This window comes from Nocardioides sp. Z35_8 (assembly GCF_059621125.1).
The window spans coordinates 2,195,315-2,248,840 of sequence record NZ_JCAQIE010000001.1 but is presented as its reverse complement, the minus strand read 5'-3'; the positions used below and the strand labels follow the sequence as shown (position 1 = coordinate 2,248,840).

Here is a 53,526-nt window from a genome sequence, read left to right as displayed (position 1 = left end):
GCACTCACGACTCACCCCCGGGGAGGTCGAAGTAGGGCGTGCGCTGCCGCGCGGTCAGCACGAGGTGAGCGGCGGTCCACACGACGGTGGCGAGCACCATCGAGGCGGCCAGCCAGCCACGGGCCTGGTCGCCGGGGAACAGCCCGCCCCGGGTGATGGCCACGAACACCAGCAGCACGATCGCGAGCTGCGTCGCGTAGGTCGCCAGGGCGACCAGCAGGGACGCCGTCGGCATCGCGCTGGCGACGACGTGCAGCGACAGCGTGCCGAAGGACACGACCAGCACCACCAGGCCCGCCCCCACGGCGGCAGCGGCAGCGGCCTCCGACCCGTGCACCACGGCGGCGAGGGCCACCAGCACGGCGCCGGCGAGCACCGTCGCGACCGCGGCACCGGCGACGACTCGCGCGCCCGCCGCGAGGCTGCGGCGGCGGGTGGCCGCGCTGCTCTCGCTGGTCTCGGTCGTCATGTCGGCGGCCTGTCTGGTCTGGTGCGGGCGGTGCGGGTACGCTCGTGAAAACTATCACAAAGTCGTCGAACGGCTGAATTCAGGGACCCGCCGCGGGCTCGTCGGCCCGCCCCTCCACGGTCGCGTTGTGGGGCAGTCCGGTGTCGCCGAGGCCGGTCTTGCGCGGGCGGTGCATCTTGGGCAGCACGAACGTCAGGGCGACCGCCAGCGCCAGCATCGTGCCCACGCTCCACCACACCCACGCGGCGTCGAACAGGCTCACCACGACCGCGCCGGTGGCGATCGTGAACGCCCACGTCCACATGATCAGCACCGCGCGGCGCTGCGAGTGGCCGATCTCGAGGAGCCGGTGGTGCAGGTGCTGCTTGTCGGCGCTCATCGGCGAGCGGCCCGCCCGCGTGCGTCGTACGACCGCCAGCACCAGGTCGACGATCGGCACCATCAGCAGGGAGATCGGCAGCAGCACCGGCAGCACGGTCACGAACAGGCTGTTGCCGGTCGTGACGGGCATGCCGACGAACTGGCCGGTGAGCGTCAGCGCGCTCGCCGAGAGGACGAGCCCGATCAGCATCGACCCGGAATCGCCCATGAACAGGCGCGCGGGGTGGAAGTTGTGGGGCAGGAACCCGGCGCACGCCCCCGCCAGCGCGGCGCTCAGCAGCGCCCCCGTGGTCGCGAGCGTGAGGTTGGCCTGCGCCGAGGCGAAGTAGCAGTAGAAGAAGAACGCGGCCGCGCCGATGCCCACCACGCCGGCCGCCAGCCCGTCGAGGCCGTCGACGAAGTTGACGGCGTTCATCGTGCCGATCACCACGACCAGGGTCAGCACCGCGCCCTGCACGTCGTCCAGTGAGAACTGCGTGCCGTCGGCACCCGGGAAGTAGTAGAAGCGCACCCCCATCGCGACCAGCAGCCCGGCGGCGAGGACCTGCCCGCCCAGCTTGGTCAGGGCGTCGAGGTCGAAGATGTCGTCGATGACGCCGACGGCGCAGACCAGCGCCCCGGCGAGGAGCACCACGCCGGCGTCCTTGAAGACGAAGCCCTCGCTGCGCTGGCCCAGGAAGGGCAGCTCGCGCGCCACGAGGTAGGCGGCGGAGAGGCCTCCGAGCATGGCCAGGCCGCCGAGGTAGGGGATCGGCTCGGCGTGCACGTCACGGTCGCGGACCGCGGCCACCGCACCGGTGCGCAGGGCGATCTCGCGGGCGATGACGGTCAGCAGGTAGGTCACCGAGAGGGCGACCAGGAAGACGAGGAGGTACTCCCGCATCCGCCTATCCCTGGTCCTGGAGCACCACGCCGTGCTCCTCGATCGCCGCGTTGAGCTGCTCCAGCGAGAGCGCGCCGAGGCGCAGCACCCGTCCGTCCGGGACCGTGACGTCGACGATGGTGGACGCCTCGCCGCCCGGCGAGGGGCCGGCGTCGACGATGACGGCCACCGCGTCGCCGAGCATCTCCTCGGCCTGGTCGGCATCGGTGGCCGCGGGACGGCCGGTGAGGTTGGCCGAGCTGACCGCGAGAGGGCCGGTGCGCTCGAGGACGGCGAGCGCCACCTCGTCGTCGGGCATCCGCACCGCGACGGTGCCCCGGGTCTCGCCGAGGTCCCACATCAGCGAGCCCTGCTGGTGGCACACGAGGGTCAGCGGGCCGGGCCAGAACTCCTCGACCAGCGTGCGCGCCCACGGCGGCACCCGCTCGGCGAGCGCGTCGAGGGTGGTGGCGGCCGAGACGAGCACCGGCGGCGGCATGTCACGGCCGCGCCCCTTGGCCTCGAGCAGTGCCCGCACGGCGTCGTGGGAGAACGCGTCGGCGGCGATGCCGTAGACGGTGTCGGTGGGGATGACCACCAGCTCGCCACGGCGTACGGCGGCCGCGGCGGCGCTGACCGCCGCCTCCCGCTCCTCCTCGGTCGAGGTCGCACGCCTGTCCACGACGCTCATCGTGCCAGCCGAGCCGTGAGGAAGCGCGCCCGACCCGCGAGGTCGGTGTGGTCGCGGACCTCGACCCACCGCCCGGTGGCGGCGAAGACGCCCGGAGCCGACTCGCCCTGGACGTCGGCGTGCTCGGCTCCCACCACTCCCCCGGGCCGCAGCAGCACCGCCGCGCGCCGCTCGAGCAGCCGCATCGCGTCGAGGCCGTCCTGGCCGGAGAACAGTGCGAGGTGCGGGTCGTGGTCGCGGGCCTCGACGGCCACCGACTCCCATGCCTCCAGCGGGATGTAGGGCGGGTTGCAGACCACCACGTCGACGGTGCCGGCCAGGTCGTCGAAGGCGGCGAACGCGTCGCCGAGGCGCAGGTCGACGTCGGCGAGGTTGGTCCGGGCGTAGGCGTGGGCCTCCGGGCTCAGCTCGACGGCGTGCACGTCGGCGTGCGGCACCTCGTCCTTGACGGCCGCGGCGATCGCCCCCGAGCCGGTGCACAGGTCGACGACGACCGGCACGCCGGGGACGGCGCTCGCCTCCTCGACGGCCCAGCCGGCGAGGAGCTCGGTCTCGGGTCGCGGCACGAAGACCCCGGGGCCGACGGCCAGCTCGACGTGGCGGAAGGCGGCGGTGCCGGTCAGGTGCTGCAACGGCTCGCGGGCGGCCCGGCGCGCCACCAGCGCGTCGTACGCCGCCTCCTGCTCGGGAGCCAGGGCGTCGACCAGCGGCAGTCGACCGAGCGGGACGTCCAGGACGTGGGCGAGCAGCAGGTCGGCGTCGCGCTCGGGCGAGGCCACCCCCGCCACGCGCAGGCGCTCGGCCGCGGCGCGGCGCAGCTGCCTCACGACTCGAGCGCCGCGAGCCTGGCGGCCATGTCGGTCTCCACGCACGAGTCGAGCACCGGCTGGAGGTCGCCGTCGAGCACCTGGTCGAGGTTGTAGGCCTTGTAGCCGGTGCGGTGGTCGCTGATCCGGTTCTCGGCGTAGTTGTAGGTGCGGATCCGCTCGGAGCGATCGACGGTGCGCACCTGCGAGCGCCGGGCCTGGCTGGCCTCGGCGTCGGCGGCGTCCTGCGCGGCCTGGAGCAGCCGCGCGCGCAGGATGCGCATGGCCTGCTCCTTGTTCTGCAGCTGGCTCTTCTCGTTCTGGCAGCTCACCACGATCCCGGTCGGCAGGTGGGTGATCCGCACGGCCGAGTCGGTGGTGTTGACGCTCTGCCCACCGGGCCCGCTCGAGCGGAAGACGTCGATGCGCAGGTCGTTGTCGTCGATCGTGACGTCGACCTGCTCGGCCTCGGGCATCACGAGCACGCCGGCGGCCGAGGTGTGGACGCGCCCCTGCGACTCGGTGACCGGCACGCGCTGGACGCGGTGCACGCCGCCCTCGAACTTGAGGAGCGCGTAGGGCGCGCGGCCGGGCTCGACCGCGCCGCGGGCCTTGACCGCGGCGGTGACGGACTTGTAGCCGCCGAGGTCGGACTCGGTCGCGTCGAGGATCTCGACGCTCCAGCCGCGGGTCTCGGCGTAGCGGGAGTACATCCGCAGCAGGTCGCCGGCGAAGAGCGCCGACTCCTCGCCGCCCTCCCCCGACTTGATCTCGAGCAGCGCGTCCTTGCCGTCGGCAGCGTCGCGGGGCACCAGCAACCGCCGGAGGCGCTCGCCCGCTGCCTCACGGCGAGCCGCGAGGTCGTCGGCCTCGGCCGCGAACGCGGGGTCGTCGGCGGCGAGCTCGCGCGCGGCCTCGATGTCGTCGCCGAGCCGCAGCCACTCCTGCCAGGTCGAGACGACCGCCGTCAGCTCGGCGTAGCGCTGGTTGAGCTGCTTGGCCAGGCGCTGGTCGGCATGGGTCTCGGGGAGCGAGAGGCGCCGCTCGAGGTCGGCGTGCTCCTCGCGCATGCCCTCGACGGCCTCGAACATCGGGTGGGCTCCTCGGGGTCGGACGCGTGGCGGGGACGGTGTGGCTGGTCTGGCCGGGGTGCGAGACGGCAGACGGCAAGGCGCCGGCCACCCGCTCGAAGCGGGCGACCGGCGCCTGACGTGGGCTACTTCTTCTCGGCCGGGGCCTTCTTGGCGTAGCGGGCCTCGAAGCGGGCGACGCGGCCGCCGGTGTCGAGGATCTTCTGCTTGCCGGTGTAGAACGGGTGGCACTGCGAGCAGACGTCGGCGTGGATGGAGCCGGAGGTCGCGGTGCTGCGGGTCGTGAACGACGCGCCGCAGGTGCAGGTCACCTGGGTCTCGACGTACTCGGGGTGGGTGTCCTTCTTCATGGGTGTCCTCTCGAAGTGTTCCGGGTCGCCCGCGTGGATCGCGTACTGACGTGAACCGGAACCGGCGCACAAGTGTGCCACCGGTCTGAACAACAGCGCCAATCCCGAGATTCCCGGCCCGGGGCCGGCGCCGCCTGCGATCGTCAGCGGCCGCTGACGACCTTGGCCACGGCCTGCTGCGAGTCGGCCGCGGCCAGCTTCTTGCGGATGTCGCCGACCACCGCGCCCTCGGCCGGGGCGAGCAGCCGCTCCTCGTGTCGCGTGCCCGAGGCGGTCACGTCGACGGCGGGGACGATGCCCTTGGCGGCCCGCTCGGCGCTGAGCGCGAGCTCCCAGTTCTCGGTGCCGGCGATCTCCTCGAGGAAGAACTCGTCGGTCGCCGACCCGGTGCCCACCGCCACCGTCGCGAGGACGGTCAGGGAGCCGGCGTCCTCGATCGTGCGGGCGGCGCCGAAGAACTCCTTGGTGGGGTGCACGGCGGACGCGTCCACGATGCCGGCCAGCACCCGGCCGTTGGCGGGGGCGGCCAGGTTGTAGGCGCGGCCGAGGCGGGTCAGCGAGTCGAGCAGCACGACCACGTCGTGGCCGAGCTCGACGAGTCGCTTGGCCCGCTCGATCGCCAGCTCGGCCACCAGGGTGTGGTCGGCGGGCTGCCGGTCGAACGTCGACGCCACGACCTCGCCCTTGACCGCGCGCTGGAAGTCGGTGACCTCCTCGGGCCGCGCGTCGACCAGCACCACCATCACGTGGCACTCGGGGTTGTTGGTCGTCACCGACTGCGCGATCGACTGCAGCAGCGACGTGGCGCCCGTGCGGGGCGGGGTCAGGATCAGCCCGCGCTGGCCCTTGCCCACCGGCGCGGCGATGTCGATGACCTTGCCGGTGAGGTTGTCGTCGGCCGTGGCCAGGCGCAGCCGCTGGTGGGGGTGCACCGGCACCGCGTCGGAGAACTGCGGCCGCTCCTTGGCGCCGTCGGCCTCGGTGCCGTTGACGCTGTCGATGCGGACCATCGGGTTGAACTTCTCGCGGCGCTCTCCCTCGCGGGGCTGGCGCACCTGGCCCACGACGGCGTCACCACGGCGCAGGTGGTACTTCCGCACCATCGACAGCGACAGGTAGACGTCCTCGGGTCCGGGGAGGTAGCCCGAGGTGCGCACGAACGCACAGTTGTCGAGGACGTCGAGGATGCCCGCGGCCGGCACGAGCACGTCGTCCTCGAGGATCGTGGTGTCGGGCTCGTTGCGGCTGCCCTGGCGCGCGACCGTCCGGTCACGCCCGCGACGGCGCCGGTTGCGGCGGCTGCCGCCCTCGCCGTCGTCGTCGTCGTCGGGGTGCTGGCCCTGGTCCTGCTGGTCCTGGCGGTCCTGCCGGTCCTGCCGGTCCTGCCGGTCCTGCCGGTCCTGTCGGTCCTGTCGGTCCTGGCGGTCCTGGCGGTCCTGGCGGTCCTGCTTGCCCTGGCCCTGCTGGTCCTGCTGCTTCTGCTTGCCCTGGCCCTGCTGGCCCTGCTGGCCCTGCTGCTGCTTCTGCTTGCCCTGCTTCTGGTCCTGCTTCTGGTCCTGCTTCTGGTCCTGCTGCTTGCCCTGCCGGGCGCCCGCGCGCTGCTCGGACCCCTGCTCGGACCCCTGCTCGGACGACTGCTCGGACGACTGCTCGGACGACCGGCCCGGCTGCTCCGGTGCCTGCTCGGACTGCTGACGGTCGGCCTGCTGCTCGGCCTGGCGCTGCTTGCGGGTGCGGGTGCGCACGGTCGTCTGCACGGTCGTCGGGGCGGCCGACTCCTCGCCGCCGGCGGTCTCGACCGTGCGCGCCTCGGGACGCGACTGCGCCTGCGGTGCCTGCTCGGCGCCATCCCGCTCGGGCCGGGTCTCGGTGCGGGTCCTCTCGGCGGGCGCGCCTCCCGACTGGTGGGTCCGGATGGCCTCGACGAGCTGGGCCTTCTTCATCGCACCGGCGCCGGGGATGCCGAGGCCGGCGGCCATCGACTTGAGGTCGGCGAGCAGCATCGAGCTGAGGCCGCCCGATCGCTTGGCGGGCTTGGGCGCCCCGGTGGTGCCGGCCGTCTCGGGGGCGGCGTTCTCCGCAGGGGTGGCGGGGGTCTCGGTCACGTGGATCCTTCGCACGTTGCGTCGCCCGCGACGCCGCGAAGGCGGTGCGCGAGGCGGATGGTGGGCGCCCGTCCACGCGGACCCCGAGGAGGCACGGGATCCGGGACGAGCAGGTACGCCGAGCGGCGCGCGGTCAGGTTAGCAGGAGCGCGCCGTGGGGCTCGATCGACAGGGCGTGGCAGGCCCAGCCGTCCGGGCAGGCGGCGGTGAGCGCCGAGGTGTCGGCGGTGCCGAAGGCCAGCACCGTCGGCCCCGCTCCCGACACCACGGCCGGCACGCCGGCGGCGCGCAGGCGGCGCACCAGCGCCAGCGTGTCGGGCATCGCCGGCTCGCGCTGGTCCTGGTGCAGCCAGTCGCGGGTCGCGGCGAGCAGGTGCTCGGGCTGCCCGGCCAGGGCGGCCACGAGCAGCGCGGCCCGACCGGCGTTGGCGGCGGCGTCCGCGTGGGGCACCGTCGCGGGCAGCAGCCCGCGGGCGACCGACGTCTCGACCCCGGTGGGCGGGACGAAGACGACCGCGGTGACCCGCGGGTCGACGCCCACCCGCACGGCGTACCAGTGCCCGTCCTCGCGGCCCGAGACGACGAAGCCGCCGTAGAACGCGGGCGCGACGTTGTCGGGGTGGCCCTCGAGGTCGGCGGCGAGGTCGAAGAGCGCGTCGTCGGAGGCCAGCAGCTGCCCGCCCGGCACGAGCGCGCGCGCGAGCACGACGCCGGCGACGATCGCCGCCGAGGAGGAGCCCAGGCCGCGGGCGTGCGGGACGACGTTGTGACACGACAGCCGCAGGCCGGGCGGCTGCTGGCCCATCAGCTCGAACGCCGCCCGCATGGAGCGGACCACCAGGTGCGACTCGTCGCGCGGCACCCCGTCGGCACCGGCCCCGTCGACCTCGACGACCAGGCCTTCGGGCAGCACCTCGGCCTCGAGCTCGTCGCGCAGCGACAGCGCCAGGCCGAGGGAGTCGAAGCCGGGGCCCAGGTTGGCCGACGTCGCCGGGACCGAGACCCGCACGGGACCGTCGACGAACCGTCCCATCAGGCCAGGCCGGCGGCTGCGGCGGCGGCGTCCACGTCGGCGTCGATCACCGTGTCGACGATGTCGCCGCAGGACTCCAACGCGGTCGCGGTGTCCTTGAGGCCGTGCCCGGTGACCGTGATCGCCACGGTGGCGCCGGTGAACACCTGGCCGGACTCCAGCGCTGCGAGCAGCCCGGCGACGCCCGCCGCCGAGGCGGGCTCGACGAAGACGCCGTCGTTGCGGGCCAGCTCGAGCTGCGCGGCGAGGATCTGGGCGTCCGAGAGCGCGGCGAAGCCGCCCTCGGACTCCTTGGCCGCCTGCTCGGCGAGGTGCCACGAGGCGGGGTTGCCGACGCGGATCGCGGTCGCCCTGGTCTCGGGGTCGGGGAACGGCTCGCCGGTCACCAGCGGGGCGGCGCCCTCGGCCTGGAAGCCGAGCATCCGGGGCCTCCGGGTCGCGCGGCCGAGCTCGGCGTACTGCTGGTAGCCCAGCCAGTAGGCGGAGATGTTGCCGGCGTTGCCGACCGGCAGCAGGTGCAGGTCGGGGGCGTCGCCGAGGAAGTCGACGATCTCGAACGACGCGGTCTTCTGCCCCTGCAGGCGCACCGGGTTGACGGAGTTGACCAGCTCGACGGCGTAGCCCTTCGACAGCCCGATCGCCATCGCCAGGCAGTCGTCGAAGTTGCCCCGCACCATGATCACCTGCGCGCCGTGCACGACCGCCTGGGCCAGCTTGCCGGCCGCGATCTTGCCCTCGGGGATCAGCACCAGCGGCTTGAGGCCCGCCTTGGCTGCGTAGGCGGCCATCGACGCCGAGGTGTTGCCCGTCGAGGCGCACACGACCGCCTCGGCCCCGAGGTGGCGGGCGTGGGAGATCGCGGCGGTCATCCCCCGGTCCTTGAAGGAGCCGGTCGGGTTGTCGCCCTCCACCTTGAGCCACACCTGGCCACCGGTCAGCCCCGAGAGCCACTCGGAGTGCACCAGCGGCGTGCCGCCCTCGCGGAGGGTCACCGCAGGCATGTCCTGGGGAAGGTCGAGCAGGTCGCGGTACTCCTCGATCACCCCGCGCCACTGGTGGGTGGTCGTGCTCGCCTGCGTGCTCATTCGTCTCCTCCCTCGACGCGCATCACCGAGGTGACCTCGCGCACGATCTCCATGCTGCGGAGCTGGTCGACGGTCGCCCGGAGGGCGGCGTCGGGTGCGGTGTGCGAGACGACGACGAGCTGCGCGTCGGCGCCGCGGCCCTCCTGGCGCACCGTCTGGATCGAGACGTCGTGGTCGGCGAACGCGTTGGCCACGGCGGCCAGCACGCCGGCGCGGTCGTCGACGTCGATCGCCACGTGGTAGCGCGTGAGGGTCTCCCCCATCGGCTGGACGGTCCGGTCGGCGTAGGCCGACTCGCCCGCGCCGCGGGTCTCGGCGAGCCTGTTGCGGGCCACCGTGACGAGGTCGCCGAGCACCGCGCTCGCGGTCGGCGCGCCGCCGGCGCCCGGCCCGTAGAACATCAGCTGCCCCGCGGCCTCCGACTCGACGAAGACCGCGTTGAACGCCTCGCGCACGCTGGCCAGCGGGTGGGAGCGCGGGATCATCGCCGGGTGGACGCGGGCGGCCACCTGCTCCTGCCCGTCGGGCCCCCGTCGCAGCTCGCAGATCGCGAGCAGCTTGACGACCGCGCCCATGTCGCGGGCGCTCGCGACGTCGGCCGCGGTCACCTCCGAGATGCCCTCGCGGTGCACGTCGGCCGCCGTCACCCGCGAGTGGAACGCCAGGCTGGCCAGGATCGCGGCCTTGGCCGCGGCGTCGAAGCCCTCCACGTCGGCGGTCGGGTCGGCCTCGGCGTAGCCGAGCTCCTGGGCCTCCTCGAGCGCCTCGGAGAATCCCGCGCCGGAGGTGTCCATCTTGTCGAGGATGAAGTTGGTCGTGCCGTTGACGATGCCCAGCACGCGGGTCACCCGGTCGCCGGCGAGCGACTCGCGCAGCGGCCGCAGGATCGGGATGGCGCCGGCCACGGACGCCTCGTAGTAGAGGTCGCGCCCGGCCTCGGCGGCCGCCTCGAACAGTGTCGGCCCGTCCTCGGCGAGCAGGGCCTTGTTGGCCGTCACCACGCTGGCGCCGTTGTCGAGCGCGGCGAGGATCAGCGACCGGGCGGGCTCGATGCCCCCGATCACCTCCACGACGAGGTCGACGTCGTCACGCGCCACCAGGCCGTGGGCGTCGGTGGTCAGCAGTCCTTCGGGCACGTCGACCTCGCGGGGCGCGTCGAGGCGTCGTACGGCCACCCCCACCAGCTCCACCGGCGCGCCGACGCGCGCGGCCAGGTCGTCGTGCTGCTCGGCCAGCAGCCGCACCACCTGCGACCCGACCGCACCGCAGCCCAGGACCGCGACGCCGAGCCGCCGCTTGTCACCCTCACTCATCAGAGAACACCCACATCGGTCGCCAACAGGTCGGCCACAGTCTCTCGTCGCAGCACGGTGAAAGTCTTCCCGTCCCGCACTCCGATCACCGGAGGACGCAGCACATGGTTGTAGTTGGACGCCATGGATCTGCAGTAGGCGCCCGTGCCGGGCACCGCGACGAGGTCGCCGGGGCGCACGTCGGCGGGCAGGAACTCGTCCTTGACGACGATGTCGCCGGCCTCGCAGTGCTTGCCGACGACCCGCGACAGCGCGGGCCGCGCCGCGGAGGCCCGGGAGGCGAGCGTCGCGGAGTAGTCGGCGTCGTAGAGGGCGGTGCGGATGTTGTCGCTCATCCCACCGTCGACCGAGACGTAGGTGCGCCGGGCGCCGCCGTCGAGGGCGACCTCCTTGACCGTGCCGACCTCGTAGACGGTGCACATCGACGGCCCCACGATCGCCCGGCCGGGCTCGATCGACAGGCGCGGGACGGCCACCCCGTGCGCGCGGCACTCGTGCTCGACGATCGCGGTGATCTCGGCGGCCAGCCGCGCGGGGTCGGACGGGTCGTCCTGGGTCGTGTAGGCGATGCCGAAGCCGCCGCCGAGGTCCATCTCGGGCATCTCGACGCCCAGCTCGGCGCCGATCCGGGCGTGCAGCGCGAGCACCCGGCGGGCCGCCACCTCGAAGCCGGACGTGTCGAAGATCTGGCTGCCGATGTGGGAGTGCAGCCCCAGCAGTCGCAGCCCCGGGGCCTCGTGGACGCGTCGTACGGCCTCGAGGGCGTCGCCGCTGGCGATCGAGAAGCCGAACTTCTGGTCCTCGTGGGCGGTGGCGATGTACTCGTGGGTGTGGGCCTCCACCCCCGCGGTGACCCGCACCATGACCCCCGTCGTGCGGCCGAGCTCCGCGGTGACGGACGCGAGCCGCTCGACCTCGTGGAAGGAGTCGACGATGATCCGGCCCACACCGAGCTCGACGGCGCGCTCGAGCTCGCCCAGCGTCTTGTTGTTGCCGTGGAAGCCGACCCGCTCCATCGGGAAGCCGGCCCGCTCGGCGACGGCCAGCTCCCCACCCGAGCAGACGTCGAGCGAGAGGCCCTCGTCGGCGAGCCACCCGGCGACGGTGGTGCAGAGGAAGGCCTTGCCGGCGTAGTAGACGTCATAGCCGGAGAACGCGTCGCGGAACGCAGCGGCGCGGCTGCGGAAGTCGGCCTCGTCGAGCACGTAGGCCGGGGAGCCGTGCTCGCGGACGAGCTCGGGCAGCGGCACGCCCCCGACGCTCAGGACGCCGTCGGCCTTGGCCGCGGTGCGCGACCAGAGCAGCGGCACGAGGGCGTCAGGGTCACTCGGCTCGCGCAGCCACTGGGGCCCGCGGAGCGCACCGTCAGCGTGGGCCCAACCGGACGGGTGCGCGGTGGGCACGCCCGCTCACATCCTCTCGGGAGCCGAGACGCCGAGCAGGTCGAGGCCGTTGGCCAGCACCACCCGGGTGGCGTCGACGAGCATCAGGCGCGCCCGGTGCAGGTCGCTGACCTCCTCGTCGCCGCGCGGGAGCACCCGGCAGCTGTCGTAGAAGCGGTGGTAGGTGCCGGCCAGCTCCTCGAGGTAGCGCGCGACGCGGTGGGGCTCGCGCAGCTCGGCGGCCGCCTTGACCACGCGCGGGAACTCCGCCAGCGCGCGCAGCAGCTCACCCTCCTTCTCGTGGGTGAGCAGCTCGGGGTGCGACTCGGCCGTGACCCCGAGGTCGGCGGCGTTGCGCATCAGGCTCGAGACCCGGGCGTGGGCGTACTGCACGGTGTAGACCGGGTTGTCGTTGGTCGCGCGCGACCAGATGTCGAGGTCGATGTCGATGGGGCTGTCGCTGTGGTAGCGCGCCAGGGCGTAGCGGCTGGCGTCGACCCCGATCGCGTCGACCAGGTCGTCGATGGACACGATCGTGCCGTTGCGCTTGGACATCCGCATCGGCTCGCCGTCCTTGAGCAGGTTGACCATCTGCCCGATGAGGATCTCGAGGTTCTTGCCCGGCTCGTCGCCGAACGCGCTGCACATCGCGTTCATCCGGCCGACGTAGCCGTGGTGGTCGGCGCCGAGCATGATGAAGCAGCGGTCGAAGCCACGCTCGCGCTTGTCGAGGTAGTAGCCGAGGTCGCCGGAGATGTAGGCCGGGGTGCCGTTGGACCGGATGATCACGCGGTCCTTGTCGTCGCCGTACTTCTCGGTGCGCAGCCACAGCGCGCCGTCGTCCTCGTAGGTGTTGCCCATCTCGGTCAGCCGCTCGATCGCGCGCTCGACCGCGCCGGAGTCGTGGAGCGACTTCTCGTGGAAGTAGACGTCGAAGTCGACGCCGAAGTCGTGCAGCGACTTCTTGATCTCCTCGAACATCATCTCGACGCCGACCTCGCGGAAGACCTCCTGCGCCTGCGCGTCGTCGAGGTCCTTGACGTCGGGGCGCCTGGCGACGACCGCGGCGGCGATGTCGTGGATGTACTGCCCGCCGTAGCCGTCCTCCGGGGGCGGCTCGCCCTTGGCGCTGGCCAGGAGCGAGGAGCTGAAGCGATCGATCTGCGCGCCGTGGTCGTTGAAGTAGTACTCCCGCGTCACGTCGGCGCCGGTCTTCTCGAAGATCCGGCCCAGCGCGTCGCCGACCGCGGCCCAGCGCACGCCACCGAGGTGCAGCGGTCCCGTCGGGTTGGCGGAGACGAACTCGAGGTTGATCTTCTCGCCCGCGAAGGCGTCGGAGGAGCCGTAGTCGGCCCCGGCGGCGACGATGTCGGCGGCCACCTGGCCCTGCGCGCCGGCCTCGACGGTGATGTTGAGGAAGCCCGGCCCGGCGACCTCCACCTCGGCGATGCCGTCGGACGCCCGGAGCCGCTCGGCCACCAGGTCGGCGAAGGCACGGGGGTTGGTGCCTGCCTTCTTGGCCAGCTGGAGGGCCACGTTGGTGGCGTAGTCGCCGTGCCCCTTCTGCCGGGGTCGCTCCACCGTGACCTGGGCCGGCACGCCGTCAGGCAGCGTGACCGCGCCGTCGGCCACAAGGGCCTCCAGCGCATCGACGATGGTCGAGGAGAGCTGTTCGGGGTTCACCTGACAAGCCTATCGGCGCCGCCTCCGGCGAGCCGATCGGGTTTCCCGCCCTGGCCCGCGGAGCGCCCACAAGGCTGGCCTAGGCTTGCCGGCGTGACGACGCACCCGACCTACGACCAGCTCCTCGAGCTCCCCGCCTACGTCGAGCAGCCCGTGCCGATGCCCTTCGAGGACATCAACGGCCACCTCAACGTCCGGCACTACATCGGCATCGCCAGCGAGGGCCTCGACGAGTCGCTCGTCGAGGTGGGCATCCCGCAGATGTGGCCGCTCACCGACGGGCACGCCTGCTTCACGGCCGAGCACCACGTCACCTACCTCCACGAGCTGCGCACCGGCGACACGATGTCGGCGCGGGTGATCCTGCTCGGCCGCTCCGAGCGCGCGGCGCACGTGCTGATCTACCTGCTCGACGAGACCCACCAGCAGGTGGCGTGCGTCGTGGAGGAGATCTTCCTCCACATCGACCTCGAGACCCGACGCACCGCGCCCTGGCCCGAGGACGTCGCGGCCAAGCTCGACGCCCGGATCGCCGAGCACAAGGCCCTGCCCCTCACCGTCGCGACCTCGGGGTCGATGGCCCTGCGCTGAGGCGGTTTCACCACCGCGACCGAGGACCGGTAGTCTTCACCGCGCACCGGCCCCGGGTCACCCCGGACCGGTGCGGGCCTCCGTAGCTCAGGGGATAGAGCACTGGTTTCCGGTACCAGGTGCCGCAGGTTCGAATCCTGCCGGAGGCGCTTTCCGGACGGACCCACGAGACGTGGGTCCGTTCGTCATTTCGACTCGCGCCAGGCGGGGACGAACCCGCTCAGCACCCGCGGAGGGTGGCGTCGGGCCGGGCCGCGCCCCCGAGGCGCCGCGCCTGCGCCACGTCGGGGAAGACCACGCTCGCGGCGCCCACGAAGCCGACGCGACCGCGTACGACGCACGTGGTGATCCGACGCGGGTCGACCTGGGCGACCGCCTGGGCGATCTCGAACAGCTCGGCCGGCGAGGCGTTGGTGTCGGTGTGGGCCATCACGGTCATCACGCCGCGCTCGATGAACCCGGGCACGGCGGCCTGCGCGCGGATCCGGGCGTGGATGCCGCGCAGCGTGCGCTGCTGGTTGGCCGAGCGGTCGAAGTCGCCCCCGGCCAGCCCCTTGCGGATCCGGGAGAACGCCATCGCGTTGTAGCCGTCGAGGTGGATGCGACCCTGCTTGAAGCCCTCCTTCTTGAGGTAGGGATCGGCGAAGCGGCGCGGGTTGGTGACGGTGATGCCGCCGATGTCGTCGACCATGTCCTCGAAGAACGGGAAGCGCGAGACGACCACGTAGTCGGGCTCGATGCCGACGAGGTTGCGCACCGCCCCGGCCATGCCGCGCGGTCCTGCGAAGTAGAGCGCGGAGTTGATCTTCTCCCGGCCGTGGCCGGGGATGGCGACCCAGGAGTCGCGGGGGACGCCGATCGCGGTCGCGGCACCCGTGCGGGTGTTGATGCCGACGAGCTGGATGGCGTCGCCGCGGGCACGGGTCATCGCCTGGCCCGGACGGGCGTCGGAGCCGACCGCGAGGATCCACACCACGTCCTTGCCGCCGGTGGCGACGCCCTGGGCGTGCCGGATCCTGACCAGGCTGACGTCGCTCGGCTGCACCGCCGACGGGGGCACGACCAGCGCGGTCACCGCGAGCACGGCCGCCAGCACGGTCGCCTTGACCAGCCTCATCGACCGCTTCATCACCGGGCTCCCTTCGCGACGTCGTAGCCGAAGATCCGCCATGCCCCGCGCTTGTGGGTCAGGAACAGGCGCCCCCGCACCGTGGTGGTGCCGGTCTTGGGCCCGGTGGTGTCGAACGCGAGCACGAAGTGGGCGGTCACGGCGCGCGCCCGGCCGCCGGTGGCGAGGATGTCGAGGGTGATCCTGCGCTTGCGGGGGGCCACCGACTCGATGCGCGGCCCGCCGGTCTGGTTGGCCAGCAGCGCCTTGTCGGCGCGGGCGCGCTGCTCGGCCGCGGCGGTGAAGCCGGGGAACGCCGCGGGGAACCTGCTGCGGGGGTAGGTGCCGCCGAGGTAGGACGCCTCCCACCACCGGTCGACCACGGCCCCGACCTGGCGACGCACGGCCTTGCGCCGGGCCACCGGCAGCCGACCGTGGACCCGGTGGATCCCGGTCCTGGTGGGCGCCGGGTGGGAGGTCAGCGTCGCCTGGGCGTCGTTGCGGCTGAGCCGCTCGGGTGCGGACGCGGGCTCGTCCGCCGCCTGGCAGGAGGCGAGGGGGACGAGCAGGACGAGCGCGAGTCCCACGAGGGGACGACGGGCCCGGTGGGCACGGCCCGGTGCGGGGCGGGGCATGAGGACTCCAGCGGTGCGTACGACGAAGGATGAGCGCGGAACGGGGCAGACCCGGGAAGAAGGATGAACGAGCGACGGACGGGCGGTGCACGCGGGGTGGACGAGCGGCCGGTGCCTGTGGTCCACACCATGCCCCAAAGGTCGAGCCCGCTCCTGCATTTGCCTGCGTGTGCGACTAGCCTTGTCGGCTACGTGGTCTAACTCTCGCGCGATGAGATCTGGAAGAGGCGAAACAAGCGTGGCGCAGTCCCCCAACGGGCAGTCCGGCAACCAGTCCTCGGTTGCACCGTCATCTGACCTGGGAGCCAACGAGTGGCTCGTGGAGGAGATGAAGGAGCAGTACGACAAGGATCCCTCGAGCGTGGGTCCGGAGTGGGCACGCTACTTCGGCAACGGCAGCTCGGCCGCCGTGTCGAGCAGCGCCTCCGGCGCAGGCTCCGCCACCGGCGCGCGGACCGCCTCGGCCCCGACCGCCTCGAAGGCGCCCGCCGCGGCTCCCCCGCGCGCCGCGCAGCAGGGCCAGCAGCAGGCCCCGAAGCCGGCCGCCAAGCCCGCCGCGACCGCCACCAAGACCGACGCGAAGCCCGACAGCAAGGCCGACACCAAGCCCGACACCGAGCCCGCCTCCGCGACCCCGCGCCCGAAGGCCACCGCCGACGAGCCGGCCAAGGGCACCAGCAGCCCGGTCGCCAAGGACGCCAAGCCGGCCGCCTCGGCCGACGAGCCGACCTACACCGTGCTGCGCGGCGCACCGGCGCGCACCGCCGCCAACATGGACGCCTCGCTGTCGGTCCCGACGGCGACGTCGGTGCGCTCGGTGCCGGTCAAGCTGCTCTGGGACAACCGCACCGTCATCAACAACCACCTCGCCCGCGCCCGCGGCGGCAAGGTGTCCTTCACCCACCTCATCGGCTACGCGCTGGTCAAGGCGCTCCGGTCGATGCCGGAGATGAACGTCGGCTTCGAGGTCGTCGACGGCAAGCCCAACCTGATCACTCCCGCGCACATCAACCTCGGTCTCGCGATCGACATGAAGAAGCCCGACGGCACCCGGCAGCTGCTGGTGCCGAGCATCAAGGGCGCCGAGGCGATGGACTTCGCGGCGTTCTGGACGGCCTACGAGGACGTGGTCCGCAAGGCCCGCGACAACAAGCTCACCGTCGCCGACTTCCAGGGCACCACGATCTCGCTGACCAACCCCGGCGGCATCGGCACGGTGCACTCGGTGCCCCGCCTGATGGCCGGCCAGGGCGCGATCATCGGCGTCGGCGCGATGGAGTACCCCCCGGAGTGGCAGGGCGCCTCCGAGGAGGCGATCAACCGCAACGCGATCAGCAAGTCGATGACGCTTACCTCGACCTACGATCACCGCGTCATCCAGGGCGCCCAGTCGGGCGAGTTCCTCAAGCGGGTGCACAGCCTGCTGCTCGGCGAGGACGGCTTCTACGACGAGATCTTCCGCTCGCTGCGCATCCCCTACGAGCCGATCCGCTGGGCTCGCGACGTGGTCGCCACGCACGACGACGACATCGTCAAGCAGGCGCGCATCCTCGAGCTCATCCACGCCTACCGCGTGCGCGGCCACCTGATGGCCGACACCGACCCGCTGGAGTACCGCCAGCGCACCCACCCCGACCTCGAGATCGAGTCGCACGGCCTGACCCTGTGGGACCTCGACCGCGAGTTCGCCACCGGCTCGTTCGGCGGCGAGGGCCGCCGGTTCATGAAGCTGCGCAACATCCTCGGGATCCTGCGCGACTCCTACTGCCGCACCACCGGCATCGAGTACATGCACATCATGGACCCCGAGCAGCGCAAGTGGATCCAGGAGCGCGTCGAGCAGCCGCACGTCAAGCCGCCCCGCGAGGAGCAGCTGCGCATCCTGCTCAAGCTCAACCAGGCCGAGGCGTTCGAGACGTTCCTGCAGACCAAGTTCGTCGGCCAGAAGCGCTTCAGCCTCGAGGGTGGCGAGACGACCGTCCCGCTGATCGACGAGATCTGCGAGGCGGCGGCCGAGACCGGGCTCGACGAGGTCTGCATCGGCATGGCGCACCGTGGCCGGCTCAACGTGCTGGCCAACATCGTGGGCAAGAAGTACAGCCAGATCTTCCGCGAGTTCGAGGGCAACATCGACCCGCGCACGGTCCAGGGCTCCGGCGACGTGAAGTACCACCTCGGCGCCGAGGGCGAGTTCGTCGCCGGCTCCGGCGACAAGATCAAGGTCTCCGTGGCGGCCAACCCCTCGCACCTCGAGGCCGTCAACCCGGTCCTCGAGGGCATCGCCCGCGCCAAGCAGGACATCCTCGACCAGGGCGAGAAGTTCCCGGTCCTCCCGCTCCTGGTGCACGGCGACGCCGCCTTCGCCGGGCAGGGCGTGGTCGCCGAGACGCTCAACCTCTCGCAGCTGCGCGGCTACCGCACCGGCGGCACGGTGCACCTGGTGATCAACAACCAGGTCGGCTTCACGACCGCGCCGGGCTCGTCGCGCTCGTCCCTCTACGCCACCGACGTGGCGCGGATGGTGCAGGCGCCGATCTTCCACGTCAACGGCGACGACCCCGAGGCGTGCATCCGCGTCGCGCGGCTCGCCTTCGACTACCGCCAGACCTTCAACAAGGACGTCGTCATCGACCTCGTGTGCTACCGCCGCCGCGGCCACAACGAGGGCGACGACCCGTCCTACACCCAGCCGCTGATGTACGACCTGATCGAGCAGAAGCGCTCGGTGCGCAAGCTCTACACCGAGTCGCTCATCGGTCGTGGCGACATCACGATCGAGGAGGCCGAGCAGGTCCTCAAGGACTACCAGCAGCAGCTCGAGCGGGTCTTCACCGAGGTGCGCCAGGCCAGCTCGGAGGCGCCCACCGAGTGGACGACCGTCCCCGACTACCCGGACAAGCCGGCCGGCGACTTCTCGACCGCCGTCACGCCGGAGGTGCTCAAGCGCATCGCCGACAGCTACATCACGCCTCCGCAGGACTTCACCGTCCACCCCAAGGTGATGCCGCAGCTGCAGCGTCGCTCCGCCGCGATCACCGATGGCCCGATCGACTGGGGCACCGGCGAGATCCTCGCCTTCGGCTCGCTGCTCATGGACGGCCGCCCGGTCCGCCTGGCCGGCCAGGACTCGCGCCGTGGCACGTTCGTGCAGCGGTTCGCGACGATCATCGACCGCACCAACGCCGACGAGTGGACGCCGCTGACCAACCTCACCGAGGACCAGGCGAAGTTCCACGCCTACGACTCGCTGCTCTCCGAGTACGCCGCCCTCGGCTTCGAGTACGGCTACTCCGTGGCGCGTCCCGAGGCGCTGGTGCTGTGGGAGGCGCAGTTCGGCGACTTCGTCAACGGCGCCCAGACCATCATCGACGAGTTCATCTCCGCCGGCGAGACCAAGTGGCGCCAGCAGTCCGGCGTCGTGCTGCTGCTCCCCCACGGCTACGAGGGCCAGGGTCCCGACCACTCGTCGGCGCGCATCGAGCGCTTCCTGACGATGTGCGCCGAGGACGCGATGGTCGTCGCGCAGCCCTCGACGCCCGCGTCCTACTTCCACCTGCTCCGCCGCCACTCCCTCGGCGAGGAGCACCGCCCGCTGATCGTCTTCACCCCCAAGTCGATGCTCAAGCGCAAGGAGGCCGCCTCGCAGCCGGCCGACTTCGTCGGCGACACCACCTTCCGCCCGTTCATCGGCGACGACGCGGCCGACCGCGACAAGGTGGAGACGCTCATCATGTGCTCGGGCCGGGTGACGTGGGACCTCATGGTCGACCGCGCCAAGCGCGAGAACGGCGAGAAGTTCGCCATCGGCCGCGTGGAGCGCCTCTACCCCAACCCGGTCGAGGAGATCCGCGCCGAGCTGGCGAAGTACCCCAACCTCAAGGCGGTCCGCTGGGTGCAGGACGAGCCGCGCAACATGGGCCCGTGGCCGCACTACCAGCTCAACGTGTGGCCGCAGCTCGACGTGGAGGTCGAGCCGGTCACCCGCCCGTCGTCGGCGTCCCCGTCGGTGGGCACGGTCAAGCGCCACGTCGAGGAGCAGAAGACGCTGCTCGACGCCGCCTTCGAGTCGCCGCGCAGCGTCGGCAACGACTACTGAGGCGGAGCGGGCGGTGTACTTCACCGATCGGGGGATCGAGGAGCTCGAGCGGCGCCGGGGTGACGAGGAGGTCACCCTGGCGTGGCTCGCCGAGCAGCTGCAGGCCTTCGTCGACGCCCACCCCGACTTCGAGGTGCCGATCGAGCGGCTCGCCACGTGGCTGGCGCGCCTCGACGACCCCGAGGACTGAGGCCGGTGCGACCCCCTGACGCGGGCCTGGCCGCGGAGCTCGGCTACGCGCACAGCACGGCCAACCCGATCCACCGGCTCGTCCGCTGGGGAGCCGGCACCGCCGCGGGCGGGTGGCTGTTCGCCCGCACGCTGCGCCACCTCGACGACCTGGTCGCCCGGTTCTCCCGCGGCCGGCACAGCGCTCCGGGCCTGCTGGCGGGCCTGGCGGTGCTCGACGTCACGACCACCGGCCGGCGCTCCGGCCAGCCGCGCACCAGCCACCTCATCGCGACGCCGTACGCCGGCGGGCTGGCGCTGATCGGCAGCAACTTCGGCCAGCAGGCCACACCGGCGTGGGCGCTCAACCTCGAGGCCGACCCCCGGGGCCGGGTGTCCTACCGCGGCACGTCGCGCGAGGTCGTGGCCCGGGCGGCGACACCGGCGGAGGCCGAGGAGGTCTTCACGCGGGCTGAGCGGTTCTACCCCGGCTACCTGCGCTACCGCGCCCGGGTCGGCCAGGCCCGGCGGATCCGGGTGTTCGTGCTCGAGCCGGCCCGATCAGGAGCCTGATCAGGAGTCCGGTCGCGGCGCGACCGGGCGCAGGGTCACGTCGGGGATCGTGGCGCCGGCCGGCAGGTCGACGACGTGCAGGATCGTGTCGGCCACGGCCTCCGGGCTGAGCCACCGGGAGGCGTCGTAGTCGCGGCCCTCCTGTCCGTGCACCTTCTCCTGCATCGGCGTCGCGGTGCGGCTGGGGTAGATCGTGCTGACCCGCACGCCGTGCTCGGCCTCCTCGGCCCGCAGCGCGTCGGCGAGCGAGCGCAGGCCCGACTTGGAGGCGGCGTACGCCGACCAGTCGGCGTGGGCGACCAGGCCGGCGGAGGAGTTGACGAAGACGACCGTGCCGCGGCCGGCGCGCACGTGCGGCAGCATCTCGCGGGTCAGCACCGCCGGCGCGGTGAGGTTGACCGTGAGCTGCTCCTCCCACTCCGCCAGCCGCAGCCGCTCGACCGGGGCCAGGTCGACCACCCCCGCCACGTGGACCACCGAGTCGACGGGACCGTCGACCAGGCGGCCGACACCGTTGAGGGTGCCCGGGTCGGCCAGGTCGGCGACCAGGAGCTGGGCCTGGGGGAAGGTGCGCGCGAGCTCGGCGGCACGTGCCTCGCTGCGGGCGAGGAGCACCAGCTCGTCGCCGCGCCCGGCGAGCCGGTGCGCGAGCGCGAGCCCGATGCCCGAGCCCGCCCCGGTGAGGACGTGCCGGCGCGTCATCGCGTGAAGACGACCTTGCCGAAGACGTCACCGTCGGCCATCGCGGCGAACCCCTCCCGGGCCTGCTCCATGGGCAGGGTGCGGTCGATGACCGGCCGGGCGCCGGTGGCGTGGAGGAACTTGACCAGCAGGTCGAGCTCGCCGCGGGTGCCCATCGTCGAGCCGATCACCGAGAGCTGGGTGAAGAAGATCCGGGTCAGACCGGCGTCGTCGACGTTGGGGCCCGACGTCGTGCCGCTGATGACGATGCGGCCGCCCGGGCGCAGCGAGCGGACCGAGTGGCTCCAGGTCGCCCGGCCGACGGTCTCCATGACCGCGTCGACCTTGACGGGCAGGCGGGTGCCGGACTCGAAGACCTCGTGGGCGCCGAGCTGGAGCGCACGTGCGCGCTTGGCCTCGTCGCGGCTGGTCGCGAGGACCCGCAGGCCGCCGGCACGGCCCAGCGTGATGAGCGCGGTGGCGACGCCGCCTCCGGCACCCTGCACCAGCACCGTCTCGCCCGGCTTGCAGGCGCCCTGCACGAAGAGCATGCGGTAGGCGGTGAGCCACGCGGTGGGCAGGCAGGCCGCCTCCTCGAACGACAGCGACTCGGGCTTGGGCACGAGGTTGCGCCGCGGCACGACCACCTGGTCGGCGAAGGTGCCCTGGTGGCGCTCGGAGAGCAGCGACCGGCCGGGGTCGTCGGCCTCGTCGCCGGTCCAGCGCGGGTCGCCGATCACCCCGTGCACCACGACCTCGTTGCCCTCGTCGTCGACGCCGGCGGCGTCGCAGCCCAGGATCATCGGCAGCGCCTCCTCGCGCAGTCCGATGCCGCGCAGCGACCACAGGTCGTGGTGGTTGAGGCTCGCGGCCTTGACGGTCACGGTGGCCCACCCGTCGGGGGCCTCCGGTGCGGGCCGCTCCCCCACCACCAGGCCGCTCAGGGGGTCGTCAGGGGAGAAGGACTCGGCGTAGACGGCGAACATGCACCGACCCTAGCGAGTGACCCCCGTTAACCGGTTGCAGGTCGGCACCGGCGCAGATTGGCTGGGCCGGTGAGCATTGTCGTACGCCCGTCCGAGGACGCCGCGAAGTACCTGGCCACCGACCAGCTCGTCTGGTTCGGCGAGGTCACCGACGACGACGCCGAGCACCTGCGGCTCGGCCTGCCCGAGGACCAGCGGTTCGTCGTCGACCTGCCCGACGGCCCCGACGACCTGCACAGCGGGATCTACGGCGTGCGGCCGATGTCGATGTCGCTGCCCGGCGGCAGCGTCGTCCCGGTCGCCGGCCTCACCTGGGTCGGCGTCCACCCCGACGCGCGGCGCCGCGGCGTGCTCGCGGCGATGATCCGCGACCACCTCGACCGCACCCGTGCGGCCGGCACCGCGATCTCGGTGCTGCACGCCAGCGAGGCGGCGATCTACGGCCGCTTCGGCTACGGCAACGCCGTGCTGACGCACCAGGTCGACCTGGGCCGCGGCACGACGTTCACCGCGCCGCACCTCGAGGACGAGGTCGCCGGCGTGACGACCCACCTCCACGACATGGCCGCGCCCGGCATGGCCGAGCGGATGCGCGCCTGCCAGCTGGCGTCGGCACCCCACTTCCCCGGCACCGTCGTCGGCTCCCCCGACTACGTCTCGCTCCTGGGCCACGAGGCGCCCGAGCAGCTGCGCGACAAGGAGCCCCGTCGCGTCCTCATCGCCCGCCGCGCGGGCGCCGACGTCGGCTGCGTCGGCCTGCGCCGCCAGCACAAGTGGGACAACGCCCGGCCCGCGGGCACGGTGGTGGTCGGCACCTTCTTCGGCGACCCCGCGGCCAGGCTCGCCCTCGCCCGCCGCGTCGTCGAGCTCGACCTGATGGGGACGACCAGGTTGGAGAGCATCGGCCTCGACGACCCGCTGCTGGCCTGGATCGGCGGCCACCGCAGCACCGGTGACCTCAAGACCTGGGACAGCACCTGGGTGCGCCTGGTCGACCTGGAGGCCGCGTGGGCACTGCGGTCCTACGAGGCCGACTGCGACGTGGTCGCCGAGGTGGCCGACCGCCACGTGCCGGGCAACGCCGGGCGTTGGCGCCTGACGGCCTCCGCGGGCCGCGGCACGGCGTCCCCCGCCGGCTCCCCCGCCGGCACCCCCGCCGACGTCACCCTCGACATCGGCGTGCTGGGAGCGGGCTACCTGGGGCACGGGATCGGTGCGCTGCTCCGGGCCGGCCTCGTCGCCGAGCACCGCGCGGGGGCCTACGCCGAGCTGGCCCGGGCGATGCGCACGCTGGTCGCGCCGGAGCCGTCGATCGGGTTCTGAGCGATCAGCCAGATCGCTCAGCCCGACCGCTCAGCCAGCCGCTCGAGGTCGCGCCGGACGTAGCGCAGGTGGGCCCACTCCTCCTCCAGGACCACGCGCACGCAGTCGCCGACGCTGGGGTGCCAGTCGAAGCCCCACGGGTCGTCGCGCTCCTCGGCGAGCACCTCCGGTGTGACCGTGGCCAGGAAGTCGGTGACCAGCTGCTGCCGCTCGGCGCGCACGGCGAGGACCTCGTCGTAGTCGGGCGGATCGGTGCGGAAGGCGGAGGTGTCGACGCCCATCTCCTCGGCTCCGGTGAAGAGCAGGCCGACCTCGTGGAACGGCTGCTCCACCCGCAGGATCGCGCCGCGCAGCCAGGTGTCGGTCGCCAGCACGAGGTGCCGCAGCGTCTGGGCGAGGGACCACTCGTCCTCGACGTGGGCGTCCACCAGCTCGGGCGGCGTGCTCGCCACCGTGTCGGCCCACGCGGCCTGCACCGCGACCCACGCGTCACGGAGCCCGTCGGGCGTCTGGGCGTTCTGCAGCTCGCGGCCCGGGAAGCGGCGGTTGAGCTCGGCGTCGACCAGCGGCACCACGTCGACCCCGTTGACGACCAGGCTGCCCGTGAACAGGTCGTGGCTGTCGATGTCGAGCCCGTCGACGTCGACGCCGCGCATGGTCACGCCGCTGACGTCGGAGAAGCGCAGGGTCGCGCCCTTGAAGCTCGTCCCGGTGAAGGTCACGCCCTCGAAGTCCTGGGGGTCCGCAGGGGTCGTCATCGCCCCATCATGGCCCGAGCGCGCGCCCACCGGAACCGTCCCGCACGCGGGCGGCCGGGACGAGTGCCGCAGCGCGGATCAGCGCCGGGCGACCCCGTCGCGCCTCGCCGCGTCGGCGACCGCCTGCCGCACGGCGCCGGGCACCCGCGGGTCGAACGGGGACGGGATGACCAGCTCCTCGCTCAGGTCGTCGCCGACCAGCTCGGCCAGGGCCGTGGCCGCGGCGACCTTCATGCCCTCGGTGATCGCGGTGGCGTGGACGTCGAAGGCGCCGCGGAAGATGCCGGGGAAGGCGAGCACGTTGTTGATCTGGTTGGGGTAGTCGGAGCGCCCCGTGGCGACGACGCGGGCGTACTTGTGCGCCAGGTCGGGGTGCACCTCGGGCGTCGGGTTGGCGAGGCCGAAGATGATCGCGTCGTCGGCCATCGAGGCGACGATCTCCTCGGGCACCTGGCCACCGGAGACGCCGATGTAGACGTCGGCTCCGGCCATCACGTCGGCGAGCGTGCCGCGGCGGTCGAAGTGGTCGGCGGTGTCGCGGGCGAGGGCCGCCTTGACCTCCGTGAGGTCGGAGCGCGAGGAGTGGAGCACGCCCTTGCGGTCGAGGACCGCGATGTCGGTGATCCCGGCCTCGAGGAGGATGCGCGCGACCGCGACGCCGGCGGCGCCGGCTCCCTGCACCACCACCCGCGCGGTCGCCGCGTCGCGACCGGTGAGCCGCAGCGCGTTGGTCAGCGCGGCCAGGGCGACGACGGCGGTGCCGTGCTGGTCGTCGTGGAAGACGGGGATGTCGAGGCGCTCCTTGAGCCGCGCCTCGATCTCGAAGCAGCGGGGCGCCGAGATGTCCTCGAGGTTGATGCCGCCGAAGCTCGGGGCGAGCCGCACGACGGTCTCGATGATCTCCTCGACGTCGGTGGTGTCGAGGCAGATCGGCACCGCGTCGACGCCGCCGAACTGCTTGAAGAGCACGGCCTTGCCCTCCATGACCGGCATCGCGGCGGCCGGGCCGATGTCACCGAGGCCCAGGACGGCGGTGCCGTCGGTGACGACGGCGACCGTGTTGGGCACCCACGTGTAGTGCTGGGTCATCGACGGGTCGGCGGCGATCGCCTCGCACACCCGGGCGACGCCGGGGGTGTAGGCGAGGGACAGCTCGTCGGGACCGGTCAGTGCGACCGTCGAGACGATCTCCATCTTGCCGCCGACGTGCAGGTCGAACACGGGGTCGCCGGCGTGCGGGTGCGAAGCCATGCTGGCGATACTCGCACAGCTCAGTGGCCCCGAAGCGCGCGTCCCACACGTGGGGAAGGCCACACCCGCAGTCGTACGACACCCAGCACGTCGCCCTCCGGCACGGTGCCGCGGTGGCGCGAGTCGACGCCCTCGGCGGGGTTGTCGCTCAGCAGCCACCAGCCCGCCCCGCCCGATCGAGTACGCCGCTCCTCCACCGCCCGCTTGACCGCCACGGTGCCGTCGGGGAAGCGGGCGACCACGAGGTCTCCCGGGCGGGGCGGGACCCCGTGCCGGACGAGGAGCAGGTCTCCCTCGCGCAGCGTCGGGAGCATCGAGCGACCACGCACGACGGCGGTCCCGAAGGGGGGTCCGGACCGCCCACCCCGCGGGGCGAGACCCCGCTGCCGACGCCACTCCACGCGGAGTAGTGTCGCAGCAGATGCACATCTTCCCGATCGAGAGGAACCCGATGCTTCGCCACCTGCTCGCCCCCACTGTCGAGGTCTCCGCGCACTGCGACCTCCCCTGCGGCGTCTACGACCCGGCCCAGGCCCGCATCGAGGCGGAGTCGATCAAGGCGATCATCGCCAAGGTCGCCGACAACGACGACCCCGACTTCCGCACCCGCGCCATCCTGATCAAGGAGCAGCGCTCGGAGCTCGTCAAGCACCACCTGTGGGTGCTGTGGACCGACTACTTCAAGCCCCCGCACTTCGAGAAGTACCCCCAGCTGCACACGCTGGTCAACGAGGCCACCAAGCTGGCCGGCGCCTCGGGCACCAAGGGTGAGCTCGACGCCGCCAAGGCCGACGAGCTGCTCGCCAAGATCGACGAGATCGCCGAGATCTTCTGGGAGACGAAGAAGGCCTGAACGAAGTGAAGGCCTTCGAGTCATCCAGCGCGAGCGAGCCTGCGAGGTCGCGACCGCGGAAGAAGGCCTGAACGAAGTGAAGGCCTTCGAGTCATCCAGCGCGAGCGAGCCTGCGAGGTCGCGACCGCGGAAGACGGCCTGAACGAAGTGAAGGCCCTCGAGTCATCCAGCGCGAGCGAGCCTGCGAGGTCGCGACCGCGGAAGAAGGCCTGAACGAAGTGAGGGCCTCGAGGCCTGACCCGCACCCTCCGACGCCGCCCCGGTCCCCTGTGGACCGAGGCGGCGTCCGGCTTCTCGCCGCTGGCTAGGCTCGAGACGAGGGACGGAGGCCCGATGATCGAGCAGGTCGCGCTGCGCGACGGCACCGACGCGTTCGTCGTGCCGCTCGAGCGCACCGACCGGGCGACGCTCGCGGCCGAGTTCGACTCGCTGTCGCCTGAGTCGCAGCGCCGCAGGTTCCTGGCGCCCGTGCGGCACCTGTCCGACGCCATGCTGGCGCACCTCGTCGACGACGTCGACGGCATCAACCACATCGCTCTCGTGCTGTGCGCGGAGACGAGTCCCGACGTCTACGACCCTGTCGCCCTGGCGCGACTCGTGCGCTACACCGACGCCTCCGAGGCCGCCGACCTGGCGGTCACCGTCAAGGACGCGTGGCAGGGCCGCGGCGTGGCCACGGCGCTCCTCTCGGTGCTGATGCGGCACCGACCCGCGGGCGTGCACCGCATCGTGACCGAGGTGCTGCGCGACAACCCGGCGTCGCTCGCGATGCTGCGCAGGCTCGGCCGGCTGAGCCTGCGCGCCGACGGCAGCGGGGTCTACAGCGTGGTCGTCGAGCTCGAGCCGCTGTCGGACGAGGAAGCAACCGGGGAAGCGCGCCCGGCAGCGACGTACGCGGTCGCGCAGGCAGGCCGACCGGCGCCCCCGACGGCGCCGCCCGAGGAGGAGGCCCGAGCCCCCGCGCTCGTGGGCGACGCCGAGCAGCGCCACGCGTTGCGCACGCGCGACCAGGTGTGTCCGTGGTTCGACTGAGCGGCACGGCTAGGGTGTGCGCAGCATCGGCCTCGAGGATGGGACATTGACGCAGATGGCAGACAACACGGGGGATTCGCGCGCCGACGTGGAGCTGAGGCTGCCCGCGGAGAGTGCGTTCGCGACGATCGTGCGTACGACCGCGGCCGGGCTCGCGGCGCGCCTCGACTTCACCATCGACGACATCGAGGACCTCCGCATCGCCATCGGCGAGGCGACCGCACTCGTCATCCCCGAGGCCGACCCCGGCACCGACCTCGTGGCCTCCTTCTGGTTCGGCCGGGGCTCGATGACCGTCGAGCTGCTGGCCGAGGCGGTGGACGACCCGCCACTCGACACCGAGAGCTTCGCCTGGCAGGTGCTCGACACGATGGCGCAGGAAGCGTCGGCGGGACCGGAGGGAGGACGCTTCCGCGTCCGCTTCACGGTCTCGTCGGCGGTCGGCGCGGGAATGACAGGTGCCGAGCTCTGACATGAGCACAGACACGGGGGACACGGGGGGCGAGACGGGGCTCGAGGCCACCGTCGACCACGGGCTCGACGACGACGTCGTGCCTCGTGGTCTGGAGCACGTGCGCGCGCGCAGCGCCGAGCTCTTCGCGGTGATGCGCGACGACGAGGCGAGCAGCGCCGAGCGGGCGGCGGCACGCGACGACCTGGTGCACCTGCACCTCTCGCTGGTCGAGCACTGCGCGCGCCGCTTCCGCAACCGCGGCGAGCCGTTCGAGGACCTCGTGCAGGTCGGCACGATCGGCCTGATCAAGGCGGTCGACCGCTTCGAGACCGACCGCGGCGTCGAGTTCTCGACCTACGCCACGCCGACGGTGATCGGCGAGATCAAGCGCCACTTCCGAGACAAGGGCTGGGCGATCCGGGTGCCGCGCCGGCTCCAGGAGCTGCGGATGCAGATCGGCGGGGCGACCGGTGAGCTGACCCAGAGGCTGGGCCGCTCCCCCACGCCCCGTGAGCTCGCCGAGGTCATCGGCTGCACGGTCGAGGAGATCATGGAGGGCATCGAGTCGTCCCACGCCTACGCGACGCTCTCCCTCGACGCCTCCGACGACAACGACGAGGGCCCGCCCGCGATGCTCGCCACGCTGGGGATCGAGGACGCCAACATCGAGCACGTCGAGATCCGCGAGTCGATCAAGCCGCTGCTCGACGGCCTCGGGGAGCGGGAGAAGCGGATCCTGCTGCTGCGCTTCTTCAAGAACATGACCCAGTCGCAGATCGCCGAGGAGATCGGCGTCTCCCAGATGCACGTCTCCCGGCTGCTAACCCGCACGCTCGCCCAGCTGCGCACCTCTCTCGAGGCCGACTGAGCATCCGTCTCCCCACGCCTGCCTGGCTAGACATCCCAGCTAGGCGTCGAGCCGGTCGTTCTCCTCCAGCACCCGCGTCGTCGCGGGGTGGAGCAGCCCGCCGATGACCAGCAGCGCGGCCAGCGCGAGCCCTCCCGGCAGCACGACCGACCAGACGTCGCGGAGGTTCCAGGCCATGCCCAGCTGGATCAGCTGCGCCATCACGACCGGCCCGCGGGCCGAGCGGCGTGCGTTGCGCAGCGCCCACGCGCACCAGGCGAGCGCGGCCGCGCCGGCCACGAAGAACGCCGCGGTGGTGACACCCATGGCGAGCCGGACGGCGCGCAGGTGGAACAGCTCGACGACGCCCAGGCCCAGCAGCAGGAGTGCCTCGAGCCCCACCAGCGCCGCCGCGACCAGGAGCGGGGGCGGGGCATCGAGCGCGGGACGGGAGGGACCTGGCGGGGGCGTAACGGTCACCGGACAACAGTAGTTGTGACGGACGCGACGGGTGGTGGGGGTTGTGGGAACGTTCAAAGGTTGGGAGTCTGGACGTTGCGCACATCGGCGCCCGGGCCAGCTGAACGTCCGTAAACAGCAACCGACGTGATGTGAAAGAGGGATTCCCCGACCCATGGATTGGCGCAGCCGCTCAGCATGCCTCGACGAGGACCCCGAGCTGTTCTTCCCCATCGGCAACACCGGTCCTGCGATCCTCCAGATCGAGGAGGCCAAGCAGGTGTGCCGTCGATGTGAGGTACGCGAGCAGTGTCTCGCGTGGGCCCTCGAGGCCGGCCAGGACCACGGAGTGTGGGGTGGCCTCAGCGAGGACGAGCGCCGCGCGCTCAAGCGGCGCAACGCCAGGGCGCGCATCCGCACCGCCTGAGGACGGTCAGTCGACCGGCAGGTCCGCCTGCACCCGCGCGCCCCGGCTTCCGGGGCCGATCTCGAGCACGCCGCCGAGCTCGGACTCCACGAGCGTGCGCACGATCGACAGCCCGAGCTGGGTGGACGCCTCGGGGTCGAAGTCGTCGGGCAGGCCTCGGCCGTCGTCCTCGACCACGAGGTGCAGCCGGCCCGTGATGCGGCGCGCCGTGACCACCACGCGCCCCGGCTGCTCGAGCGTCGCCGGGTCCTGGCCCGCGTAGCCGTGCTCGACGGCGTTCTGCAGCAGCTCGGTGAGCACCATCGCGAGCGGCGTGGCGGCCTCCGAGGCCAGCTTGCCGAAGGAGCCCTCACGCACCACGCGCACCGGCACCTCCACCCCGCTGACGTCGACGACCATCGAGCCGAGCCGGTCGGCGATCTCGTCGAAGTCGACGGTCTCCTCCACGGCGTGGCTCAGCGTCTCGTGCACGATGGCGATGGAGCCCACCCGGCGCACCGCCTCCTCCAGGGCCGCCCTGGCGTCCTCGGCGCGGGTGCGCCGCGCCTGGAGGCGCAGCAGCGCCGCGACGGTCTGGAGGTTGTTCTTCACCCGGTGGTGGATCTCGCGGATGGTGACGTCCTTGGTGACCAGCTCGCGGTCGCGGCGACGCAGCTCGGTGACGTCGCGCACCAGCAGCAGCGCGCCGGTGCGCTCGCCCTGCGGGCGCAGCGGGATGCTGCGGACGATCAGGGTCACCTCGTCGGTGCCGACCTCGGTGGCCCGGCCGTCGCGACCGCCCAGCACGGCGCTGAGCGTCTCCTCGTCGGGGCGCTTGCGCGCCGGCACCAGCTCGCGGGTCAGGTCGGTGAGGACGAGCCCGGCGAGGTCGCCCTGCAGGCCGAGGCGGCGGTAGGCCGAGAGGCCGTTGGGGCTGGCGTAGACGACGCGCCCCGTGTCGTCGAGCCGGACGAAGCCGTCGCCCACCCGCGGCGAGTCGGCGTGGTCGCTGCGCTGCCCGCTCAGCGGGAAGCGGCCCGCGGCGATCATCTGGGTCAGGTCGGACGCGGTCTGCAGATAGCTGAGCTCGAGCCGGCTCGGGGTGCGTACGCCGATGAGGTTGGTGTTGCGGGCGATGGTGGCGATCACCCGACCCGCGCGGCGCACCGGGATGACCTCCACCCGCACCGGCACGTCGTCGCGCCACTCGGGGTCGCCCTCGCGCACGACGCGGCCGGTGCCGAAGGCCTCGTCGAGCATCCGGCGCCGGCCGACGGGGACGAAGGTGCCCAGCACGTCGTCCACGAGGGCGGTCGGCCCGGTGGTCGGCCGCATCTGGCCGCCCGCCCAGTAGCCCTTGCCCTCCCGGTCCGGCAGCCAGAGCACGAGGTCGGCGAACGACAGGTCGGCCAGGATCTGCCAGTCCGCCATGAGCCGCTGGAGCCAGGCGATGTCGTCCTCGACGAGGTCGGTGTGGGCTCGCACGAGCTCGGGGAGGGAGGGCACCCGCCCAGACTAGGGCGGTGCGGGAGGCGGCTGGCAGGATGTCCCCCATGTCGCTCGGGTACTGGAACCAGGTGCAGGCCACCGGGTTCGAGGTGCCCTCGGACCGTCCGCTCGACGACCTCACCGCCGAGCTGACCACCATGCTCGGCTCGACCCGGGCCGAGGTCCGCGACGGCACCGCCTACCCCGCCCTGGCGACCTGGATCGACAACGGCGTCTACGACGACCTGCTGGCCGGGCTCGGCGACGGCATGGTCGCGGGGCTCGCGGTCGGGCTGGGCGAGTCCGGCACCGACACCGTCTTCCGCCGCAGCTTCAGCGCGCTCATCGTCGCCGAGTGCCTCGAGCGCGACACCGCGCACCGCCTCCTGCCGGCCGCCAGGATCCTCGACTGGGGCGACCGCATCGCCGTGTGGTTCCTCGCCGAGCGCGACACCCGGGGCTTCGTGCCGGGCAAGGGCTGGGCGCACGCGGTGGCTCACGGCGCCGACGCGATCGGCGCCCTCGCCGAGTCGCCCCACCTCGGCGGGCCCGAGCACGAGGTGCTCCTCGACGTCCTGGCCGAGCGCGTGCTGCGGCAGCCTGCCGACGAGCCACTGGCGTCCGGCGAGCTCGACCGGATGGCCCACGCCGCGATGCGCGTCCTGCGCCGCGACACGCTCGGCAGCGACGCGCTCGAGCCGTGGGTGCACCGCATCGCCGCGGCGAGCAACGCGTTCGGCAAGGGTGGCGACTCCGACCCGTTCCTGACGACGGCGATGCCCCAGGCGTACCTCCGTGCCCTGTTCGTCCACCTCTCCCTGGCGCCCGACCCGCCCGAGGTGCGTTCCGACCTGCTGCTCACGGTCATCGAGGCGCTGCGCCTGACCAACGTGCACTACCTGCAGGCACCCACCCACTAGCCTGCTCGCATGACCGAGATCACCGGCCACAGCGGCGAGCTCGCCGTCCATGTCGCCCGCGCCCACGGCGTCCAGACGATGTTCACCCTCTCCGGGGCCCACGTGTTCCCGATGTACGACGGCGTGGTGCGGATCAACAAGGACGGCCAGGACCCGCCGATGCGCCTGATCGACGTGCGCCACGAGCAGACCGCCGCGTTCGCCGCCGAGGCCACGGGCAAGCTCACCCGCGTGCCGGGCCTCGCCGTCCTCACCGCCGGCCCCGGCGTCACCAACGGCATCAGCGCGATCGCGCAGGCCCAGTTCGCCGGCTCGCCGATGGTCGTGGTCGGCGGTCGCGCCCCGCAGAACCGCTGGGGCACCGGCTCGCTCCAGGAGCTCGACCAGCCGCCGATCATCGCGCCCGTCGCGAAGGCGGCGACCACGCTGATGACGGCCGGCGAGGTCGCGGCCGGCATCGACGAGGCGTTCACCCTCGCGCGCTCCAGCCACCGCGGTCCGGTCTTCGTCGACGTGCCGATGGACGAGTTCTTCAACTCCGCCTCCGGCACCGTCGGCTCGGGCGAGGGCACCCGCATCGAGCCCGACGGCGACGCGATCGAGACGGTCGCGCGCCTGCTCGCCCGCGCCGAGCGGCCCGTGCTGGTGCTGGGCACCGACGTGTGGGCCGACCACGCCGAGGCGGCAGCCCTCCGCTTCGTCGACGACCTCGGCATCCCCACGCTGACCAACGGCATGGGACGCGGCCTGATCCCCGGCGGGCACCGCAGTCTCGTCGCCAAGGCCCGCGGCGCCGCCCTCGCCGGTGCCGACCTCGTGGTCGTGGTGGGCACGCCCCTCGACTTCCGCCTCGGCTACGGCGTCTTCGGCGGGCCCGACAAGAGCCCGACGGGCGCGTTCGCCCGGGTCGTCCACATCGCCGACTCCCCCGGCCAGGTCTCCCACCACGCCGACCTCGCGGCGTCCGTCTCGGGCGACCTCACCACGGTGCTCGACGGCCTGCAGGCCGCGATCGAGCGCGGCGACAAGCCCGACTGGCGGGCCTGGTCCGACCAGCTCGCCGACCAGGTGAAGGCCGCCGCCGAGCGCGACGCCCGGCTCCTCACGGCCGAGGCCGACCCGATCCACCCCGCGCGGATCTACGGCGAGCTCGTGCCCCGCCTCGAGGACGACTCGGTGGTGATCGGCGACGGTGGCGACTTCGTGTCGTTCGCCGGCAAGTACGTCGAGCCGAAGCGTCCCGGCGGCTGGCTCGACCCCGGCCCCTACGGCTGCCTCGGCGCCGGACTCGGCGCCGCGATCGCGGCCCGCATCGCCCGCCCCGACGCCCAGGTCACCCTGCTGCTCGGCGACGGCGCGGCCGGCTTCTCGCTGATGGACGTCGACACCCTGGTCCGCCACGACCTGCCGGTCGTCATGGTGATGGGCAACAACTCCGCCTGGGGCCTGGAGAAGGGCCCCATGCAGATGCTCTACGGCTACGACGTCGCCGCCGACCTGGCCCAGCGCACGCCCTACGACCAGGTGGTCACGGCGCTCGGCGGCGCCGGGGAGACCGTGACCGACCCCCGCCAGATCGGGCCCGCGCTGGACCGGGCGTACGCCTCCGGCGTGCCCTACCTCGTCAACGTCATCACCGACGTCGACGCGGCCTACCCGCGCAACACCTTCGGCATCTGAGGCTGCGTCGGTGACCGGGCTGGAGCTGCGCAGGATCCACCGCCCGGAGACGTCCGCCGCCGGCGACGTGTGCGTGGCGGCCTACGGGCCGTTCCTCGCCCGCGCCGGCGACGACTACCGCCGCCGCCTGCACGACGTGGCCACCCGCGACGAGCAGGCCGAGGTGTGGGTGGCGCTCGACGGCGACCAGGTGCTCGGCAACGTGACCTACTGCCCGCTCGGGTCGCGCTGGCGCGAGATCGCGCGTGACGACGAGGGTGAGTTCCGGATGCTGGCGGTCGCCCCGGCCGCGCAGGGCCGCGGGGTCGGCACGGCGCTCGCCCGCCTGTGCGAGGACCGCGCCCGCGAGGACGGTGCCACGTCCATGGTGCTGTCGTCGCTGGCGGTCATGTCGGCGGCGCACCGCGTCTACGAGCGCCGGGGCTACGCCCGTGACCCGGGCCGCGACTGGTCGCCGCGGCCCGGCGTGGACCTGCTCGCCTTCACCAAGCCGCTCTGAGGCCTCAGCAGGAGCGGGCCGTCGTCGGGTCGTCGACGTCGTCGAGGCAGACGGTCCCCCACGGCAGCGCGGCCATCTCGGTGCCGGAGACCATCTGCCACCGCCACGCCCCCCAGGTGCCGTCCTCGCCCTCGACGGTCGAGACGAGGTCACCGTCGGTGGTCAGCCACGTGCGGGTGCCGTCGGCGGTGAGCGCGATCTCGCCGGTCGGCACGAGGACACGCAGCCGGTCGCCGTCCTGCACCACGACCTGGACCCGCGACGGGTCCGAGGCCGAGGTCACCACCAACGCGGCACCGTCGGACAGGACCGAGGCCGGCTGCACCGTCGCGACGCGCGGGTCGGCCACGTCGAGCCGGTGGCGGACGGTGCGGCCGTCCTCCGCCTCGACGACGAGCACTGGGGGGTCGCCCGCGTCGATGCGGGCGGTGAAGCGGTAGCCGATGTCGAAGGCGGCGCCCTCCCCCGGCCCGAAGGTGTCCTCCGACGCAGGGGCCAGGTCGGGCAGCGCGTCCTCCGTGTCGTCGCCGCACGGCCGGTCCGGCGACGGCTGCCCGAGCCCCATCCGCAGGCACCCGGCCCCCGTCGCCCGGAGCACCCCGTCGTCGTCGAGGCCCCACCGCCACGCGTCGACCACGATGGTCTCGGGCCGCAGCAGGCTCATGCCGCCCTCGGCGTAGGCGTCGACCGACCGGCTCGACCACAGCTCGCCGTCCTCGATCCAGTAGTCGTGGAGGTGGACCATCCGGTAGTGCTCGGTCTCGCTCCCCCCGACGGGGACGTAGCCGCGCACCAGCAGGTCGGGCTCCTCGGGCACCGCCTGCACGAGCAGCCCGGCGCGCAGGTCGAAGACCAGCGGGTGGCCCAGCCCTCCGGGGCCGCCCTCGCCGAGGTCGTCGTAGTAGAGCACCAGCTCCTGGTCGCCGTCCCCGTCCGCGTCGATCGGGTCGAGGGCGCTCACCCCGATCGTCGAGCCCGGCTCGGCGATGCCGTACGCCTCCTCGCCGGTGCTGCTGAGCGTGGTCTGCATCCGGACCCGGCCGTCGAAGTCCTCGGACCGCTCGGACAGGAAGACGACCTTCTCGCGGGAGCCGTCGCCGTCGAGGTCGAGCCGGGCCGGGCTCGACAGGTCGTCGGCCTTCCAGTCGCGCCCGACGTCGGCGGGCAGCTCCACCTCCGGCGCATCGGGCCTCGGCGCGACGTCGTCGGACCGGGTGTCGCGGCCGAGGCCCTGGACGACGATGCCCAGCACGAGCAGCACCGCGGCGGCCGTGGCCAGCAGCACCCACGGCGAGCGCCAGCGCGGGCGCAGCGGCGCCACCGGGGCGGGTGGCGCGAGGTCCTCGGGGCGGACCAGCTCGGCGCGAGCGGCCAGGGCGGCGCGCAGCCGGTCCTCGATGGCGGGGCCGGCGCCGGGTGTGGTGCTCATCGCTGCTCCTCCCCCAGGTCGTGGGCGGACGTCATGGCCTTCTCGAGCGCGACCAGCGCACGGCTGGCGGTCGACTTCACGGTGCCCGGGCTGATGTCCAGCGTCCGGGCGATCTCCGCCTCCGACAGGTTGGACCAGTAGCGCAGCACCAGGACCTCCCGCTGCCGCGGGGCGAGCCGCTGCAACGCCTCGATGACCTCGCGGTGCTCCTCCGCCAGCACGGCGCTGTCCTCCGGCGTCGGCGGCGAGGGATCGTGCGGTGGCGAGTACGCCCGCGCCGTACGCCGCCGGCGCAGCGCCGACCGCGCGGTGTTGACGACCGAGACCCGCAGGTAGGCCAGCGCCCTCGACGGGTCCCGGACCGCGTCGGGGCGACGGGCGAGCGCGGCGAAGGCGTCCTGCACGACGTCCTCCGCGGACGCGAGGTCGTCGACGAGGAGCACGGCGAGCCGCACCAGGCCGAGTCGGTGGGCGGCGTAGAGCTCGGTGATGTCCACGGACGGCTCCATCCCCATCCCCACCCCTGCGGTCCTCGCGCTCATGTCTGGTAGACGTGTGTGTGCTCCTCAGGTTGCCGCACCGACCTCACGTTCCCCGGAAGGCCTGCCCATGCCCGACCTCGCGCCCGCCACGCTGACCTACACCGTCACCGACGACGACACCGCAGCCGCGGTGGGCAGCGGGTCCCTCCCCGTGCTCGGCACCCCGCGGCTGCTCGCCTGGCTGGAGGCCGCCACCTGCGCCAGCCTCGACCCCGCGCTCGACGAGGGGTCCACCAGCGTGGGCACGCGGGTGCAGGTCGAGCACCTCGCAGCCAGCCCCGTCGGCGCCGAGGTCGAGGTCAGCGCCTCCAGCGCCTACGCGGACGGCCGGCTGCACCGCTTCACCGTCAGCGCCCGCGACACCACCACCGGCAAGGTGCTCGCGGCCGGCGAGATCACCCGCGTCGTCGTCGACGCCGAGCGGTTCCTCTCGCGCCTCTGACGACGGAGGATGCGGGCTCAGGCGGTCAGTGCGACACCTCGGCTGCGACAGTGGTCGATAGCCAGCCCGCACACGCGGATCAGCCGATGCCGAAGAGGTCTTCCCGGATCTCACCGATCAGCGCCACCACGGAATGATCGATGGGGCACACCCACGCCGCATTCGACGCGGCAACGCTCGCGCGCAACGGGTGGCTTGCGGGATGGATCGGACACGGAGGCCAGTTGGTGGGCGCCGAGGTCCACAGCCGATTCTCGATGGCCCACTCCTGCACCTGGTCGGCCGCGTGCGCAACGCGTTCTTCGCGGGATGCTGCCCGTCGCACGGACAATCCCGAACCGCTGCCGTCTGCGCTCCACATCATGCACGACACGTACTCGCGGTCGCCGATCCAGTCGTGGTCGTCGAACCTCGGCGCGTCCACCTGCGTGCGGGCGAGGTCCCGCAGGACGGGCTCGACCGACTCGGACAGGACTGGATCCATGGCCGCACCATGTCAGGTCGGGGTCCTCGACGTCCGGGCATGCGCACTGGTGGTGCGCGGATCTGCAGGTCAGCGGGCCCCGGGTGATCGAGTGCCGCCGGAGCGCGGCGTCACAGGGCGGTGCGTGCGAAACTGGCCCACGTGCGCCGTGCCGCAGTCGTGCTCACGCTGGCCCTGGCAGGGTGCAGCACCGGTCCGTCTGTCGATCAGCCCCCGGCCCCGTCCCTCCGCCCCGACCACGTCGCTCCACCGCGCCAGGTCTTCCACGAGGACCGCCCCTACCGGCTTCAGAACTCGATGCGCGGCCTGCGCCTGGCCGCTCGGACAGCCACCTGGATCGACATCGACTCCAACTACTGCTGGGACGCTGCCCGACGACACCGCGTCCCCCTCGCAACGCATTGGCCAAACGTCGCCCGCGAGCGGTTCCGCGACCCCCTGGGCCTCATCAGCCCGGACGCGGCCTTCGCCGACCTGACCCTTCCGGAGGTCCGCCGGCTCAGGTCGGGCGACCCCGTGCCCTACCGGATCTCGACGATGGTGGAGATGGTCCGCGCGGCGGCCCGCGTCGGGCTGACGGGGATCGAGTGGGAGGTCAAGGGTGGACGGGCCTTCGAGCGGCCCGGCACCTACCGCCGGGTCCTCGATGCGGCGGACGAGGTCGGCATCGCAATCAACGTCAAGACGCTTGCCCACATCGGCGGCAGGGACGCCGCCCTGCGCCGACTGCGCGCCGCCAAGCGGGCAGGGGCCGCGACGATGCTCCTCGGCAGAGGCGACCGGCCACCCCGGATCACGGACTCGCAGTCCCGCTACATCGACTTCGTGCGTTGAGCCTGCACGTCCGGGGTGGCCACCCGGGACACACCGACCGAGGCCGACGGCGCCCGTCAGAGCTCGCGGATCACCCGGGCCGGAGAGCCCACCGCGACGACTCCGGAGGGCAGGTCGCGGGTCACGACCGACCCCGCCCCGACGACCGTGTCTGCCCCGATCGTCACTCCGGGGCACACGATCACCCCGCCGCCGAGCCAGACGTTGTCGCCGATCGTGATGGGCTCCGCGGCCTCCCACTTGTCGCGCCGCGGGCCGGGCTCGATCGGGTGCGTGGCGGTGAGCAGCTGGACGTGGGGGCCGATCTGCACGTCGTCGCCGATCGTGATCCGCGCGACGTCGAGGAGCACCACGCCCCAGTTGATGAAGGTGCGGGCGCCGATCGTCGTCTGGTAGCCGAAGTCGCAGTGCAGGGGCGGGCGCAGCTGGCTGCCCTCCCCGAAGCCCTCGAACAGCTCCTCCAGCAGCTCGCGACGCCCCACCGTGTCGTTCGGGCTCAGCGTGTTGATCCGGTGGGCCAGCAGCTGGGCGCGCCGGGACTCCTCGGCCAGGACGGGGTCGTCGGCGATGTAGGGCTCGCCGGCGAGCATCCGATCGCGCATCGTCTTCTCGCTCATCTCGCCACCGTACAAGCCACCCGGCCCGTGCCCGGACGTGCAAAAGTCCCCGCCGCAGCGGGGACTTCTACGAGATGACGGCGCGGGTGCGCGTCAGGCGTTGGGGCGCTTGCCGTGGTTCGCGCCCTTCTTCTTGCGAGCGCGGCGCTTGCGTCCGGTCTTGCCCATGGTGGTCCTCCTGGAGTCGGTGCTCGGAGCAGTGTCTCAAATCCGCCCGGAGGCGGCGAATCGGGTCGGCCTCGGGGCCTGTCGGCTCAGGCGCCGGCGTCCGTGATCCGGACGTGGACCTGGTGCAGCTGCAGTCGTACGCGGTCGCGCAGCGACTCCGGCGCCGACTCCGAGCACGACCGCGCGACGAGCTGCTTGACCGCACGCTGGAGGTCGTAGCGCTCGAGGCAGGGACCGCACTCGCGCAGGTGCATCTCGACGACGGTGCAGTCGGCCTGGTCGAGCTCGTTGTCGAGGAGGTAGACGATGCGCTCGATGTAGTCGACGCAGTCGTCGTCGCTGTCGTCGGGGCCGTGGTGCTCGTGGCTGCTCACGCCTTGCTCCCCTCTCCCGGTCCGGGCACCGTGGACGCCGGCAGGAGGTCGTTGGTCCGCACGTAGTCGGCCAGCATGTCGCGGAGCTGGCGACGACCGCGGTGCAGGCGGGACATCACGGTGCCGATGGGCGTGTCCATGATCTCCGCGATCTCCTTGTAGGGGAATCCCTCGACGTCGGCGAGGTAGACCGCGAGGCGGAACTCCTCGGGAAGGCGCTGCAGGGCGTCCTTGACCTCCGAGTCGGGCAGGTGCTCGAGCGCCTCCATCTCGGCCGACCGCAACCCGGTCGAGGAGTGCGACTCCGCGCGGGCGAGCTGCCAGTCCTCCACGTCCTCCGACATCGACTGCTGCGGCTGCCGCTGCTTCTTGCGGTAGGTGTTGATGTAGGTGTTGGTGAGGATGCGGTAGAGCCAGGCCTTGAGATTGGTGCCCGGCTTGAACTGGTGGAAGGCGCTGTAGGCCTTGGCGAAGGTCTCCTGCACGAGGTCCTCGGCGTCGGCGGGGTTGCGGGTCATCCGCATCGCCGCGCCGTAGAGCTGGTCCAGGTAGGGCAGCGCATCGCGCTCGAAGCGCGTGGTGCGCTCGTCGGAGCTCTCGTCCTCGACGGCGATCTCGACAGGGGGGGACGTCTCGTCCCGGAGCGATTCAGTCATCGCGTCCCAGAGTACCGCCGTGGGTGGATCCAGGGTCGTCGCAGTCACACCGACCCAACACCTCACCCCGCCCGGGGATTCCCGACGATCTCGCGCACCAGCCACTCCAGGGTCGACTCGACCACGATGCCCATCGCCTCGTCCTGGCTGATGTCACCCCGCGCGGGGACCTTGAGCCCGTGATCGGCCCCCGGGACGACGACCAGGTCGAGCCCGCCGAGGTCGCCGGGGAACTCCTCGGGCCGCCCCATCGCGTCGCGCTCGCCCTGCACCACGAGCGTCGGCAGGCCGACGGACCGCAGCTCGGGGAGGCGGGTGGGCTCGGCGCGACCGGGCGCGTGGAGCGGGAACGACAGCGCCAGGCAGCCGCTGGCGCCGAGCGAGCGGGCCGTGCGGGCCGCCGAGCGGGCGCCGGCGGAGCGTCCGCCGACCACGAGGGGCGTACGCACCCGCATCGCGTCGGCGGCGCACGTCAGCGCGACGTCGAGGGTCGGCGGTGCGGTGGCGATCTTGCGCCCCGCGACGCGCCACGGCTGCTCGAACAGCACGACGGAGAAGCCCTGCGCGGGCAGCGCGCCGGCCAGGGCCCACAGGTCGCGGGCGTCCACGCCCCCGCCGGCGCCATGACTGAGCAGGAGGGTGGCGATCGGCCGGTTGGCGCGCCGGGTGTGGAGGCGGCCCTCCCCGTGCGGGGTGGCGACGGTGCGGACGGAGGCCTTCTTCACTCGTCCTCCAGGGGCAGCGGCTCGATCAGCTCGGGGCCGTTGTTGCGCACGTTGCTGACCAGCCTCGGCACGGCGTAGGCCTCGAGGCGGCCCGGTGCGGCCGGCACCAGGAGGGAGGTGTCGCCCGGCGTCGTCGGGTCGAGCCACTCGTGCCAGCGCTCGCGCTCCACCATCAGCGGCATCCGGTCGTGGATGTGCCCGAGCGAGTCCTCTGCCTCCGTGGTCAGCACCGTGCAGGTCCAGCGGAAGCGGTCGGGGTCGTCCTCGGCCCTCGACGGGTCGCGCCAGATCTCGTAGAGCCCCGCCATCGCGAGCACCCCGCCGTCCTTGGGACGGATGAAGAACGGCTGCTTGACCGGCTTGCCCTTCGCGTCGGTGCGCGAGGTGGGATACCACTCGAAGTAGCCGTCGGCGGGCAGCAGCGCGCGACGGGACGCGAACGCCTTGCGGTAGGCCGGCTTGTCCGCCACCGTCTCCATCCGCGCGTTGATCATCCGGTTGCCGATGGAGGGGTCCTTCGCCCACGACGGCACCAGGCCCCAGGTGAGGACCCGCAGCTGGCGCTGCGGGGGCTCGTCGGAGTCGCGCGACGGCGGCCGCTCGACGACGGCGTAGACCTCCTTGGTGGGCGCGACGTTGTAGTCGGCCGCCAGGGGGGCAGCGATGCGGCTCTCGACGACCTCGAACTCCTCGACGAGGTCGTCGGCGCTCCGGGACGACGCATAGCGACCACACACGTGGCCCACCCTAGGGGAGCCGGGCGTCGGCCTCAGTGGCACGGCGCGAGTGGCACCGCGCGGCACCGGCGCACCCCTGCGGGCGCGGCAGCGCCGCGAGGACATCGTGTAGACAGGGCGCATGACGATCACCCGGTTGCTCGCACGCCCCATGTTGGCCACGATCTTCGTCGCGGGCGGCATCAACGCCCTCCGCAACACCGAGGGGCACGCTCAGAGGGCCAAGAAGGTGGTCGACCAGGTCGTGCCGGTCGTGGAGCAGGTCGCGCCCGGCGCGCCGATCCCCACCGACCCGGCCACGCTGGTCCGGATCAACGCCGGCGCCCAGATCGTCGCCGCCGCCGCCCTCGCCACCGGCCGGGCGCCGCGCCTGAGCGCGACCGTGCTCGCGGCCTCGCTCGTGCCGACCACGCTGGCGGGGCACGCCTTCTGGAACGAGACCGAGCCGCAGGCCAAGAACGCCCAGCGCCTGCAGTTCTTCAAGAACACCTCCGTCCTCGGTGGCCTCCTGCTGGCCGCGGTCGACACCGAGGGCAGGCCCGGGCTGGCCTGGCGGGCCCGGCGCGCCGCGTCCGACGTGCGCCGCGAGGCCCGGCACGTCGCCAAGAACGCCCGCCGCGAGGCCAAGCTCGCCAGGGCCCAGTTGACCTGAGCTCTCGGTAGGGTGCGCGGGTGAGTGAGCTCTGGCCGGCCCCGCGCCCCCACGCCCCCGTCGACCGGGTCGTGTCGCTGCCCGGCAGCAAGTCGCTGACCAACCGCGCGCTCGTGCTCGCGGCGATCGCCGACGGCCCCAGCGTCGTACGACGTCCGCTGCGCTCGCGCGACACCCTGCTCATGGTGGGCGCGCTCACCGCGCTCGGCACGGAGGTCCACGACACCAGCGGCCCCGGCTCGGGCGACTGGGCCGTCTCCCCCGCCCCCTGGGACCGCGACGCCGACGTCGACTGCGGCCTGGCCGGCACGGTGATGCGCTTCGTGCCGCCGATCGCCGGCCTGGCGCGCGGCACGGTGCGCTTCGACGGCGACCCGCACATGCGGCAGCGCCCCGTCGGCCCGATGCTCGCGGCGCTGGGCGCGCTCGGGGTGCGGGTCGACGACGGCGGCCGGGGAGCGCTGCCCTTCGCGGTGGCGGGCACGGGATCGGTGCCCGGCGGCACGGTCACCATCGACGCCAGCGCCTCGTCGCAGTTCGTATCCGCCCTGCTGCTCGCCGGCGCCCGCTACGAGCACGGTGTCGACGTGCGCCACGTCGGCAAGCCCGTGCCGTCGCTGCCCCACATCGAGATGACCGTGCAGATGCTGCGCCGCCACGGTGTCGAGGTCGACGACGGCGACGCCAACCGCTGGGCGGTCTCCCCCGGCCCGGTGCGGGCGGTCGACCACGACATCGAGCCCGACCTCTCCAACGCCGCGCCGTTCCTCGCCCTCGCGGCCGCGACCGGAGGCCGCGTGACCGTCACCGACTGGCCTTCCTCGACCACGCAGCCAGGCGACGAGCTGCGCGAGATCCTCACGCTGATGGGCTGCGAGGTCGCCCTCGGCGACAACGGCCTCACCGTGGTCGGGCCGCCGCGGCTCTCGGGTGTCGACCTCGACCTGCACGACGTCGGCGAGCTGACTCCCGCCGTGGCCGCCCTCTGCGCGCTGGCCGACTCGCCCTCCCACCTGCGCGGCGTCGCGCACATCCGCGGCCACGAGACCGACCGGATCGCCGCGCTCGCCGCCGAGCTCGGCCGGCTCGGGGCCGACGTGACCGAGCGCGAGGACGGACTGACCATCCGGCCGGCGCCCCTGCACGGCGGCACGTTCCGCACCTATGCCGACCATCGCATGGCCCACGCCGGCGTCATCCTCGGCCTCGCCGTGGACGACGTGCTCGTGGAGGACATCGCCACCACCTCCAAGACCTTCCCCGACTTCGCCGGGGCCTGGAGCCGGGCCGTGGGCGCCGCCCCGAGCGGCGTCGGGGCGAGCTCGTGACGGGTCGCTACTCCGAGCACGACCATGAGCACTACGAGCGGCCACGGCGCCGCACCCGTCCCCGCACCAAGGACCGGCCCACCTACGACGACGCCGTCGAGGCCCGGGTGGTCACCGTCGACCGCGGCCGCTTCACGCTGCTCGTCGACGGCCACCGCGCGATGGCGATGAAGTCGCGCCCGCTCGGACGCAAGGGCGTCGTGGTGGGCGACCGGGTGCGGGTCGTCGGCGACACCAGTGGCGCCGACGGGTCGCTGGCCCGCATCGTCGAGGTGGTCGAGCGCACCACCACGCTGCGCCGCACGGCCGACGACGACGACCCGGTCGAGCGGGTCATCGTCTCCAACGCCGACCAGCTGGTCGTCGTGACCGCCCTGGCCGACCCCGAGCCGCGCCCGCGGCTGATCGACCGTGCGCTGGTGGCGGCCTACGACGCCGGGATGGCGCCGCTGCTGTGCCTGACCAAGGCCGACCTGGCCGACCCCGAGACGCTGCTCTCGACCTACCGGTCGCTGGGGGTGCCGTGGGTGGTGACCCAGCTCAAGGGCGAGGGCGCCGGCGACCTCACCGAGCTGCGCGAGCGGCTGAGGGGGCGCACGAGCGTGCTGGTGGGCCACAGCGGCGTCGGCAAGTCCACCCTGGTCAACGCGCTGATCCCCGACGCCGGCCGCGAGGTCGGCATCGTCAACGCCGTGACCGGCCGCGGGCGCCACACCTCGACCAGCGCCTACCTGCTCGAGCTGCCCGACGGCGACGGCTGGATCATCGACACCCCCGGCATCCGGTCCTTCGGGCTCGCCCACGTGCGGCCGGAGAACCTCATCGAGGCGTTCCCCGACCTCGACGAGATGACCGAGACGTGCCCGCGCGGCTGCACCCACGGCGGCGACGAGCCGGAGTGCGGCCTCGACGAGGCGATCGCGGCGGGCGAGGCCGACCCCGACCGGGTGGAGTCGTTCCGGCGGCTGCTCGCCGCCCGTGAGGCCTCCACCGACTGGTGAGCGCCCGGCGCCGGACCGGAGCGCCTAGCCCCAGACCGCCGTCGTGCCGGAGTCCCCGGCGAGGTAGACCGTGACGAGGACGGCCACCGACGCGGCGACGAGCAGCACCGCCACCGGGACGCCGAAGCGGGTCTCGCGGGCACCCCGGCCGGAGGCGAGCGCCGAGGCGCCGCCCAGGGCCCAGGCGGCGAGTCCGGCGACCACGACGTAGCCGAGGACCACGTTGCGCAGCATCCCCCCCGCATCCTCGTGGTCGGCCACGATGGGCGCGAGCTCGGGGCGCGACGCCAGCAGGTCCTCCCCGGCCTGCACCGCGAGGAGCGCCGCGCCGGCCACCACGACCGCGAGGACCACGAGCGGCCACCGCAGCAGCCAGCGCCACCGCGGCACGGCGGCGTACGCCAGTCCCGTCAGGGCGGCCAGCGGCCCGAGCACGACGACGGCGTGGACGACGAGCGGGTGCAGCGGCACCCCGTTGAGCTCCATGGGGTGCAGGCTAGGGCGCGAGGCTGGGAATAGCCTGTGAACATGCCCCGCACCGGCTCGACCGATCACACCGACGACCTGCGCCTGGCCCACGTCCTGGCCGACGACGCGGACTCGCTGACCCAGTCCCGCTTCAAGGCCCTCGACCTCCACGTCATGAGCAAGCCCGACCTGACCCCGGTCACCGACGCCGACCGGGCCGTCGAGGAGGGGATCCGGCGCACCCTCTCGCGGGTCCGCTCGCGCGACGCCGTGGTCGGCGAGGAGCAGGGCACGACCGGGCACGGACAGCGGCGGTGGATCGTGGACCCGATCGACGGCACGAAGAACTTCGTGCGCGGCGTGCCGGTCTGGGCGACCCTGATCGCGCTCGCCATCGACGACGAGGTCGTGCTCGGCGTGGTCTCCGCGCCCCAGCTGCAGCGCCGGTGGTGGGCCTCGGCGGGCAACGGCGCGTGGACGGGCCGCTCCCTGCTCAAGGCCACGCGGTGCGAGGTGTCCGACGTGCGACGCCTCGAGGACGCGTCGCTCAGCTACTCCTCGCTGTCGGGCTGGGACGAGCGCGACCGCCTCGACGACTTCGTCTCCCTCTCCCGGCGCTGCTGGCGCACCCGCGCCTACGGCGACTTCTGGTCCTACATGCTGCTCGCCGAGGGGGCCGTCGACCTGGCGGCCGAGCCGGAGCTCGAGCTCTACGACATGGCCGCCCTCGACGTCATCGTGCGCGAGGCGGGCGGCCGGTTCACCTCGCTCGACGGCACCGACGGGCCGTGGGGCGGCAACGCGCTGGCCTCCAACGGCCACCTCCACGACGCCGCCCTGTCGTTCCTGGGCGCGGCGGACGACGACACCGACCCCGACGTGCCCCGTCGCGGGCCCGGCTCGGTCAGCACCCTGCGCACCCGGCAGGCGCCGCCGGTGCTCGACTGACGGGGACGCGGCACCCCTGTCCCTCGGTGCCGGGCTTGGCTACGGTGACCTCTCACCCGTTCTGCCGGACGAGAGGTCGAGACCATGAAGATCAAGGACGTCATCCAGGGCAAGGGCAGCCAGGAGGTCGTGACGATCGGCCCCGACGCCTCCGTGCGCGAGCTGGTGGCCCTGCTGGCCGAGCACAACGTCGGCGCCCTGGTGGTGAGCGAGGACGGCGAGCACGTGGCGGGCATCGTCAGCGAGCGCGACGTCGTACGCCGCCTGCACGACGACTCCGGCGTGCTGGAGAGCACCGTCAGCTCGATCATGACCGCCGACGTGCGCACGTGCACGGCCGACGACGGGCTCACCGAGCTGATGCAGACCATGACCGAGCACCGCGTCCGGCACGTCCCGGTGGTGGACTCCGGACGGCTCACCGGCATCATCAGCATCGGTGACGTGGTCAAGAGCCGGATCGGTGAGCTCGAGTTCGAGCGCGACCAGCTCGACAGCTACGTCCACCAGACCTGACCCACCTGCCTGACTCGAATGGAGAGATCGTGAGCGAGAAGCCCGACGTCGACCCCCACATGGGCGACGCGCCCGCCGACCTGGAGGTCACCGACCTCGTCGAGGGAGAGGGTGCCGAGGCCACAGCCGGCTCCACCGTCTCCGTGCACTACGTCGGCGTCGCCCACTCCACGGGCGAGGAGTTCGACGCGTCCTACAACCGCGGCACGCCGCTGGAGTTCCGCCTCGGCATCGGCCAGGTCATCTCCGGCTGGGACACCGGCGTGCAGGGCATGAAGGTCGGCGGCCGCCGCCGCCTGGTCATCCCGCCGCACCTGGGTTACGGCGACCGCGGCGCCCCCGGTGCCATCAAGCCGGGCGAGACGCTGATCTTCGTGGTCGACCTGCTCGACGTGCGCTGAGCCCCCGACCGCTCACCCAGCCTGGGCGTCGTGGACCGGGATCGCGACCTGCACCCGGTCCTCGACGCCCAGCTCGGTGAACACCGCCCGACAGGGTCCTCCCCGACGGACGCCTTCGGTCCGCAAGACTGGGCCCATGATCAGAGTCGAGAACCTCACCAAGCGCTACGGCGGGTTCACCGCCGTGGACGACATCTCGTTCGAGGTCCGCCCGGGCAGCGTCGTCGGCTTCCTCGGACCCAACGGGGCCGGCAAGTCCACCGCCATGCGGATGATGACGGGCCTCACGCCGGCCACGTCCGGACGCGCCACCATCCTCGGTCGCCCCTACCGCGACCTCCACAACCCCGGACGCCAGGTCGGCGTCATGCTCGACGCGTCCGCCCAGCACCCCGGCCGGACCGGCCGCGAGGTGCTGCGGGTCGCCGCGATCTCGCTCGGCGTCTCCAAGGCCCGCGTCGAGGAGGCCCTCGCCCTCGTGGGGCTGACCGACGAGGAGGCCGGCCGCCGGGTGCGCAACTACTCCCTCGGCATGCGCCAGCGCCTCGGCCTCGCCGCCGCGCTGCTCGGCGAGCCGCAGGTGCTCGTCCTCGACGAGCCGGCCAACGGGCTCGACCCGCAGGGCATCCACTGATGCGCGGCCTGCTGCGCCGCTTCGCCGACGGTGGCGGGACGGTGCTGCTCTCGAGCCACCTGCTCCACGAGGTGCAGGTCGTCGCCGACGACCTGGTGATGATCGGCCGCGGGCGGATCGTGGCGATGGGCTCCAAGGACGAGCTCCTCCGGCGCGGCGGCACCTCGGTCACCTCGACCGACGACGACCGACTGGCCCGGCTCCTGCAGGACGACGGGGTCGACGTGACGCGGACCGGCGCCGGCCTCGTCGTCGACGCCGAGCCCCGGGTGGTCGGCGAGATCGCCGCCCGCGAGTCCGTCGTGCTCCTCGAGCTGCGCAGCGGCGGCTCGGACGGCCTGGAGGAGATGTTCCTCGACCTCACCGCCGCCACCTCTCGTGAAGGAGACGCAGCATGAGCACCGACACCGCCACCACCACCCCCGCCGTCGGCGACGGGTCCACCGGCCGACCGGGCGACCCGACGCCGCTGGCCGGCCGCCCCGGCGTGCCGTTCTCGCGCACCCTGCACGCCGAGGTGCGCAAGATGGTGGACACCCGCGCCGGCCGGTGGATGGTCATCGTGATGGCCGCGCTGACCGTGCTGATCCTGGGCGCGTTCGTGATCTGGGGCCCGACGGACGACGCGTCGTTCACCGACCTCGTGCAGATCGCCATCCAGCCGCTCGCGATGCTGCTCCCGGTGATCGGCATCATGGCCGCCACCGCCGAGTGGTCCCAGCGCACCGGCCTGGTCACCTTCACCCTGGAGCCGCGCCGCGGGCGCGTCGTGCTCGCCAAGGCGCTGGGCGCACTGGTGCTCGGGCTCGTCGTCATGGCCGTAGCCTTCGCCGCGGCCGCGCTCGCCAACCTGGCCAGCGGCGGCACCTGGGACCTCGGGGCGGGCGCCGCCGGCAAGCTCGTCCTGGCCCTCCTGATCTTCGTCCTGCAGGGCGTCGCGTTCGGGCTGCTGTTCCTCAACACACCGGTCGCCATCGTGACGGTGCTCGTCCTGCCGACCGCGTGGACCATCGTCACCCAGGTCGTCGGCTCGCTCTCCGGCGTCGGCGCGTGGCTCGACCTGAACGCTGTCACCCGCCCCCTGCTGAGTGGGGACATCACCGCCCGCGACTGGGCGCAGCTCGGCACCGGGGTCGGCGTGTGGGTGCTGCTGCCCCTGGCCGTCGGCACCTGGCGGGTGCTGACGCGCGAGGTGAAGTAGCCCGCTACCGGCGACGACCGCAAGGGACGTCACAGGGGACGTCACCAGGGGACGTCGATCTCGACCTCTCCGGTGGCGACCCGGGCCGCCTGCCCGCCCAGCGCGACCACGTCGCCGGGGGCGAGCTGGCGGCCCCGGCGCGTCTCGACCTCCCCGTTGACGAGCACCGCGCCGTCGGCGAGCACCGGCTTGGCATCGGCACCGCTCTCGACGAGGTTGGCCAGCTTGAGGAACTGACCGAGCCGGATCGACTCGTCGCGGATCGGCACGTCGACCGGCTCGGGCTGTGCGGACGGGGACGACGGCGACTCGGGCGACATGAGGCCAGTGAACCAGCCCGGGCGCGTTCCGTGCCAAGGTGTGCGGGTGGTGCGACGTGTGGGACTGGTGGCCGGGATCCTGTCGTGCCTGCTCGCGCCGCTCCTGGCGCTCACCGCACCCGCCAGCACCGCACCCGCCAGCACCGCACCCGCCAGCACCGCACCGGCCCCGGGCGAGCGCCCGGTCGCCGCGCCCGGGCAGAGCGGGTGCCGGGCCGAGGGCGGCATCGAGGTGTGCTTCACCTCGCCGCCGACCGTGCCGCGCGACCCGACCGTGCTCGACCGGCCCAGCCGGCTCTTCGACACCGCGGGCCCGGGTGACACGATCCGCATCGCGATGTTCCGGTGGGACATCAAGCCGCCGACCGACGCGATCCTGGCCGCGCAGCGGCGCGGCGCGACGGTGCTGCTCGTCGGCGACGACGACCTGCGGCTCAACAAGCAGGGCCGCCGGCTCATCGAGACGCTCGAGCAGCAGGACCCCACGATCCGCAACGTGACCATCTGCAAGGGCGCCTGCCTCCCGTGGCGCGCCCCGGGACCCTTCCCCGACAGCCAGGACGTGCAGCACCTGAAGTTCTTCCTGACCGACATCGGCGGGGTGCAGTCCTTCATCACGTCCTCGGCCAACCTCGAGGACCGTCAGTACCGCCAGTACAACTCGTTCATCAAGATCGACGACCCCGGGCTCCACGCCTTCGGCGTCGACTACTTCGCCCGGCTGCAGGCCCAGCGGCTGACGGTGGACGGCGAGCGCTGGGACGACCGACGCAAGGTGTGGTCCAGCGGGGACGTCACGGCGGCCGTCTACCCCAACCGCAGCGACCTGCTCCTCTCGACGCTCAGGTCCCTCCGGTGCACCCCGGGCGCCCGCGACGTGTCGGCGATGATCGCGGTGATCCAGCGCGCCGACGTGCGCGCCCAGCTGGCCCGGCTCTCCGCCCGCGGCTGCCGGGTGCGGATCGTGACCTCGCGCGACACGGTGGAGAACTGGGTGCAGCGCGCGCTGCCCAGCGGCGACATCCCCGACGGCCGGGTCCGCACCGTCCTCACCCACGACAAGATGCTCGTCGCGCACGCGCGCTACCGGGGCAGGACCACGCACCTCGTGGTGACCGGCACCTCCAACACCACCTGCGGCGGCCTGCTCTACAACGACGAGGTCATGCTGCGCGTGGTGGGCAACCGATGGCTGCACGACCAGTACCTCGCACACTTCGACGACGCGTACGCCCGTGCGCACCAGAGCCGCTCGCGGGTCATGCCGGTCATGAGGCCCTGCCGGCGCTGACCCCCCGCCGACCGCGGGTGGGTTGCCGGAGGCCCGGTCAGTGCACCGCCAGGCTCACCGCGTGGATCACGACGCCCACGAGGCCGCCGACGATCGTGCCGTTGATGCGGATGAACTGGAGGTCGCGCCCGACGTGCAGCTCGATGCGCCGCGCCGCCTCCTTGCCGTCCCACCGCTCGATCGTCGAGGTGATGACCGTCGTCACCTCGGCGCCGTAGCGCTCGACCGCGAAGACCGTGAGGTCGGCCGCGACGCGGTCGAGCCGCTCGCGCAGTGCCGCGTCGTCGCGCAGCCGCTCGGCGAACACGCCGAGCTCCTCGAGCACCCGCTGGCGCACGGCGCCCTCGGGGTCGCGGATGGAGCCGAGCAGCGCCGAGCGCATCGCCTTCCACAGCGAGATCGCCGTCGTGACGACCTGGGGGTGCTCGAGCAGGCGCTCCTTGAGGGCCTCCGTGCGGCGCACCGTCTCCTCGTCGTTGAGCAGGTCGTGGGCGAGCTGGCCGAGCATCGAGTCGAGTGCCTCGCGGGCCCGGTGGTGCGGGTCGTCGCGGATGTCCTCCAGCCAGGCCATCGCCTGCACGTGCATCCGCGAGGTGACGACGTCGTTGAGCCGGGGCGGCGCCCACCAGGGCGCCCTCTCCTCCAGCACCCGGATGAACGTGTCGGGGTTGTCGCGCAGCCAGGTGTGCAGCTCGTCGACGGCGAGGTCGACCAGCCCGTGGTGCAGGTCGTCGCGCAGCACCTCCATCAGGGTCGTGCCCAGCAGCGGCGAGATCGGCTCGTCGCGGAACCGCGGGACGAGCGCCTGGCTGACCAGGTCGGCGACGTGGTCGTCGCGCACCTTCCCGAGGGCGATCACCGCCACCTCGGCGGCCTCGTCGACCACGCGGCGCGCGTGGGCGGGGTCCCCCAGCCATGCGCCCACCCGCGCCGAGATCGTCGCGGCGGCCACCCGCTCGCGGATGATGTCCTCCTGGAGGAAGTTCTCCCCGACGAACTCCTGGAGCCCCCTGCCCAGCTCGTCCTTGCGCTTGGGCACGAGGGCGGTGTGCGGGATCGGCAGCCCCAGGGGGTGCTTGAACAGCGCGGTCACGGCGAACCAGTCGGCGATCGCGCCGACCATCGACGCCTCCGCGCCGGCGTTGACGAACCCCCAGAAGCCGTCGCGACCGAGAGTCGCGACGTAGACGCAGGCGGCGAGCAGCAGCAGCCCGACCGCGACCGTGCGCATCCGGCGCAGCCCTCGTCGCCGGGCCTCGTCGGCGCCCGGGTCGGGGGTGATCAGCGTGATCGGCGGGGGGCTCGGGGACGAGCCGGCCGGCGAGGTGGCGGAGGTGGCGACCATGCGGGCCATCCTCCCCCACCACCCGTCACGCACCGCGTGCCAGAATGCCGCGCATGCCTCGCACCGTGATCACCTTCGGCACGTTCGACGTGTTCCATGTCGGACACCTGCGCGTGCTCGAGCGTGCCGCCGAGCTCGGCGAGCGACTGGTCGTCGGCGTCTCCGCCGACGCGCTCAACGAGCGCAAGAAGGGTCGTGCGCCGATCTTCAGCCAGCGCGAGCGCCTCGCGATCGTCGGGGCGCTCAAGGTCGTCGACGAGGTGTTCGTCGAGGAGAGCCTCGAGCAGAAGCGTGACTACCTCCTCGAGCACGGCGCCGACGTGCTGGTGATGGGCGACGACTGGGCCGGGAGGTTCGACGACCTGGCCGACGTCTGCGAGGTCGTCTACCTGCCCCGCACGCCCGCCATCTCCACCACGGCCATCATCGAGCACATCGCCGACCTCTGAGCCGACCTCTGAGCCGACCTCTGAGCCGCCGAGACCCCCGGCCACACCCGCCCGTCGACACCCTCGTCGGGTCGCGGCGGGGTTAGGGTCGGGCACGACATGATCGACACGAGGGGAACCATGCGCAGATTCGTCACCACCGCTGTGGCCATCGCACTGGTGGGCGGGGCGCTCGGCGCTCCGGCCGTCGCGGCCGCCAACGACCGTCCGGGCAGCACGCCCGGCACATCCGGGGTCCTCGACCCCTCTGACCTGTTCGAGCTCACTCCGGAGCCGGCCCTGCCCGTGCTGGAGGAGGACCTCGAGCCCACCGCCTCCGAGACCCTCGCGACCGCTCGCCGTGTGCTCGCCGGCGACGCCCGGGCGGGCGACCCGTCGGCGACCCTGGTGCTGCGCGACCTCTGGATGAAGCGCACCCAGCTCGAGGGCGACCAGCGTCGCCAGGCCGACGCGCTCCTCGCGCGCCCGACCGACGGCGTCACCGACCCCCAGGGGTTCGGCTACACCGAGGCCGAGGCAGCGCCGCTGTGCAACACCCGCATCTGCGTCCACTACGTCCCGACCGGGATCGACGCCCCGCCGTCGCCCGACTGGCCGGCCCAGAACCTCGCGGTCATGGACTCGGTGTGGTCGACCATCGTCGACCAGATGGGCTTCCGCGCGCCGGTGACCGACGGCAGCAGGGGCGGCGGCCCGCAGTTCGACGTCTACCTCAAGGACCTCGGCGGCTCCCTCTACGGCTTCTGCGCCGGCGAGAAGCGGGCCAAGAAGCGCACCGCGTCGGGCTACTGCGTGCTCGACAACGACTTCGCCGCGTCGCAGTTCCCCAACGGGACGCCGCTGGACAACCTGACCGTCACGGCAGGCCACGAGTTCTTCCACGCCGTCCAGTACGCCTACGACTACGCCGAGGACCCGTGGATGATGGAGTCCACGGCGACCTGGATGGAGGAGCGGATCGCGACCGCGGTCAACGACAACCGCCAGTACCTCCCGGTCAGCCAGATCTACGCCCCCAACATCCCGCTCGACGCGTTCAGCCGCACCAACGGGTTCCAGTACGGCAACTGGGTGTTCTGGGAGTACCTCACCTCGCGCTACGGCAACGGGCTGATGCTCAAGACCTGGAAGCAGGCCGGCAGCCTGAAGAAGGACGGCAAGAAGTACAGCCTCCAGGCCCTGCAGAAGGTGCTCAAGCGCAAGGGTGGCTTCACCAAGAACTACGCCCTGTTCGCCGCCGGCAACCTCACGCCCGCCGCCAACTTCCCCGAGGGCGCCGAGTATCCCGGCCCCAAGGTCCGCGGCGCCAAGCTGCTGAGCAAGCGCAAGCGCGCCAAGCGGTTCGGCACCAAGATCGACCACCTGGCCTCCGCGTCCTACGTCTACGGCCCCGGCAAGGGCCTCGACGGCAAGAAGTGGAAGCTCGCGCTGCGCATCACAGGCCCGGACAAGCGCACCTCGCCGGCCGCCGTGGTGGTCGTCCACCGTCTCGACGGCAAGCGCAAGGTCAAGCTGGTCAAGCTCAACCGGCGCGGCGACGGCACCACCAGGGTGCCCTTCGACAACCGCAAGGTCGCCGCGGTGTCGGTGACGCTGGTCAACGCCTCGACCCGCTTCCGCTGCGGGCGCAACACGGTGCTGGCCTGCGCGGGCAAGCCGCTCGACGACCGGCTGCGCTTCGCGGTGAAGGCGCGCGCCACGAAGTGACGCGCCGATGATCAGGAGCTGATCAGGAGCTGATCCGCAGCAGGGCGTGGAGCGCGGCGACGCACTCCTCCACCAGCTGCGACAACGGGACCGGGCGCTCGTCTGGCGGCACAGCCGACCAGGTGAGCGCCCGGTCCTCCGTGTAGGCCCACCAGGCGTGCACGACGATCCTGGTCGAGGAGCGCTGCGACTCCGGCA

General features: G+C 72.8%; 61 protein-coding genes and 1 tRNA gene (1 of these 62 running past the window's edge). 28 read left to right on the top strand and 34 right to left on the bottom strand.

Going from position 1 to position 53,526, the window contains the following annotated elements; genetic code table 11:
• Positions 1 to 4: 4 nt before the first annotated feature.
• From AC54T2_RS10895 to argS, 12 genes are all read right to left on the bottom strand, one after another.
• Positions 5 to 469: a hypothetical protein gene (locus AC54T2_RS10895; RefSeq protein WP_186341638.1), complete on the bottom strand. Its 465-nt coding sequence runs from the start codon at positions 467 to 469 to the stop codon at positions 5 to 7.
• A gap of 79 nt (positions 470 to 548) precedes the next feature.
• Positions 549 to 1,733: an MraY family glycosyltransferase gene (locus tag AC54T2_RS10890; RefSeq protein WP_186341637.1), complete on the bottom strand. Its 1,185-nt coding sequence runs from the start codon at positions 1,731 to 1,733 to the stop codon at positions 549 to 551.
• A gap of 4 nt (positions 1,734 to 1,737) precedes the next feature.
• Positions 1,738 to 2,403 (bottom strand): L-threonylcarbamoyladenylate synthase, encoded by a 666-nt coding sequence (locus AC54T2_RS10885; protein WP_489976625.1) that lies wholly within the window; start codon positions 2,401 to 2,403, stop codon positions 1,738 to 1,740.
• The gene (gene prmC / locus AC54T2_RS10880) at positions 2,400 to 3,230 is read right to left on the bottom strand and encodes a peptide chain release factor N(5)-glutamine methyltransferase (RefSeq protein ID WP_496666165.1); all 831 of its coding nucleotides are present in this window, start codon (positions 3,228 to 3,230) and stop codon (positions 2,400 to 2,402) included. The genes AC54T2_RS10885 and prmC overlap by 4 nt, the downstream gene beginning before the upstream one ends.
• Positions 3,227 to 4,300: a peptide chain release factor 1 gene (prfA, locus tag AC54T2_RS10875; RefSeq protein WP_186341634.1), complete on the bottom strand. Its 1,074-nt coding sequence runs from the start codon at positions 4,298 to 4,300 to the stop codon at positions 3,227 to 3,229. The genes prmC and prfA overlap by 4 nt, the downstream gene beginning before the upstream one ends.
• Before the next feature lie 125 nt (positions 4,301 to 4,425).
• Positions 4,426 to 4,650, bottom strand: a complete 225-nt coding sequence (gene rpmE, locus AC54T2_RS10870; RefSeq protein WP_186341633.1) for a 50S ribosomal protein L31 — start codon at positions 4,648 to 4,650, stop codon at positions 4,426 to 4,428.
• Positions 4,651 to 4,793: 143 nt separating this feature from the next.
• Positions 4,794 to 6,755: a transcription termination factor Rho gene (rho, locus tag AC54T2_RS10865; RefSeq protein WP_496666164.1), complete on the bottom strand. Its 1,962-nt coding sequence runs from the start codon at positions 6,753 to 6,755 to the stop codon at positions 4,794 to 4,796.
• Positions 6,756 to 6,888: 133 nt separating this feature from the next.
• Positions 6,889 to 7,788, bottom strand: a complete 900-nt coding sequence (thrB, locus tag AC54T2_RS10860) for a homoserine kinase (RefSeq protein ID WP_489976622.1) — start codon at positions 7,786 to 7,788, stop codon at positions 6,889 to 6,891.
• Positions 7,788 to 8,873, bottom strand: coding sequence for a threonine synthase (gene thrC / locus AC54T2_RS10855; protein ID WP_186341630.1), 1,086 nt, complete (start codon positions 8,871 to 8,873; stop codon positions 7,788 to 7,790). Before thrC ends, thrB begins: the two co-directional genes overlap by 1 nt.
• Positions 8,870 to 10,186 (bottom strand): homoserine dehydrogenase, encoded by a 1,317-nt coding sequence (locus AC54T2_RS10850; RefSeq protein WP_186341629.1) that lies wholly within the window; start codon positions 10,184 to 10,186, stop codon positions 8,870 to 8,872. The genes thrC and AC54T2_RS10850 overlap by 4 nt, the downstream gene beginning before the upstream one ends.
• A complete protein-coding gene (gene lysA, locus AC54T2_RS10845; protein WP_496666163.1) occupies positions 10,186 to 11,589 on the bottom strand; it encodes a diaminopimelate decarboxylase in 1,404 nt (467 codons plus the stop codon). The genes AC54T2_RS10850 and lysA overlap by 1 nt, the downstream gene beginning before the upstream one ends.
• Positions 11,590 to 11,595: 6 nt before the next feature.
• Positions 11,596 to 13,251 carry an arginine--tRNA ligase gene (gene argS, locus AC54T2_RS10840; RefSeq protein ID WP_496666162.1) on the bottom strand — a complete coding sequence of 552 codons (1,656 nt, stop codon included), beginning with the start codon at positions 13,249 to 13,251 and terminating at the stop codon, positions 11,596 to 11,598.
• Positions 13,252 to 13,344: 93 nt separating this feature from the next.
• Here argS and AC54T2_RS10835 point away from each other — a divergent pair, with 93 nt between their 5' ends.
• Together AC54T2_RS10835 and AC54T2_RS10830 are read left to right on the top strand one after the other, a co-directional pair.
• Positions 13,345 to 13,842 (top strand): thioesterase family protein, encoded by a 498-nt coding sequence (locus AC54T2_RS10835; protein WP_489976619.1) that lies wholly within the window; start codon positions 13,345 to 13,347, stop codon positions 13,840 to 13,842.
• A 76-nt stretch (positions 13,843 to 13,918) separates the two neighbouring features.
• Positions 13,919 to 13,991, top strand: a tRNA-Arg gene (locus tag AC54T2_RS10830).
• A 71-nt stretch (positions 13,992 to 14,062) separates the two neighbouring features.
• Here the strand turns inward: AC54T2_RS10830 and AC54T2_RS10825 are convergent.
• Together AC54T2_RS10825 and AC54T2_RS10820 are read right to left on the bottom strand one after the other, a co-directional pair.
• Positions 14,063 to 14,959 (bottom strand): LCP family protein, encoded by an 897-nt coding sequence (locus AC54T2_RS10825; RefSeq protein ID WP_241005362.1) that lies wholly within the window; start codon positions 14,957 to 14,959, stop codon positions 14,063 to 14,065.
• Positions 14,960 to 14,970: 11 nt separating this feature from the next.
• Entirely contained in the window at positions 14,971 to 15,537 is a 567-nt protein-coding gene (locus tag AC54T2_RS10820; RefSeq protein WP_496666161.1) for a hypothetical protein, read from the bottom strand.
• Positions 15,538 to 15,913: 376 nt separating this feature from the next.
• On the opposite strand from AC54T2_RS10820, the gene AC54T2_RS10815 reads away from it, so the two are divergent.
• Genes AC54T2_RS10815 through AC54T2_RS10805 form a run of 3 tightly spaced genes read left to right on the top strand, consistent with a single transcriptional unit; the run spans position 15,914 to position 20,422 of the window.
• Positions 15,914 to 19,681, top strand: coding sequence for a multifunctional oxoglutarate decarboxylase/oxoglutarate dehydrogenase thiamine pyrophosphate-binding subunit/dihydrolipoyllysine-residue succinyltransferase subunit (locus tag AC54T2_RS10815; RefSeq protein ID WP_489976711.1), 3,768 nt, complete (start codon positions 15,914 to 15,916; stop codon positions 19,679 to 19,681).
• A gap of 13 nt (positions 19,682 to 19,694) precedes the next feature.
• Complete coding sequence (locus AC54T2_RS10810) at positions 19,695 to 19,871, top strand: DUF6104 family protein (protein ID WP_168218509.1); 177 nt, start codon at positions 19,695 to 19,697, stop codon at positions 19,869 to 19,871.
• A 5-nt stretch (positions 19,872 to 19,876) separates the two neighbouring features.
• Complete coding sequence (locus tag AC54T2_RS10805; protein ID WP_496666160.1) at positions 19,877 to 20,422, top strand: nitroreductase family deazaflavin-dependent oxidoreductase; 546 nt, start codon at positions 19,877 to 19,879, stop codon at positions 20,420 to 20,422.
• Here the strand turns inward: AC54T2_RS10805 and AC54T2_RS10800 are convergent, their stop codons facing one another.
• Positions 20,423 to 21,124 (bottom strand): SDR family oxidoreductase, encoded by a 702-nt coding sequence (locus tag AC54T2_RS10800; RefSeq protein WP_496666159.1) that lies wholly within the window; start codon positions 21,122 to 21,124, stop codon positions 20,423 to 20,425.
• Entirely contained in the window at positions 21,121 to 22,089 is a 969-nt protein-coding gene (locus tag AC54T2_RS10795; protein ID WP_496666158.1) for a zinc-binding dehydrogenase, read from the bottom strand. Before AC54T2_RS10795 ends, AC54T2_RS10800 begins: the two co-directional genes overlap by 4 nt.
• Before the next feature lie 69 nt (positions 22,090 to 22,158).
• On the opposite strand from AC54T2_RS10795, the gene AC54T2_RS10790 reads away from it, so the two are divergent.
• Entirely contained in the window at positions 22,159 to 23,412 is a 1,254-nt protein-coding gene (locus AC54T2_RS10790; RefSeq protein ID WP_496666157.1) for a GNAT family N-acetyltransferase, read from the top strand.
• A gap of 17 nt (positions 23,413 to 23,429) precedes the next feature.
• Here AC54T2_RS10790 and AC54T2_RS10785 read toward each other — a convergent pair whose 3' ends face one another.
• The 3 genes from AC54T2_RS10785 to AC54T2_RS10775 all read right to left on the bottom strand — a co-directional run bounded on the left by AC54T2_RS10785 (position 23,430) and on the right by AC54T2_RS10775 (position 25,750).
• Entirely contained in the window at positions 23,430 to 24,170 is a 741-nt protein-coding gene (locus tag AC54T2_RS10785) for a DinB family protein (RefSeq protein WP_186341618.1), read from the bottom strand.
• A 78-nt stretch (positions 24,171 to 24,248) separates the two neighbouring features.
• On the bottom strand, positions 24,249 to 25,421 hold the full coding sequence (locus AC54T2_RS10780) for an NAD(P)-dependent malic enzyme (RefSeq protein ID WP_186341617.1): 1,173 nt from the start codon (positions 25,419 to 25,421) through the stop codon (positions 24,249 to 24,251).
• A gap of 20 nt (positions 25,422 to 25,441) precedes the next feature.
• Positions 25,442 to 25,750, bottom strand: coding sequence for a S24/S26 family peptidase (locus AC54T2_RS10775; protein ID WP_277395315.1), 309 nt, complete (start codon positions 25,748 to 25,750; stop codon positions 25,442 to 25,444).
• A 92-nt stretch (positions 25,751 to 25,842) separates the two neighbouring features.
• On the opposite strand from AC54T2_RS10775, the gene sodN reads away from it, so the two are divergent.
• The 4 genes from sodN to AC54T2_RS10755 all read left to right on the top strand — a co-directional run bounded on the left by sodN (position 25,843) and on the right by AC54T2_RS10755 (position 28,628).
• Entirely contained in the window at positions 25,843 to 26,274 is a 432-nt protein-coding gene (gene sodN, locus AC54T2_RS10770) for a superoxide dismutase, Ni (RefSeq protein ID WP_241005361.1), read from the top strand.
• Between the two features lie 333 nt (positions 26,275 to 26,607).
• Positions 26,608 to 27,306: a GNAT family N-acetyltransferase gene (locus AC54T2_RS10765; RefSeq protein WP_496666156.1), complete on the top strand. Its 699-nt coding sequence runs from the start codon at positions 26,608 to 26,610 to the stop codon at positions 27,304 to 27,306.
• A 55-nt stretch (positions 27,307 to 27,361) separates the two neighbouring features.
• Positions 27,362 to 27,778, top strand: a complete 417-nt coding sequence (locus AC54T2_RS10760; RefSeq protein ID WP_186341614.1) for an ATP-binding protein — start codon at positions 27,362 to 27,364, stop codon at positions 27,776 to 27,778.
• A gap of 1 nt (position 27,779) precedes the next feature.
• Entirely contained in the window at positions 27,780 to 28,628 is an 849-nt protein-coding gene (locus AC54T2_RS10755) for an RNA polymerase sigma factor SigF (RefSeq protein WP_186341613.1), read from the top strand.
• Between the two features lie 39 nt (positions 28,629 to 28,667).
• Here the strand turns inward: AC54T2_RS10755 and AC54T2_RS10750 are convergent, their stop codons facing one another.
• Positions 28,668 to 29,087, bottom strand: a complete 420-nt coding sequence (locus tag AC54T2_RS10750) for a hypothetical protein (protein ID WP_186341612.1) — start codon at positions 29,085 to 29,087, stop codon at positions 28,668 to 28,670.
• A gap of 154 nt (positions 29,088 to 29,241) precedes the next feature.
• Here AC54T2_RS10750 and AC54T2_RS10745 point away from each other — a divergent pair, with 154 nt between their 5' ends.
• The gene (locus AC54T2_RS10745; protein ID WP_056601527.1) at positions 29,242 to 29,493 is read left to right on the top strand and encodes a WhiB family transcriptional regulator; all 252 of its coding nucleotides are present in this window, start codon (positions 29,242 to 29,244) and stop codon (positions 29,491 to 29,493) included.
• Between the two features lie 6 nt (positions 29,494 to 29,499).
• On the opposite strand, the gene AC54T2_RS10740 is transcribed toward AC54T2_RS10745, so the two are convergent.
• Positions 29,500 to 30,978: a sensor histidine kinase gene (locus tag AC54T2_RS10740; protein WP_186341611.1), complete on the bottom strand. Its 1,479-nt coding sequence runs from the start codon at positions 30,976 to 30,978 to the stop codon at positions 29,500 to 29,502.
• A 47-nt stretch (positions 30,979 to 31,025) separates the two neighbouring features.
• On the opposite strand from AC54T2_RS10740, the gene AC54T2_RS10735 reads away from it, so the two are divergent.
• The 3 genes from AC54T2_RS10735 to AC54T2_RS10725 are packed head-to-tail and all read left to right on the top strand — an operon-like array spanning position 31,026 to position 34,059.
• Positions 31,026 to 31,880, top strand: coding sequence for a DUF2785 domain-containing protein (locus AC54T2_RS10735; RefSeq protein ID WP_496666155.1), 855 nt, complete (start codon positions 31,026 to 31,028; stop codon positions 31,878 to 31,880).
• 9 nt (positions 31,881 to 31,889) lie between these two features.
• Positions 31,890 to 33,560, top strand: coding sequence for an acetolactate synthase (locus AC54T2_RS10730; protein ID WP_496666154.1), 1,671 nt, complete (start codon positions 31,890 to 31,892; stop codon positions 33,558 to 33,560).
• 10 nt (positions 33,561 to 33,570) lie between these two features.
• A complete protein-coding gene (locus AC54T2_RS10725) occupies positions 33,571 to 34,059 on the top strand; it encodes a GNAT family N-acetyltransferase (protein ID WP_186341608.1) in 489 nt (162 codons plus the stop codon).
• Positions 34,060 to 34,063: 4 nt separating this feature from the next.
• Here AC54T2_RS10725 and AC54T2_RS10720 read toward each other — a convergent pair whose 3' ends face one another.
• Positions 34,064 to 35,488, bottom strand: a complete 1,425-nt coding sequence (locus AC54T2_RS10720; RefSeq protein WP_496666153.1) for a hypothetical protein — start codon at positions 35,486 to 35,488, stop codon at positions 34,064 to 34,066.
• The gene (locus AC54T2_RS10715) at positions 35,485 to 35,997 is read right to left on the bottom strand and encodes a SigE family RNA polymerase sigma factor (RefSeq protein WP_489976607.1); all 513 of its coding nucleotides are present in this window, start codon (positions 35,995 to 35,997) and stop codon (positions 35,485 to 35,487) included. The genes AC54T2_RS10720 and AC54T2_RS10715 overlap by 4 nt, the downstream gene beginning before the upstream one ends.
• A 100-nt stretch (positions 35,998 to 36,097) precedes the next feature.
• On the opposite strand from AC54T2_RS10715, the gene AC54T2_RS10710 reads away from it, so the two are divergent.
• Positions 36,098 to 36,472 carry a thioesterase family protein gene (locus AC54T2_RS10710; protein WP_186341605.1) on the top strand — a complete coding sequence of 125 codons (375 nt, stop codon included), beginning with the start codon at positions 36,098 to 36,100 and terminating at the stop codon, positions 36,470 to 36,472.
• A 79-nt stretch (positions 36,473 to 36,551) separates the two neighbouring features.
• On the opposite strand, the gene AC54T2_RS10705 is transcribed toward AC54T2_RS10710, so the two are convergent.
• Positions 36,552 to 36,956, bottom strand: a complete 405-nt coding sequence (locus AC54T2_RS10705) for a hypothetical protein (RefSeq protein WP_186341604.1) — start codon at positions 36,954 to 36,956, stop codon at positions 36,552 to 36,554.
• Between the two features lie 141 nt (positions 36,957 to 37,097).
• Here AC54T2_RS10705 and AC54T2_RS10700 point away from each other — a divergent pair, with 141 nt between their 5' ends.
• Positions 37,098 to 37,790: a hypothetical protein gene (locus AC54T2_RS10700; RefSeq protein ID WP_496666152.1), complete on the top strand. Its 693-nt coding sequence runs from the start codon at positions 37,098 to 37,100 to the stop codon at positions 37,788 to 37,790.
• Positions 37,791 to 37,846: 56 nt separating this feature from the next.
• Here the strand turns inward: AC54T2_RS10700 and AC54T2_RS10695 are convergent, their stop codons facing one another.
• The 6 genes from AC54T2_RS10695 to AC54T2_RS10670 form a co-directional block, all read right to left on the bottom strand.
• The gene (locus AC54T2_RS10695) at positions 37,847 to 38,407 is read right to left on the bottom strand and encodes a sugar O-acetyltransferase (RefSeq protein ID WP_496666151.1); all 561 of its coding nucleotides are present in this window, start codon (positions 38,405 to 38,407) and stop codon (positions 37,847 to 37,849) included.
• A gap of 93 nt (positions 38,408 to 38,500) precedes the next feature.
• Positions 38,501 to 38,575 (bottom strand): 50S ribosomal protein bL37, encoded by a 75-nt coding sequence (locus tag AC54T2_RS10690; protein WP_369759046.1) that lies wholly within the window; start codon positions 38,573 to 38,575, stop codon positions 38,501 to 38,503.
• Positions 38,576 to 38,661: 86 nt separating this feature from the next.
• A complete protein-coding gene (rsrA, locus tag AC54T2_RS10685; RefSeq protein WP_186341601.1) occupies positions 38,662 to 38,949 on the bottom strand; it encodes a mycothiol system anti-sigma-R factor in 288 nt (95 codons plus the stop codon).
• Complete coding sequence (locus AC54T2_RS10680; protein ID WP_186341600.1) at positions 38,946 to 39,605, bottom strand: sigma-70 family RNA polymerase sigma factor; 660 nt, start codon at positions 39,603 to 39,605, stop codon at positions 38,946 to 38,948. The genes rsrA and AC54T2_RS10680 overlap by 4 nt, the downstream gene beginning before the upstream one ends.
• 62 nt (positions 39,606 to 39,667) lie before the next feature.
• Complete coding sequence (locus AC54T2_RS10675; RefSeq protein WP_496666150.1) at positions 39,668 to 40,330, bottom strand: alpha/beta hydrolase family protein; 663 nt, start codon at positions 40,328 to 40,330, stop codon at positions 39,668 to 39,670.
• Positions 40,327 to 41,067 (bottom strand): SOS response-associated peptidase family protein, encoded by a 741-nt coding sequence (locus AC54T2_RS10670; protein ID WP_489976602.1) that lies wholly within the window; start codon positions 41,065 to 41,067, stop codon positions 40,327 to 40,329. The genes AC54T2_RS10675 and AC54T2_RS10670 overlap by 4 nt, the downstream gene beginning before the upstream one ends.
• A gap of 121 nt (positions 41,068 to 41,188) precedes the next feature.
• On the opposite strand from AC54T2_RS10670, the gene AC54T2_RS10665 reads away from it, so the two are divergent.
• Genes AC54T2_RS10665 through rsgA form a run of 3 tightly spaced genes read left to right on the top strand, consistent with a single transcriptional unit; the run spans position 41,189 to position 44,048 of the window.
• Positions 41,189 to 41,719 (top strand): DoxX family membrane protein, encoded by a 531-nt coding sequence (locus AC54T2_RS10665; RefSeq protein ID WP_489976601.1) that lies wholly within the window; start codon positions 41,189 to 41,191, stop codon positions 41,717 to 41,719.
• Between the two features lie 20 nt (positions 41,720 to 41,739).
• Complete coding sequence (gene aroA, locus AC54T2_RS10660; RefSeq protein ID WP_496666149.1) at positions 41,740 to 43,047, top strand: 3-phosphoshikimate 1-carboxyvinyltransferase; 1,308 nt, start codon at positions 41,740 to 41,742, stop codon at positions 43,045 to 43,047.
• Positions 43,044 to 44,048, top strand: coding sequence for a ribosome small subunit-dependent GTPase A (gene rsgA, locus AC54T2_RS10655; protein WP_489976599.1), 1,005 nt, complete (start codon positions 43,044 to 43,046; stop codon positions 44,046 to 44,048). Before aroA ends, rsgA begins: the two co-directional genes overlap by 4 nt.
• Before the next feature lie 24 nt (positions 44,049 to 44,072).
• Here rsgA and AC54T2_RS10650 read toward each other — a convergent pair whose 3' ends face one another.
• On the bottom strand, positions 44,073 to 44,534 hold the full coding sequence (locus AC54T2_RS10650) for a DUF2231 domain-containing protein (protein ID WP_186341595.1): 462 nt from the start codon (positions 44,532 to 44,534) through the stop codon (positions 44,073 to 44,075).
• Positions 44,535 to 44,576: 42 nt separating this feature from the next.
• Between AC54T2_RS10650 and AC54T2_RS10645 the strand changes: the two genes are divergently transcribed.
• The 6 genes from AC54T2_RS10645 to AC54T2_RS10620 all read left to right on the top strand — a co-directional run bounded on the left by AC54T2_RS10645 (position 44,577) and on the right by AC54T2_RS10620 (position 48,216).
• Positions 44,577 to 45,464 (top strand): inositol monophosphatase family protein, encoded by an 888-nt coding sequence (locus AC54T2_RS10645; RefSeq protein ID WP_186341594.1) that lies wholly within the window; start codon positions 44,577 to 44,579, stop codon positions 45,462 to 45,464.
• Positions 45,465 to 45,548: 84 nt separating this feature from the next.
• Positions 45,549 to 45,980 carry a CBS domain-containing protein gene (locus AC54T2_RS10640; protein WP_489976598.1) on the top strand — a complete coding sequence of 144 codons (432 nt, stop codon included), beginning with the start codon at positions 45,549 to 45,551 and terminating at the stop codon, positions 45,978 to 45,980.
• 59 nt (positions 45,981 to 46,039) lie between these two features.
• Complete coding sequence (locus tag AC54T2_RS10635; RefSeq protein ID WP_186341817.1) at positions 46,040 to 46,381, top strand: FKBP-type peptidyl-prolyl cis-trans isomerase; 342 nt, start codon at positions 46,040 to 46,042, stop codon at positions 46,379 to 46,381.
• 136 nt (positions 46,382 to 46,517) lie between these two features.
• Complete coding sequence (locus tag AC54T2_RS10630; RefSeq protein ID WP_496666148.1) at positions 46,518 to 47,015, top strand: ABC transporter ATP-binding protein; 498 nt, start codon at positions 46,518 to 46,520, stop codon at positions 47,013 to 47,015.
• Positions 47,015 to 47,413, top strand: coding sequence for a DUF8746 domain-containing protein (locus AC54T2_RS10625; RefSeq protein WP_496666147.1), 399 nt, complete (start codon positions 47,015 to 47,017; stop codon positions 47,411 to 47,413). The genes AC54T2_RS10630 and AC54T2_RS10625 overlap by 1 nt, the downstream gene beginning before the upstream one ends.
• A complete protein-coding gene (locus tag AC54T2_RS10620; RefSeq protein ID WP_496666146.1) occupies positions 47,410 to 48,216 on the top strand; it encodes an ABC transporter permease in 807 nt (268 codons plus the stop codon). Before AC54T2_RS10625 ends, AC54T2_RS10620 begins: the two co-directional genes overlap by 4 nt.
• A 41-nt stretch (positions 48,217 to 48,257) precedes the next feature.
• Here AC54T2_RS10620 and AC54T2_RS10615 read toward each other — a convergent pair whose 3' ends face one another.
• Positions 48,258 to 48,536 (bottom strand): RNA-binding S4 domain-containing protein, encoded by a 279-nt coding sequence (locus tag AC54T2_RS10615; protein WP_186341591.1) that lies wholly within the window; start codon positions 48,534 to 48,536, stop codon positions 48,258 to 48,260.
• 46 nt (positions 48,537 to 48,582) lie between these two features.
• Between AC54T2_RS10615 and AC54T2_RS10610 the strand changes: the two genes are divergently transcribed.
• Positions 48,583 to 49,827, top strand: coding sequence for a phospholipase D-like domain-containing protein (locus tag AC54T2_RS10610; protein ID WP_496666145.1), 1,245 nt, complete (start codon positions 48,583 to 48,585; stop codon positions 49,825 to 49,827).
• Positions 49,828 to 49,864: 37 nt separating this feature from the next.
• Here AC54T2_RS10610 and AC54T2_RS10605 read toward each other — a convergent pair whose 3' ends face one another.
• Positions 49,865 to 51,172, bottom strand: coding sequence for a DUF445 family protein (locus AC54T2_RS10605; protein WP_489976595.1), 1,308 nt, complete (start codon positions 51,170 to 51,172; stop codon positions 49,865 to 49,867).
• 53 nt (positions 51,173 to 51,225) lie between these two features.
• On the opposite strand from AC54T2_RS10605, the gene AC54T2_RS10600 reads away from it, so the two are divergent.
• The gene (locus AC54T2_RS10600) at positions 51,226 to 51,621 is read left to right on the top strand and encodes an FAD synthase family protein (protein ID WP_186341588.1); all 396 of its coding nucleotides are present in this window, start codon (positions 51,226 to 51,228) and stop codon (positions 51,619 to 51,621) included.
• A 120-nt stretch (positions 51,622 to 51,741) separates the two neighbouring features.
• Positions 51,742 to 53,328 carry an MXAN_6640 family putative metalloprotease gene (locus AC54T2_RS10595; RefSeq protein WP_489976594.1) on the top strand — a complete coding sequence of 529 codons (1,587 nt, stop codon included), beginning with the start codon at positions 51,742 to 51,744 and terminating at the stop codon, positions 53,326 to 53,328.
• Between the two features lie 22 nt (positions 53,329 to 53,350).
• Here the strand turns inward: AC54T2_RS10595 and AC54T2_RS10590 are convergent, their stop codons facing one another.
• A protein-coding gene (locus AC54T2_RS10590) for a TetR/AcrR family transcriptional regulator (RefSeq protein WP_206054538.1) crosses the window boundary here: on the bottom strand, positions 53,351 to 53,526 show its 3' end. 448 nt of this gene lie beyond the right edge of the window; the window shows 176 of its 624 coding nt (coding positions 449-624); its start codon lies off the right edge, out of view; it ends in the stop codon at positions 53,351 to 53,353.

Excerpts from the sequence above, each read along its gene's own strand:
- AC54T2_RS10895 (WP_186341638.1), bottom strand. The coding sequence starts at position 469 with ATGACGACCGAGACCAGCGAGAGCAGCGCGGCCACCCGCCGCCGCAGC.
- AC54T2_RS10890 (WP_186341637.1), bottom strand. The coding sequence starts at position 1,733 with ATGCGGGAGTACCTCCTCGTCTTCCTGGTCGCCCTCTCGGTGACCTAC.
- AC54T2_RS10885 (WP_489976625.1), bottom strand. The coding sequence starts at position 2,403 with ATGAGCGTCGTGGACAGGCGTGCGACCTCGACCGAGGAGGAGCGGGAG.
- prfA (WP_186341634.1), bottom strand. The coding sequence starts at position 4,300 with ATGTTCGAGGCCGTCGAGGGCATGCGCGAGGAGCACGCCGACCTCGAG.
- rpmE (WP_186341633.1), bottom strand. The coding sequence starts at position 4,650 with ATGAAGAAGGACACCCACCCCGAGTACGTCGAGACCCAGGTGACCTGC.
- thrB (WP_489976622.1), bottom strand. The coding sequence starts at position 7,788 with ATGGGACGGTTCGTCGACGGTCCCGTGCGGGTCTCGGTCCCGGCGACG.
- thrC (WP_186341630.1), bottom strand. The coding sequence starts at position 8,873 with ATGAGCACGCAGGCGAGCACGACCACCCACCAGTGGCGCGGGGTGATC.
- AC54T2_RS10850 (WP_186341629.1), bottom strand. The coding sequence starts at position 10,186 with ATGAGTGAGGGTGACAAGCGGCGGCTCGGCGTCGCGGTCCTGGGCTGC.
- AC54T2_RS10825 (WP_241005362.1), bottom strand. The coding sequence starts at position 14,959 with ATGAGGCTGGTCAAGGCGACCGTGCTGGCGGCCGTGCTCGCGGTGACC.
- AC54T2_RS10815 (WP_489976711.1), top strand. The coding sequence starts at position 15,914 with ATGAAGGAGCAGTACGACAAGGATCCCTCGAGCGTGGGTCCGGAGTGG.
- AC54T2_RS10800 (WP_496666159.1), bottom strand. The coding sequence starts at position 21,124 with ATGACGCGCCGGCACGTCCTCACCGGGGCGGGCTCGGGCATCGGGCTC.
- AC54T2_RS10795 (WP_496666158.1), bottom strand. The coding sequence starts at position 22,089 with ATGTTCGCCGTCTACGCCGAGTCCTTCTCCCCTGACGACCCCCTGAGC.
- AC54T2_RS10785 (WP_186341618.1), bottom strand. The coding sequence starts at position 24,170 with ATGACGACCCCTGCGGACCCCCAGGACTTCGAGGGCGTGACCTTCACC.
- AC54T2_RS10780 (WP_186341617.1), bottom strand. The coding sequence starts at position 25,421 with ATGGCTTCGCACCCGCACGCCGGCGACCCCGTGTTCGACCTGCACGTC.
- sodN (WP_241005361.1), top strand. The coding sequence starts at position 25,843 with ATGCACATCTTCCCGATCGAGAGGAACCCGATGCTTCGCCACCTGCTC.
- AC54T2_RS10765 (WP_496666156.1), top strand. The coding sequence starts at position 26,608 with ATGATCGAGCAGGTCGCGCTGCGCGACGGCACCGACGCGTTCGTCGTG.
- AC54T2_RS10760 (WP_186341614.1), top strand. The coding sequence starts at position 27,362 with ATGGCAGACAACACGGGGGATTCGCGCGCCGACGTGGAGCTGAGGCTG.
- AC54T2_RS10755 (WP_186341613.1), top strand. The coding sequence starts at position 27,780 with ATGAGCACAGACACGGGGGACACGGGGGGCGAGACGGGGCTCGAGGCC.
- AC54T2_RS10745 (WP_056601527.1), top strand. The coding sequence starts at position 29,242 with ATGGATTGGCGCAGCCGCTCAGCATGCCTCGACGAGGACCCCGAGCTG.
- AC54T2_RS10735 (WP_496666155.1), top strand. The coding sequence starts at position 31,026 with ATGTCGCTCGGGTACTGGAACCAGGTGCAGGCCACCGGGTTCGAGGTG.
- AC54T2_RS10730 (WP_496666154.1), top strand. The coding sequence starts at position 31,890 with ATGACCGAGATCACCGGCCACAGCGGCGAGCTCGCCGTCCATGTCGCC.
- AC54T2_RS10720 (WP_496666153.1), bottom strand. The coding sequence starts at position 35,488 with ATGAGCACCACACCCGGCGCCGGCCCCGCCATCGAGGACCGGCTGCGC.
- AC54T2_RS10715 (WP_489976607.1), bottom strand. The coding sequence starts at position 35,997 with ATGGAGCCGTCCGTGGACATCACCGAGCTCTACGCCGCCCACCGACTC.
- AC54T2_RS10710 (WP_186341605.1), top strand. The coding sequence starts at position 36,098 with ATGCCCGACCTCGCGCCCGCCACGCTGACCTACACCGTCACCGACGAC.
- AC54T2_RS10705 (WP_186341604.1), bottom strand. The coding sequence starts at position 36,956 with ATGGATCCAGTCCTGTCCGAGTCGGTCGAGCCCGTCCTGCGGGACCTC.
- AC54T2_RS10695 (WP_496666151.1), bottom strand. The coding sequence starts at position 38,407 with ATGAGCGAGAAGACGATGCGCGATCGGATGCTCGCCGGCGAGCCCTAC.
- AC54T2_RS10680 (WP_186341600.1), bottom strand. The coding sequence starts at position 39,605 with ATGACTGAATCGCTCCGGGACGAGACGTCCCCCCCTGTCGAGATCGCC.
- AC54T2_RS10665 (WP_489976601.1), top strand. The coding sequence starts at position 41,189 with ATGACGATCACCCGGTTGCTCGCACGCCCCATGTTGGCCACGATCTTC.
- AC54T2_RS10650 (WP_186341595.1), bottom strand. The coding sequence starts at position 44,534 with ATGGAGCTCAACGGGGTGCCGCTGCACCCGCTCGTCGTCCACGCCGTC.
- AC54T2_RS10645 (WP_186341594.1), top strand. The coding sequence starts at position 44,577 with ATGCCCCGCACCGGCTCGACCGATCACACCGACGACCTGCGCCTGGCC.
- AC54T2_RS10640 (WP_489976598.1), top strand. The coding sequence starts at position 45,549 with ATGAAGATCAAGGACGTCATCCAGGGCAAGGGCAGCCAGGAGGTCGTG.
- AC54T2_RS10635 (WP_186341817.1), top strand. The coding sequence starts at position 46,040 with ATGGGCGACGCGCCCGCCGACCTGGAGGTCACCGACCTCGTCGAGGGA.
- AC54T2_RS10630 (WP_496666148.1), top strand. The coding sequence starts at position 46,518 with ATGATCAGAGTCGAGAACCTCACCAAGCGCTACGGCGGGTTCACCGCC.
- AC54T2_RS10625 (WP_496666147.1), top strand. The coding sequence starts at position 47,015 with ATGCGCGGCCTGCTGCGCCGCTTCGCCGACGGTGGCGGGACGGTGCTG.
- AC54T2_RS10620 (WP_496666146.1), top strand. The coding sequence starts at position 47,410 with ATGAGCACCGACACCGCCACCACCACCCCCGCCGTCGGCGACGGGTCC.
- AC54T2_RS10615 (WP_186341591.1), bottom strand. The coding sequence starts at position 48,536 with ATGTCGCCCGAGTCGCCGTCGTCCCCGTCCGCACAGCCCGAGCCGGTC.
- AC54T2_RS10605 (WP_489976595.1), bottom strand. The coding sequence starts at position 51,172 with ATGGTCGCCACCTCCGCCACCTCGCCGGCCGGCTCGTCCCCGAGCCCC.
- AC54T2_RS10600 (WP_186341588.1), top strand. The coding sequence starts at position 51,226 with ATGCCTCGCACCGTGATCACCTTCGGCACGTTCGACGTGTTCCATGTC.
- AC54T2_RS10595 (WP_489976594.1), top strand. The coding sequence starts at position 51,742 with ATGCGCAGATTCGTCACCACCGCTGTGGCCATCGCACTGGTGGGCGGG.